We start from the raw sequence: 57,671 nt of genomic DNA, 5'->3' as shown, positions 1-57,671 counted from the left end.
TAACGCTACAGTAACCTATACTGTAAACGGAGGTGCGGACCAGACGATAGTTTTGGATGCTGCAGGGTCTGCAATATTGCCGACAGGAAATTTGACAGCTGATACCGATTATAGTTTGGTAAGCGTCTTGAATTCGGTAACAAGCTGCTCCCAAGTTCAAACTGGAACAGCCACGATAACCATAAATCCATTGCCAACTGTGAGTATTTCAGGGACTACATCTATTTGCTCGGGTACAGGAACGAATATTACTTTTACAGGAACGCCAAATGCTACGGTAACCTATACTGTAAACACTGGAGTAAACCAGACGATAGTTTTGGATGCTGTAGGATCTGCCATATTACCAACAGGAAATTTGACTGCCGATGTCGTTTATAGTTTAGTAAATGCATTGAATTCGTCAACAACTTGTTCACAGGTTCAAACAGGAACTGCTACAGTAACTATAGACCCGTTACCAACTGTAAATATTTCAGGGACTACGTCAATTTGCTTTGGTACAGGAACGAATATTACTTTTTCAGGGACACCAAACGCTACGGTAACCTATACCGTAAACGGAGGTGCAAACCAGACAATAATTTTGGATGTTGCAGGATCTGCTATATTGTCAACAGGAAATTTGACAGTCGATACCGATTATAGTTTAGTAAGCGTATTGAATTCGACAACAAATTGTTCACAGGTTCAAACAGGAACGGCTACCATTACTGTGATTCCTTTACCTACCATTGTTTTGACATCTACAAATGTAACGGCAAGCCAAAATATATGTATAAATACAGTATTGGATACAATAACGTATACAATTGGAGGAAGTGCAACTGGAGCCACGGTAGTAGGATTGCCAGCAGGAGTAACGAGTAGTTTTGCAGCAGGAGTTGTAACTATTAGTGGGACTCCAGCTGTATCAGGTACATTTAATTACATTGTGGATACAACAGGAGGATGTTCTCCTCCAGCTACTTTAGAAGGAACAATTGCTGTAAAACCATTATCTACACTTGTGTTATCAACGCCAGCTGCCACTACTAGTCAGACAATTTGTTTTAATGACGCCATTGCTTCGATTTTATATACAGTAGGGGGAAGTGCAACTAGTGTTGTGGCATCTGGATTGCCTTCCGGAGTGACAGGGAATTTAGTTTCTGATGTTTTTACGATTAGCGGCACACCAATAGCCCCAGGGACTTATAATTATTCCGTAATTACAGTAGGGGGATGTAGCCCAGCTATTACTTTGAATGGAACAATAACCGTAAATCCATTGCCAATTGCAGACTTCACTGGGACAACAGCTATTTGCTCTGGAGATCTTACCGCTATAGCATTGTCTAGTACAATTATAGGAACTACATTTTCTTGGAATTCAGTTCAAAATAATGTAACTGGGGCATCATCCAGTAGTGGAAGTGTAATTAATCAAACACTTACTGCAACAGGAAGTAACATGGGACAAGTTGTATATAATGTAACACCAATAGTGGGAAGTTGTATTGGATTACCAAAAATGATAACAATAAATGTAAGTCCTGTTCCTAATGTCATAGAAAACACAGCAAAGAAAACGCTATGTTCTGGAGAAACAACGAGTATTGATTTATCTAGTGCGATAGTGGGGACAACATTTTCTTGGACTGTTAATGCTACTGGAGTTACAGGAGCTACTTCTGGAAGTGGTAATAAGATAATGCAATTGCTTTCCAATGCAGGTTTTGTGCCAGGAACGGTAGATTATGTTATAACGCCTTCAATAAATGGATGTGTGGGTACTTCTGTTACGGTTACGATTACTGTTAATCCTTTGCCTGAAGTTTTGGGGACACCCCCAGGAGTAATTTGTAGTGGATATAGCACTAATATTACTTTGTCTCCGACTATCGCTGGAACTACTTTTGATTGGACTGTTGTTCAGCTCGGAGTGACTGGTGCAACATCAGGTACAGGTAATACAATAAGTCAAATTTTAGAGACTACAGGAACATCTCAAGGAAATGTGATATATACAATAACGCCGAGTCTTAATGGGTGTATTGGTACTCCTTTAGATATTACTGTAAATGTGAATCCTTCTCCAAGGCCAATAATTGAGGACGGTGTGATTTGCGTTGAACAAGCTACTGGGGTTGCCTTTAAAACGTATACATTGGATTCAGGATTAAGTGCATCTAAGTATAATTTTCAATGGTATTTCAATTCACAACCTATTAGCGGAGCCTCTTCTAGTACTTTTGACGCTGCTCAATCTGGGGATTATAAAGTTCAAGTGATTAATAATCTCACAGGTTGTGATGCAACATCCGAAACAGCAAAAGTGATTGCTTCTTTTCCAGGATTAGCTATTGTAACTAATCAAACATTGGCTTTTTCTGATAATGCAAAAGTTGAGGTTATTGTTACTGGAGGGGATGCTGTTTTCGAATATCAATTAGATGGCGGTTCTTTTCAATCTTCCAATGTATTTGAATATTTGAAACCTGGTCCACATTCAATAACCGTTGGAGATGAAAATGGATGTACTAATTTGACCCAAAACTTTTTTGTAATAGGTTATCCTAAATTTTTCTCGCCAAACGGTGATGGGCATAATGATACTTGGAATGTTGTAGGATTGGATGGACAACCAAAATCCAATATTTTTATTTTTGATCGTTATGGTAAACTTATAAAACAAATTAGTCCGAATGGTGAAGGGTGGGATGGAAATTATACTGGCCAGCCTTTGCCAGCGACAGATTATTGGTTTACAGTTGAGTTCAGCGAACAATCTGAAACCAAATTGTTTAAAGCGCATTTTTCTTTGATACGATAACTAAAAATTAAAGGAATTGTCAAAAATATTTTAGATTAACGATTTTGATTTTAAAGTTTGAAAAAGTGAAACTTAAATTGCTGAAAAGGAAGAGAGATCTAATTTTTTTCATAAAATTTTATTGCTTCCCCAGTTCAATATCGCTCGGATCAAAAATCGTTAATCTTCTATTGAATCAGTTGAAACATTTCTGTTTCAACTGATTTCTATATAATTAAATTACTAGTTTTTTCAGGCTAGTTCAATACTAATTAATCAAATTTAAACCTTCATGAAAAATAGAATTACATTATTTATAGTAATGTTATGTTGTTTCAATTCCTATGTTTTTTCTCAAACAAAAGCAACAGGTAAAGAAGTAATGATACAAGGGTTTCACTGGACGACGGATGTGTCTGCAATTAAATGGTATGAAGTTATAAAAAGTAACTCAGCCACTTTGCAAACTGCTGGTTTTGATGCTATTTGGCTTCCACCACCTAGTAAGTCAACAGGAGGTATGGGATACATCCCTACTGTATGGTATGATTTGAATAATGCACAAGGTACTCAAGCCCAATTGGTGTCTTTGATAACTGATTTGCATTCAAAAAATATCAAAGTGATTGCAGATATTGTAATCAATCACCGAGGAGGAACGCTAGGATGGTATGATTTTTCTACTCCATCTTGGAACACCCCTACTGAAACTTGGTCTATTTGTAATAATTCCAATATTAGTGCTTCTGGACAAAAAGGGACTGGTAATGCGGATTACGATCCGGTAGCTGCCGGTTTGAAATCCGCTGGAGAATCGGGTTCATTTTCAGCTGCAAGAGACTTAGACCATTCCAATGCATTGGTTAGAGATGGAATCAAAACATGGATGAATTGGTTAAAAACTGATATTGGTTTTGATGGATGGAGGTATGATTTTGTGCACGGTTATGATGGTAAATATATTAAAGAGTACAATGATGCTACCGACCCTTATTTTTCGGTAGGTGAATTATTAGAAGGAGATAGAAGCAGAATTGTTAAATGGATTGATTATACAAAAGGAAGTACCGCTACGGCATCATCAACTGCTTTTGATTTCGCGACGAAAAGCGCTTTGCAAAATGCATTCAATGATAATAATCTAAGTTATTTAAAAGATGGTTCAGGTAAAGCTTCAGGTTTAATAGGTGTATGGCCATCCAATGCGGTTACAATGTTGGATAATCATGATACAGGTCCAGCACCTTACGGACAAGATCTTTGGACTTTCCCTGGAGGGCAAGTGTTAAAAGGATATGCTTACTTGCTTACGCATCCTGGTACACCAATGGTTTGGTGGCCTCATTATTTCAATTGGGGTATCAAAAATGAAATTGATGCCATGATTAAAATAAGAAAGGACAATGGATTGAGTAGTACTTCGGCTTTAAACATTGTTGCAGCCACAAATAATTTGTATGCCGCCATTATTGATGATAAAGTAGCTATGAAATTGGGTTCCGATAGTTGGACGCCAACAGGAACAGGATGGATACTTAAATTATCGGGAACAGGTTTTGCTATCTGGGATAAATTAAGTACTGTAGATGTGCCTAGTTTAACCATTGTAAGTGCTGGAGGAACATACAATACGGGTGCTACAGTAAATGCAGTTTTGACAGCCAATATAAACACTTCTACAATTTATTACACAACGGATGGAACGGAGCCAACCACTGCCTCATCTTCCGCAGTTGGTTCAAAGAGTTTGTCTATTACAACGAATACAACTTTGAAAGCTTTTGTTAAAAACACGGCTAATGTTAGTTCAGCTGTAAAAACTGAAACCTATACTTTTAGCACACTACCAACATTTACGGTTTATTTCAAAAAACCAACAACTTGGGCTTCATCTGTAAAAGTGTATTATTGGGGAACAACGGGAACTGCTCCAGTGGTTGCATGGCCAGGAGTTGCCATGACCCAGGATTGTGGTGATTGGTATTCATATACTTTTCCGTCTACAGTTAGCGCATCTAATTTGATTTTTAATGATGGTACTTTAAAAACAGCTGATCTAACTTCAACTGCTGGGATTAAATATTATGATAGCGGATGGTTAACTGGAGAGCCTGTAGGGAGATGTCCTGAGTTAAATATTTCTCCAGTAGGCGGAACGTATACCACAGGAAATACGGTTAATGTTGTGCTTACCGCCAATGTAAATACCTCGACAATTTATTACACGACAGACGGAACGGATCCAACCACTGCCTCATCTTCCGCAGTTGGATCAAAGAGTTTGGCGATTACGGATAACACCACTTTGAAAGCTTTTGTTAAGAATGTGGCTAATGTGAATTCCGCTGTAAAAACGGAGGTCTATAGTTTTAGTTCCGCTCCAGAGATAAGTATTTCTCCGGCGGGCGGAACGTTCACCACAGGGAATACGGTAAATGTTGTGCTTACTGCCAATGTAAATACCTCGACAATTTATTACACCACGGACGGAACGGAACCGACCACTGCCTCGGCTTCTGCAATTGGAACCAAATCACTTGCAATTACAGGCAATACGACTTTGAAAGCTTTTGTTAAGAATTTGGCCAATGTGAGTTCAGCGGTAAAAACGGAGGTTTATAGTTTTAGTTCCGCTCCAGAGATAAGCATTTCTCCGGCGGGTGGATCGTTTACCACAGGGAATACAGTAAATGTTGTGCTTACTGCCAATGTAAATACTTCAACAATTTATTACACGACGGACGGAACGGAACCGACCACTGCCTCGGCTTCCGCAATTGGAACGAAATCACTGGCAATCACAGACAATACGACCTTGAAAGCTTTTGTTAAGAATCTTGCCAATGTGAGTTCAGCGGTAAAAATGGAGATTTATAGTTTTAGTTCCGCTCCAGAGATAAGCATTTCTCCGGCGGGCGGAACGTTCACCACAGGGAATACGGTAAATGTTGTGCTTACTGCCAATGTAAATACTTCGACAATTTATTATACCACGGACGGGACGGAGCCAACCACTGTCTCATCTTCCGCAGTTGGATCAAAGAGTTTATCGATAACGGACAATACCACTTTGAAAGTTTTTGTCAAGAATGTAACCAATGTGAGTTCAGCGGTAAAGACTGAGGTGTATAGTTTTAGTGCTGCTCCCGATCTAAGTATTTCTCCGGCGGGCGGAACGTTCACCACAGGGAATACGGTAAATGTTGTGCTTACCGCCAATGTAAATACCTCGACAATTTATTACACGACAGACGGAACGGAGCCAACCACTGCCTCGGCTTCCGCAATTGAAACCAAATCACTTGCAATTACAGGCAATACGACCTTGAAAGCTTTTGTTAAGAATGTGGCCAATGTGAGTTCAGTTGTAAAAACGGAGGTTTATAGTTTTAGTTCCGCTCCAGAGATAAGCATTTCTCCGGCGGGTGGATCGTTTACCACAGGGAATAAGGTAAATGTTGTGCTTACCGCCAATGTAAATACCTCGACAATTTATTACACCACTGACGGAACGGAGCCAACCACGGCCTCGGCTTCCGCAGTTGGAACCAAATCACTTGCAATTACAGGCAATACGACCTTGAAAGCTTTTGTCAAGAATGTAACCAATGTGAGTTCAGCGGTAAAAACGGAGTTTTATAGTTTTAGTTCTGCTCCAGAGATAAGTATTTCTCCGGGGGGGGGATCGTTTACCACAGGAAATACGGTTAATGTTGTGCTTAGTGCCAATGTAAATACCTCGACAATTTATTACACGACAGACGGAACGGAGCCAACCACTTCCTCGGCTTCGGCAGTTGGAACCAAATCACTTGCAATTACAGGCAATACGACCTTGAAAGCTTTTGTCAAGAATGTAACCAATGTGAGTTCCGCGGTAAAAACGGAGATTTATAGTTTTAGTTCCGCTCCAGAGGTAAGCATTTCTCCGGTGAGTGGAACGTTCACCACAGGGAATACGGTAAATGTTGTGCTTACCGCCAATGTAAATACCTCGACAATTTATTACACGACGGACGGAACGGAGCCAACCATGGCCTCGGCTTCCGCAGTTGGATCAAAGAGCTTGTCGATAACGGACAACACAACTTTGAAAGCTTTTGTCAAGAATGTAACCAATGTGAGTTCCGCGGTAAAAACGGAGGTCTATAGTTTTAGTTCCGCTCCAGAGGTAATCATTTCTCCGGTGGGTGGAACGTTCACCACTGGAAACACGGTAAATGTTGTGCTTACTGCCAATGTAAATACCTCGACAATTTATTACACCACGGACGGGACGGAGCCAACCACTACCTCATCTTCCGCAGTTGGATCAAAGAGCTTGCCGATAACGGACAACACTACTTTGAAAGCTTTTGTCAAGAATTTGGGCAATGTGAGTTCAGCGGTAAAGACGGAGGTGTATAGTTTTAGTGCTGCTCCCAATCTAAGTATTTCTCCGGCGGGTGGATCGTTTGCCACAGGGAATACGGTAAATGTTGTGCTTACCACCAATGTAAATACCTCGACAATTTATTACACCACGGACGGAACTGAGCCAACCACGGCCTCATCTTCCGCAGTTGGATCAAAGAGTTTAGTGATTACGGACAACACAACTTTGAAAGCTTTTGTTAAGAATGTGGCCAATGTGAGTTCAGCGGTAAAGACTGAGGTGTATAGTTTTAGTTCCGCTCCAGATATAAGCATTTCTCTTGCGGGCGGATCTTTTACCACAGGGAATACGGTAAATGTTGTGCTTACTGCCAATGTAAATACCTCGACAATTTATTACACCACGGACGGAACGGAGCCAACCACGTCCTCGGCTTCCGCAGTTGGATCAAAGAGCTTGCCGATAACGGACAACACTACTTTGAAAGCTTTTGTCAAGAATTTGGGCAATGTGAGTTCAGCGGTAAAAACGGAGGTGTATAGTTTTAGTACTGCTCCAGAGATAAGTATTTCTCCTGCGGGCGGATCTTTTACCACAGGGAATACGGTAAATGTTGTGCTTACCACCAATGTAAATACCTCGACAATTTATTACACCACGGACGGAACTGAGCCAACCACGGCCTCATCTTCCGCAGTTGGATCAAAGAGTTTAGTGATTACGGACAACACAACTTTGAAAGCTTTTGTTAAGAATGTGATGAATGTGAGTTCCGCGGTAAAAACGGAGGTCTATAGTTTTATATCATTAAATACTCTTACGGTTTATTTTAAGCCGCCATCTTCTTGGGGAGTAGCGCCAAAAGTTCAGTATTGGAATGCTATTCCTGAGGGTAGTATCGTTAATAGCGTATGGCCTGGGGAAGCAATGGTTGCTGATTTAAATGGTTTTTATAGATATACTATTATTGGGCCAACTAGTGTTAATTTAATTTTTAGCAACGGTTTGACTGGTGTAAACAATCAAACAGTAGAATTACTGAATAAAACAGATGGCTATTCTTTTTCATGGGATGAAACACTTGGAATCGTAGATAATGAATCAGTTGGAAATTTTGTTACGGTTTATCCAAATCCAGTTAGTAACTTTCTTCATATTAGCTCTGACTCCCTTTTGGAATTTTACCAAATTTTAGGGATTCAAGGTAATGTCTTGAATGAAGGTAATCCTAATAATAACACAATTGATGTGTGTAATTTAAGAGAAGGTGTTTATCTAATTAAAATCAAATTTGAAAATGGTAAACAGTATTATAAGAAGTTTATAAAAAAATAGAAATTAGATTTTTTATCCAAAAAGGCTCAAAACTTTCTTCAGTTTTGAGCCTTTTTTTATGTTCGCAAAATTTCGAGCAAATGTGTTTTTAACTAATTGATATACATTCGGTTGTTTTGTGATTTAACTATTTATTAACAAGAACTGTTACTACAACGTTTGATTGTTAATTATTCTGATAATATTGAGAAATTAAAATAAAATGTGTAAAAAATTATGCTTTTTATTATTAATTTCATACAATATTAACCCCAATAAACTAAAATTAACTTTATGAAATTAAAACATTATTTTTCGATGTTGTTGATTCTTCTTTTTCATTATTTTGTTTTTTCTCAAGCAAAAGCAACGGGAAAAGAAGTAATGATCCAGGGTTTTCACTGGACGACGGATGTATCAGCGACTAAATGGTATGAGGTCATCAAAAGTAACTCTGCTACTTTACAGACCGCTGGTTTTGATGCTATTTGGCTTCCGCCACCTAGTAAATCTACAGGAGGTATGGGATACATCCCTACTGTATGGTATGATTTGAATAATGCGCAAGGTACTCAAGCCCAATTGGTGTCTTTGATAGCTGATTTGCATTCAAAAAACATTAAAGTGATTGCAGATATTGTAATCAATCACCGAGGAGGTACACTTGGATGGTATGATTTTTCTACACCATCTTGGAATACACCTACGGAAACTTGGTCTATTTGTAATACGTCCAACATTAGTGCTTCTGGACAAAAAGGGACAGGTGCACCTGATTATGATCCTGTGGCAGCGGGTTTGAAATCTGCTGGTGAATCGGGTTCATTTTCAGCAGCAAGAGATTTAGATCACTCCAATGCATTGGTTAGAGATGGAATCAAAACGTGGATGAATTGGTTGAAAAATGATATTGGTTTTGATGGATGGCGTTATGATTTTGTGCATGGGTACGATGGTAAATACATTAAAGAATACAATGATGCTACGAATCCTTATTTTTCGGTAGGGGAACTATTGGAAGGCAATAGAGACAGAATTGTAAAATGGATGGATTATACTAAAGGAGGTACCACTACGGCATCGTCAACTGCTTTTGATTTTGCTACCAAAAGTGCTTTGCAAAATGCCTTCAACGATAATAATTTAAGTTACCTAAAAGATAGTAATGGGAAAGCATCTGGTTTGATTGGAATTTGGCCGTCAAATGCAGTAACCATGTTGGATAATCATGATACTGGTCCAGCACCTTACGGACAAGATCTTTGGACTTTCCCTGGAGGACAAGTGTTAAAAGGATATGCTTACTTGCTTACGCATCCTGGTACACCAATGGTTTGGTGGCCTCATTATTTTAATTGGGGTATCAAAAATGAAATTGATGCCATGATTAAAATAAGAAAAGATAATGGGTTGAGCAGTACTTCTGCTTTAAACATTGTTGCTGCTACAAATAATTTGTATGCCGCGATTATTGATGATAAAGTGGCTATGAAATTGGGATCCGATAGTTGGTCACCACCAGGAACGGGTTGGGTTCTGAAATTATCAGGAACTGGTTTTGCAATCTGGGATAAAGGAACTGTTGTTGATGTTCCAAGTTTGATAATTTCTCAGGCTGGGGGCACATTTTCAACTGGAACAACCGTAAGTACGGTATTAACGGCTAATAATGCCGCTTCTACAATATATTATACTTTGGATGGTACAACACCTACAACATCTTCGGCATCAGCTATTGGGACAAAGACACTTTCGTTTACTGCCAATACCACTTTGAAAGCATTTGTAAAAAACACTGCCAATGTGAGTTCTACAGTTTATACGGAGACTTATACTTTTGCGACGATTCCAACATTTACGGTTTATTTCAAAAAGCCAACGACATGGGCTTCATCTGTAAAAGTGTATTATTGGGGAACAACGGGAACTGCTCCAGTGGTTGCATGGCCAGGAGTTGCCATGACCCAAGATTGTGGTGATTGGTATTCATATACTTTTCCGTCTACTGTTAGCGCTTCTAACTTAGTTTTTGATGATGGTACTTTAAAAACTGCTGATTTAACAGCAACAGCTGGAATTAAATATTACGATTCAGCTTGGTTGAGTGGAGAGCCAGCAAACAGATGCCCAGTTGTAGCTCCCGATTTGACAATTTTACCTGCAGGAGGGGCATTTACTACAGGCACAACCGTAAGTCCAGTATTGACTGCCAATGTAGCTACATCAAGGATTTATTATACATTGGATGGAACAACTCCTACGACATCTTCGGCATCAGCTGTTGGGACAAAAACATTGTCAATTACTGCCAATACAACAGTAAAAGCATTAGTTGTAAATACTGTAGGTACTTCATCCGCAGTAAAAACAGAAACTTACACTTTTAGTACACCAACAACGTTTACGGTTTATTTTAAAAAGCCAACTACATGGGGTGCTGCAATAAAAGTATATTATTGGGGAACAACAGGAGCAGCGCCAGTGGTTGCATGGCCTGGAGTTGCCATGACACAGGATTGTGGTGACTGGTATACATATACTTTCCCGTCTACAGTTAGCGCTTCTAACTTACTTTTCACTGATGGTACTTTAAAAACAGCAGACTTAACAGCAACAGCTGGAATTAAATATTATGATTCAGCTTGGTTAAGCTCTGAACCTGCAAATAGATGTCCAGTTGTCGCTCCAGATTTGACAATTTTACCTGCAGGAGGGGCATTTACTACAGGAACAACAGTAAGTCCAGTATTGACTGCTAATGTAACTTCATCGACGATCTATTACACTTTGGACGGAACAACTCCTACGACATCTTCAGCATCAGCTGTTGGGACAAAAACATTGTCAATTACTGCGAATACAACAGTAAAAGCATTGGTTGTAAATACTGCAGGTACTTCATCAGCGGTAAAAACAGAAACTTATACTTTTAGTACACCAACAACATTTACGGTTTATTTCAAAAAGCCAACAAGTTGGAATTCTGCCGTTAAAATTTATTATTGGGGAACAACAGGAACAGCGCCGGTGGTTGCTTGGCCTGGAGTTGCCATGACGCAGGATTGCGGTGACTGGTATACATTTACTTTCCCGTCTACAGTTAGTGCTTCTAACTTACTTTTTAATGACGGGACTTTAAAAACTGCAGATTTAACGGCAACAGCTGGAATTAAGTATTATGATTCAGCTTGGTTAGGTGCAGAACCTGCGAACAGATGTCCTGTAATTGCGCCAGATTTGACAATTTTGTCTGCAGGTGGAACTTTTACAACTGGAACTACAGTAAATGTGGTGTTGACTGCCAATGTGAATACATCGACTATTTACTATACATTGAATGGAACAACTCCTACAACATCTTCATCATCAGCTGTTGGGACAAAAACACTTTCGATTACTGCTAATACTACTGTGAAAGCATTGGTTGTAAATACTGCAGGTACTTCATCGGCTGTTAAAACAGAAACTTATACTTTTGTTACGGTTCCTACTTTAACGGTTTATTTTAAACCACCAACTTCATGGACTGGTACACCAAAAGTACATTATTGGAATGCAATTCCAACGGGAAGCATAGCCAATAGTACTTGGCCAGGAGCTACTATGGTTGCGGATGCCAACGGTTTCTATAAATATACCATTACGGGTCCAACATCTATCAATTTGATTTTTAATAATGGTTCAAGTGGAACAGCTAATCAAACTGCTGATTTACTGAATAAAACAGATGGGTATTCATATACTTGGGGAGCTAGTACCGCCAAATTAGGACTTAAAGAGGAGGCTAAAACTGAAATTACAGCTGTTTCTGTATATCCAAATCCAGTGAGTAGTTTATTGCAAATTAGTTCTAATTCAGCTGCTTTGGATTATCAAATTGTAGCCGTAAACGGAAATATTGCTCAAACTGGAAAGGTGATTAATAATTCTATTGATGTAAGCAATTTAAGAGATGGTCTTTACTTTTTAAAGATTCATTTTGAAAATGGACTTGAACACCAACAAAAAATTATTAAAAAATAAACGATATCTTTTTTAATTGAAAAGGCTCAAACCAATATTTGGTTTGAGCCTTTTTTTATGTTTTATAAAGCTCCTTAAAAGGATATTTGTAGAGCAAGGCTTCTGTTTATTGGTTCTTAAAACAAATTCACACAACCGTTGCTTTTTTTATGACTTTTAAAGCAGTAACTTGAATTAGTTATAGATAATGTTTCGATATTATGAGTATTTTGCCATTTGCCCCCAAAACATAAATGTACTTGTCATTGATGTTTGTTGATGTTTCAAGTTCCCCCGCTTTGAAAAAATTTACTTTTTCTATATAGTCAAGCATTATTTCTTGATTTGCTGTACTTGGCTGTTGCGGAATAATGTTTACTTCTTGATAAAATCCAGTCAATTCTTTTCTTGTTCCGTCTGTTGCAAAAAGATAATCATTATCTACACAAAAATCCCCTAATTGAGCACCACCACCTATATATTGAATTTTATAAAATAAACTAAGGTTTTCATCAACAAGCTTTAAAACTTTATCTTGAAATTGAAAATATATGCCTGTACTAGAAGTTCTAAACTTGTTTTTGAAATCATAGATTGACAAATTGCTGTCGTAATAAGCACTTAGATCTTTTGTGATTACCTCTCCATTGGATTTTATTATATAAAGTTTTTTCTCTTGGTAAGAAAGTGCATATAAATTAGTGCTTGATATAGACGTTGAATAAAGTAATTCACCTTCAGCGGTAATGGAACATATTATATTGAATGGAAGTTTTCCATATCTCATTTTTACAACGTGCAAATTGTCATCGCTAACAGTTTCTCCTCTAAAAACTGCCCAATCTTGGCCGAAGTCGTCTTTTATTATATTTCCATAACTTTCATAAGTGCCTCCACCTACATATGAAAAATCGTGTTTTGGAGCGTCTTCCTGACTTACTGTATTACCACTGGCTAAATTCAGCGTTCTGAAAACAGGAGTTTTAAATGCAATGAAATCTGGGGCAATAAAAATTTCATGTTCACTTACTGATTCTGAATTCCAATATAGTGGTGTTATACGGTTAATGAAATCAGTCTCTGTGGTCTGTTCATATTGGACTTTTTGCCAACTGCCATTCAAGATGTTGTTTTGATCTAAATCGTATCTGTAAATCCATTCATCTACATCATTTAAATTTCCAACGGTAATATATAAACCGCGGTCAGTGGCCAACAAATCGGTTGAAATATTATTAGATTCATTAAAATCAGGGATTTTGACAAATTCTCCAAAATGACTGCTAATCGGGTCGTTATCCGTTACTTCGTCTTCATTATTATTTGAAGAGCAGCTTCCAATTATCAATAAACTGCTAAACATTATTGTTTTGAGTACAGTGTTAAAAAAAGTAGTTTTCATCCAAGTTTTTAGTTTTAAGTTAATTTTGCAATATTAACAAAGAATTAAGAAATAGGCAATTTTGAATAAAAAATTGATTTTGATTTTTTTGTATCTATTTTTACGAGTATTGTCAGTTGTCATTATGGGGCTAACTGTGAAAATCTTTTTCTGATTTCAAAAATGAACTTTGCCAGCTCTTTAGCCCTGATGGGAGCGGCATCCCATCTCGTTTTTTCTAGGAGATGGAATATAGCGGACAGCAGGAACGATGTTTCCCGATAATGCCTTTTGTTTCGCTCCTTGTTTTAGGACAAATTGATCTTGAAATCTAGGGGTTAAATCTATTTATAAAACAAAAAAAAACCTCGGAAGTATAATCTTCCGAGGAACTTTAAACCAACAAGTGTCAGTTTATAAACTAGATATCTAACTAAATAACCATTTTTTATATAATAACTAGTATATTTTAAATTACTTAACCGAAAATTTAAAAGTAGTTTTTGTTTTATAGTTTTCTCCAGGACTTAAGACAGTCGTAGGGAAATCTTTTTGATTTGGAGAATCTGGATAATGTTGTGTTTCTAAACAAAAACCAGTTCTGTGTGCGTATGTTCCTCCGTTTCTCATTGGTAAAGTTCCGTCTAGAAAGTTACCAGAGTAGAATTGGATTCCAGGTTGGTCAGTATAAACTTCCAACAATCTTCCGCTTCCTGCGTGGTAAGCTGATGCTACCAAACGATCTCCTTTGCCTTGGTTGTTCAATACCCAGCAGTGGTCGTAACCCAATCCTTTTTTCAATTGGTCGTCGTTGGCTCCAATTTCTTTTCCAACCAATTTTGGTTTTCTGAAATCAAATGGAGTATTGGTCACATCCGTTAATTGACCTGTTGGAATAAGCGTTGCATCCACAGGAACTAATTTGTCTGCATCAATCGTGATTTCGTGATCCAAGATTGGTTTAGAGAAATCAGATGAAAGGTTGAAATAGGAATGTTGAGTTAAGTTCAACACAGTTTTCTTGTCTGTTGTAGCTTCATATAACACATCCAAAGCATTGTCTTTGTTCAACGTGTAAGTTACATACACCGTCAAGTTTCCAGGATAACCTTCTTCCCCGTCTTTGGCCACATACTTCAATTTTAGAGAAGCAGTGTCTCCTCCTTTGGCTTCTTCAGCAGTCCAAACCACTCTGTGGAAACCTTCCGGTCCTCCGTGCAAAGCATTTGGCTCATTGTTGATGGCCAATGAATATTGTTTTCCGTCCAAGGTGAATTTACCTTTGGCAATTCGGTTTCCAAATCTTCCGATAAGGGCTCCAAAATACGGATTGTCTTTTTGGTATTGTTCCAATGAATTAAAACCAATCACGACCTCTTCGGATTTTCCCGCTTTGTTCGGTACTTTAAGTGAAGTGATAATACCGCCGTAAGTGATGATGTTTACTTCCATCCCTTTATGGTTTTTCAAGGTATATTGGTCAATTTGAACTCCCTTGTCTGTTTTGCCATATGCCGATTTTGCTATGGACACTGAGTCTGTGGCGTTAGCTTCCTGAGCAGTCTCTGCTCCATCGGCTTTTTTTTCTCCTTTACACTGTATATTCATACTTGCTAAACTTAAAATGGAAATTCCATAAATACAACGTTTTACTAGGTTCATAAATTATTTGGTTTTTTAGTTAATTAAAAGCAGAAAGGCAAAAGCCCTAAAGTCGAAAGTTAAAAAAATTAACTGAAAGTTTCGACTTTAAGGCTTTATGTTAAATTACAGACGATGCTGAAAAATATGGAAATAAGCTTCATTGGCGTTTATGGTATCCTTGAAATTGCGGATAGTTGTATTTGCATCGATTACCAATAATTCAATACCGGCAATATCAGCAAAATCTTCCATAAATTCAGTAGTCACCGCTTGGCTATAAACCGTATGGTGAGCACCTCCTGCAAGAATCCAAGCAGTTGCAGCAATATCAAGATTTGGTTTACAATCCCATAATACACGAGCTACCGGAAGTTTTGGTAAATCAGCCAAAGGTTTCACTGCAGTCACTTCGTTTACGATTAATCTGAAACGAGTTCCCATATCCACAAGCGATACATTGATGGCATCTCCTGCAGGTGAGTTGAATACCAAACGAGCTGGGTCTTCTTTTCCTCCAATTCCTAATGGGTGAACTTCGCAATTTGGTTTTCCGTCAGCAATGGATGGACAAATTTCCAACATATGCGATCCCAAAACGTATGATTTTTGAGGTGTAAAGTGATAAGTGTAATCTTCCATGAATGAAGTTCCTCCTTCAAGGCCAACATTCATTACTTTCAATGCTCTAACCATGGCAGCAGTTTTCCAGTCACCTTCTCCACCAAAACCGTAACCGTCCGCCATTAAACGTTGGGTTGCAATTCCAGGAAGTTGTTTCCAAGCTCCCAAGTTTTCAAAAGTATCGGTAAATGCTCCAAAACCTCCTTCTTCCAAGAAAGCTCTCAGTCCCAATTCGATTTTTGCAGCATCCGCCAATGATTGTCTTTGCGCTCCACCTTCTAAAAGGGATGGGGTCAAATTATAAGAAGCTTCGTAAACAGCCAATAAATCAGCCAATTGTTTGTCGGTTACTTTCTCGATATGTTTAGTAACATCTGAAGAATCGAATCCATTTACAGAAACACCAAAACGAAGTTGAGCTTCTACTTTATCTCCTTCGGTAACGGCAACTTCACGCATATTGTCACCAATACGAGCTACTTTTAGGTTTTGAAGTTCGTTCCAACCTAGTGCAACTCTTGTCCAGTTTCCTATTTTGGTTTGAACGCGTTCGTCTTCCCAGTGTCCTACAATCACTTTGCGTTTTTTACGCATTCTTGACATAATAAAACCAAATTCTCTGTCTCCGTGAGCCGATTGGTTCAAGTTCATGAAGTCCATATCTATAGATGCCCAAGGAATTTCAGCGTTGAATTGTGTATGTAAGTGACATAATGGTTTATTCAAAATACTTAAACCACCAATCCACATTTTGGCTGGTGAGAAAGTATGCATCCAAGCCACAATACCAATACAGTTTTTGTTGGAATTAGCTTCCAAACATACATTCAAGATTTGTGCAGGTGATTTTACTACATCTTTGTATACCAATTTTACTGGTAATTTTGAGGATGCGTCCAATCCTTTTGCTATAATTTGAGAATGTTCGGCAACTTTTCTAAGTGTTTCTTCACCGTATAATTCTTGGCTTCCTACTACAAACCAAATTTCTTTTTGAGATATATCTATCATTTCTTCTTTGTTATTTTTGTTTCAAGTTTCAGGTTTCAGGTTGTTGGAATCTGAAAATCTTGAATTGTTATTATTATTATTATTATTATTATTATTATTTGTTTCAGGTTTTCTTTGTTTCATATTTCATGCTCCAATAACTTGAAACAAAAAAAACATGAAACATGAAACTTTTTTTACTGTCCGTAATACGAATCTTTTCCGTGTTTGCGCAGGTAATGCTTTTTGATTAAAGAATCCTTCAATCGAGGAGCATTTGGATTTATTTGCAAAGTCAGATATGCCATTTCGGCCACGACTTCCAATACTTTACTGTTGTAAACGGCTTTGGCTGCATTTTTTCCCCAAGCAAAAGGACCATGATTTCCTATCAGAATCATTTCGACTTCTTCGTACGAAAGGTTTTTTTCTTTGAAACAATTCAAGATTTGAATTCCTGTGTTGTGTTCATAGTTTCCTTCGATAAGTGAATCAGCCATTGGCGCTGCACAAGGAATATCAGACGTTAAGTGATCGGCGTGGGTAGTTCCAAAAATTGGAATATCGCGTTGCGATTGTGCCCAAGCTACCGAATAGGTCGCGTGGGTATGAGCAACACCACCAATGTTTGGCCAGTTTTTATATAAATAAGCATGTGTTTTGGTGTCCGAAGAAGGACGCAAACTACCTTCAATGATGTTGTTGTCAAAATCTACAATAACAATGTCCTCTGGTTTTAGGTCTTCATAAGGAACACCACTTGGTTTGATCGCAAAAACACCTTTTTCGCGGTCAACTGCACTTACGTTACCAAAAGTATAAACTACCAAATTCAATGCATTCAACTGCATATTCGCTTCGTAGCATTCTTGTTTTAAATCTTTATACTGTGAACTCATTTTTTCTTTTTTTAATAGATGGATCGGCAAAAGCACTTAATTGGTCGTAAGCCAAAAGCAATTTGTTATAAGCAGCTACTTTGTCGAGTTGCGGAGCATATTCACTTTCAAAAGGGCTTCCCATTTTTTGAGCTGCATCAATTACGTTTGGATAAATTCCGGCAGCAACAGCAGCGTAAATGGCCGCTCCCAATGCAGGTGCTTGATCTGATAAAGCTACTTTGATTGGTTTGTTCAACACATTGGCCAATGTTTGCATAATGAATGGCGATTTGCGAGCCACACCGCCAATACCAATTACGGTGTCAATTCGAACGCCTTCTTCTTCAAAGCGATCCACGATTTTTTTGGAACCAAAACAGATTGCATTTACCAATGATTTGAATACGTGTGGTGCTTTTGTTCCTAAAGACAAGTTCGATATGGCGCTTTTAAGTTCTTGATTCGCATCTGGAGTTCTTCTTCCATTAATCCAGTCCAATGCTACTGGAACACTTTCGGATAATGGTATTTTTTCTGCTTCGGAAGTTAATTGTATGATTAAATTGTCACTGATTTCAGCTTTCAATTGTTCTTTTTGTTCGTTGGTCAAAAGGGTAGAGGAGGTCAATAAATTTTCGGTTGGCCATAGCAATAATTCTTTGTACCAAGCCAATAAATCACCAAAAGCAGATTGTCCCGCTTCAAGACCAATGAAACCAGGAATTACTGATCCATCGACTTGTCCGCAGATTCCACGAACGGTTTTTGTTCCAATAGATTCTTTAGTGTCTACTATAATATCGCAAGTTGAGGTTCCCATTACGCGAACTAAAGTATGTTCGTCTATCTTGGCTCCCACAGCACCTGAATGTGCATCGAAAGTTCCAACTGCAATAACTGTATCTGTTGAAAGTCCTAATTTAGTTGCCCATTCTTGGTTTAAATTACCGGCAACCAAATCTGAAGTATAGGTTTCATCGTATAATCTTCCGCGAAGCGATGCCAAATACGGATCCAATTTTTCTAAAAATTCCCCTGGAGGCAAACCGTTCCAGTCTTCGTGCCACATCGCTTTGTGACCCGCTGCGCAACGGCTTCTTTTGAACGATTTCAAGTCTTTATTGTCAATCAACAAATACGTCATCAAATCGCAATGTTCCATCCAAGTATAGGCTGCTTTTTTTACAGCTTCGTCCTGTCTGGCAACGTGAAGGATTTTGGCCCAAAACCATTCAGATGAATAAATTCCCCCTTCGTATTTAGTGAAATTTTCTCCGCCCCAGTTGGCCGCCAATTCATTGATTTCGTTCGCTTCATTTATAGCTGTGTGGTCTTTCCATAAAACCATCATGGCATTTGGATTATGTTCAAAACCTTTGGTCAGTGCCAATGGAGTTCCATCTTCGGCAACCGGCACTGGTGAAGATCCTGTAGTGTCAATGCAAATGCTTCGTATAAGCGACGGATCCACTTTGCTATTTTCAACTACATATTTTATGGTAGTTTCCAACCCTTCGATATGGTCCAAAGGATGTTGGCGAAACTGATTTATTGAGGCATTACAATATTCTTTATTTTTCCATCGCTTGTAATCACAAACGCTTGACGCCAATTCCTGTCCATTTTCAGTGTCTATCAATACAGCACGAACAGAATCTGAGCCGTAATCTAATCCTATTACATAATTTTTCATCACAAATCTTTTTTAATACGTACAAATATATATATAATTATTTAATAAGTGTATAAAAAACACTTAATTTATTTTGTATTGACATTTTTCTTGAAATGTCAGTATTACTGGTGTTTACGAAGAAAATGAAAAACAAGTGTTTAAAATACATTTGTACTGTTCTGATTATTTCATTTTCAGCTTCAAAACAGTAACGGAATAGGCTGGAACGCTCAATGATGCTTTCTCACTTTTCAAGATATATTCGCTTTCTTTCGGGCTGATTTTTTTAGGCGAAGCAAATGAATTTTCGTCATTAGTATTTGGACTCGTAAGTGTTATAACTGTTCCTTTTGATTGGAATTTACTTCCTTTTAAATCAACTGTAATGTCTTGCGCTTTTGCAGAAGTATTAACCAGTTTCACAATTACTTCTTTGGTAGTAACGTCTTTCACTGCCGATGCAAACAAATCGTTTTGACCAGTAACAGCTTTTCCGTCTTTGGTTATCGATAATAAATCTGTTCCTTTATTGTTGGCGAATAATTTTTGCACATAATAATTTGGTGTACCAAAGGACTCTAAATTATTAAACCAAATCATATCCGGCGTCCATTGCCAACCTTCTTCGTGAGCAAATAAAGGAGCATACGAACTAAGATGAACTACTTCGGCGTTGCGTTCCATTCCAGTCATAAAAGCGGCTTCCGAAAAAGCACATTCCCAGCTGTTTTTGTTGTCAGGACTTGCAATGGCTACTGTTTGTGCTGCATATTCTCCAGCGAAAATTTTTGGCCCTTTACGGTCGTAATTGTCGTAACGAGTTGCATTTTCTCTAAACCATTTTGGATCTTTATAATAATGCTCATCAATGATTTCGGCATTCAATTTTTTAAGTTCCGATTGTGCATACTCAAAATAATCTCCTTCTGGAAATGGCCCGCTTCCTGAAACAATCGTAATTTCTGGATGTTTTGATTTGATTGCTTTTTCAAACACTTTATAACGCTCGATATAATCGGTTCCCCATTGCTCGTTTCCAACTCCAATGAATTTCAAATTAAACGGTTTTGGGTGACCCATATCAGAACGAACTTTCCCCCACGGAGTATCTACGCTTCCATTGGCAAATTCAATTAAGTCAATCGCATCTTGCACATAAGGATCCAATTGATCCATAGGAACCAACTCGCCTGTATTGAACTGACAAGCCATTCCGCAGCTTAAAATTGGTAATGGACTAGCTCCGATATCTTCTGATAATTGAAAATATTCAAAAAATCCTAAACCAAAAGACTGAAAATAATCAGGTGTTGGTTTATGCGCAAACTCCGTATTCCAGCGGTTAACCAAGCTTTCTCTATTATCAACTTCTCCAACGGTTTTTTTCCATTGGTAACGTTGTGCCAAAGTTCTTCCCTCAACAATACATCCGCCAGGAAAACGTAAAAAGCCAGGTTTCATATCATATAGTAATTGTACTAAATCTTTACGAAGACCATTTTTTCTATTGTTCCAAGTATCTTCTGGGAACATTGAAATCATATCCAAATCGATTGTTCCTGTCCCTTCAAAAGTAAAACGCAATTTTGCTTTTGCTTCTGTGGCTGTTGGAGTAAGCTGAGCGGTATATTCATTCCAGCCTGAAGCGGTAGGAGCAATGCTTGTTTCGCCTAAAACTTTATTGTCTTTTCCAATGAATTGAATAATTATCTTCGATATATTTCCAGTTTCTTTAGATGCTTTTAGAGTCAAATTGTATTTTGCTCCACTTTTAATTCCCATTCCTCTGAAACCTTCATTGATGATTTCATAGCCTTTAGCATCTTTTACCGTAATTCGGCAATAATTATGATTGGTTCCTTTTTTTGAAAATTGAACAGGAACAGCAATTCCGGATTCGGTATTAAAATTATGTTTGTCACTTTTTGGTTGATTCCACCCCATTAAAGGATCATCAAATTCGAACGAGCGGTTTTTTACCATTTCGGCATACAAACCTCCATCGGCAGCAAAGTTGATATCTTCAAAAAAGATTCCATACATCGTTGGCTGAATTTTGGTAATGGTTTTGTTGGTGTTTACTTCAAGAGTTGTTTGCTGCGCATTAGCATAGATGCCGTTTAGTAAAAGACCGCAAAGGGTTATTTTGGTGATTAAATTTGGTTTCATCATTTTTTGTTTAAGGTTTAAAGTTTAAATTTTCAAGTTGTTGGATTGAATTTTAAACTTTAAGAATTGTGCTATTTAAGTGTCTATATTCTATTATCTCTTTTACTTTTTCAAATCAATCCAAACTTTCATTTTGCCAACTCCTCTGTTCGACCAGGAATAATATGGAATTGCTTTTAGTTTTCCAGTTTGAATAGTATTTACACCATCCAAAAGATTTGCTTCTTTGGTTACTTTGAAAGTATCATTGGCATCAATAGTGATTTTGTCAAAGTTGGCCGGATTGTCTATTTCTTCGATAGCATATACAATCGGACCATATTCTAAAGCTACTTTCCCAATATTGCCTTCCACTTTGGTATTGGTTACTACTTCTTTTACTTCCATTGGGAAGTCAAGCTTTATGATATCTCCTTTTTTCCATTTTCGCGTAATGCTGATGTATCCTTTATCTTCTTTATATTCTAAAGGTTTTCCGTCCATCGTTAGAGTAACTTTTGCGGAAGCGAGATTTTTGTAACTATACAAATCGCCTGGTAAAACTTGGTTTCTGGCCCAACCCGGAATTCTTAATTTGATAGTGAATTCACTTTCTTTTTTGGGTGAAACCGTTAGCGCAACTTTACCATCCCAAGGATAATTGGTTTGTTGAGAAACTTCCAATTCTGTTTTGTCCAAAGAAATTTTTGCAGTATTCGAAGCATATAAATTCACATAAAGTATGTTTTTGCTTGTTGAATAAATCAATCCCGGAATTGAAGGAATAAAACGAATTAAATTGGTTGGGCAACAAGAGCAGTCAAACCACGATTGACGGGTGCACGAGCCTCTGTTGTTTTTGTGTACTCCATCTGATTCCAATGCATTTGGATAGAAAAATTGTTTTCCGTCCAATGAAATTCCAGAGATTAATCCGTTGTATAAAGAGCGTTCGATTACATCAAAATAATCGGAGTTTCCTGTCAAGTTATGAAGTCTGTGGTTCCAATACACATCACCAATAGCGGCACAAGTTTCATTGTAAGCTGTTAGGTTCGGCAATTCGTAATTTGCTCCAAAGGCTTCCCCATCATGTATAGCGCCAATACCTCCAGTGATATACATTTTTTTGTTGACCATGTTTGTCCACAAATTATTTACCGCATTCAGGTAGTCTTTGTCGTTGTATATTGCGGCAATATCGGTCATTCCAGCATACATATAAACAGCTCTCACTGCATGTCCCACAGCTTCTTTTTGTTGAGTGACAGGAATGTCATCTTGCGCATAAGCACCGTATAGTTTATGGTTTTTTGGATTTCCTCTATTGTCTAGAAAGTATTTGGCCAGATTCAAGTAGGCCTTATTATTGGTGATTTGATATAATTTTACTAAACCAGTTTCTACGATTTGATGACCTGGAACGCCATGGACTTGGTCTTTCCTGTCGCCAAATGTTGTAACCAACAAATTGGCATTTTTGATGGCAATGTCCAAGAAGTTTCTTTTCCCTGTTGCTTCAAAATGCACAACAGCCGCTTCTATCAAATGTCCTGAGTTGTACAATTCGTGACTAATTTGCAAAGATTCCCAACGTTTTCCTTCTATAACTGGTACCCAAGGAGCTGGCGGTTTGGCAGGATTAATGGTTCTCCAAGTGGTCAAATATCCGTCTTTTTCTTGACCCACTTTGATAATGCCAATAAGCGAATCCAATAATCTTTCCAGTTTTGGATTGGGTTCGCTTATCAAGGTATTCGAAGCACCTTCGATAATTTTGTAAACATCGGTATCGTCAAAAGGCATTTGTCCTTTTACTTCACCTTTCATTTTGCCACCTGCAATCAAGAAATTGTCCAAACGTCCTTCTTCCTCACATTTTTGGATGGCATACTCGATAGTTTTTTCCTGAACTCTTTTAATAATTGGTAACCAAAAGCTATCTGTAATCTTTACATTCTGGATATTGACCGGTGTAATGGAATATCCTATGCTTTTGGGAGTATTATTTTGGGCAATCATTTTGCCTGAAAAACAAAATAAAACAGCCCCAAAAAGAATGTATTTTTTTAATTTAAAGGGTTTCATTGTTTGGTTTTTAATGTAATTAGTTTAATGATTTTTTGGCTCATTCAATACTTGCTTTTTTTAGTAAGGTGCAAGATAAATAAAATAAGTGTATAAAATACATTTTTAAAATAAATTAAATTTTTTTATAGCCTTGGCCACAAATCAGAATCCCATTGCAATTGCTTTATTTGCAGAAGTGGTCTTCCATTTTGTTTGGCATCATAGGCATGGTAAATGATGTAATCTTTCCCGTCAAAAGTATAGGTGCTGTTGTGTCCAGCTCCGAACCAATTCTTGTCTCCTTGAATGAGTAAAGTTCCTCCGCCTTCGGTTAATAATTTTCCGTCTTTGTCAACGTATGGACCCGTAATGGTTTTGGATCTTCCCACTACGACTTTGTAGGTACTTTTTTCGCCTCGGCAGCACAAATCCCAAGATAGAAATTCATAATAATAACCATTCTTTTTGAAGATAAAAGGCGCTTCGAGTGCTCCATCACCTGGATCGGAATCAGCAAGTTCGAATGTTCTTTTGCGTTTGGCAATGGTATGCCATTCTTGTGGTTGTGCTATTGACTTCAAATCGGGGTTCAATTTGACCATTTTTAATCCTTCCCAAAAAGAACCGAAAGCCAACCAAGGAGTGTTGTTTTCGTCGAAAGTCAAATTAGGATCGATGGCATTCCAAAGGTCTCGGTTGGGAATGGATTGAATGACAATTCCCTGATCGACCCATTTGTAGGCTGGGTCTTTTGGATCCAAAGTAGTGTTGGTTGTTACCCCAATCGCCGAAGTATTTTTTGCGAAAGCGGAAACTGAATAATATAAATAATAGGTATTGTTGTGAAAGGAAATGTCTGGTGCCCAAATGTGGTTGTCAAAACCAGAAACCACTGTATCCACCCAAAGAGGTTTTTCTGGGAATATTTGAGGTTCTTTATTCCAGTTTTTTAAATCTTTGGAACTGAAAACGCTGATGCCTTTTCCTGTGCAATACAAATAGTAGGTGTCTTTTTGTTTGATCATCACGGGATCATGAACAGTAATGTCCTGTGCCAATGATGAGGTGCCAATTAAAGCAACCAAGAAGATTAGGAATGGTATGTGTTTGTGAAATCTCATATCTTATTTTTTTAAACCAGATAAGTCATTTAAGAAAATAGAAACTCAAAATGGTTTTGTTATTCATTTATGTCTAATGCGACGCTGTAACTGTAATCTGAATACTTCTTACTTAGTTATTCCCTCTGTTGTCATAATCACCCTTTTCATAGTCCCGTCTTTATTGTAAAACAAACGATCAACACAAACGGATCTTCTAAAACTGCCGCCATTGGGTTGAGTTGCTCCGTTGTGGTAAATGAAATATGATTTTCCTTTGAAATCGATTATCGCTTGGTGATTGGTATTTGAATTTCCGGCGATTTCATTCAAAATGCCTTTGTATTCCCAAGGTCCGTTGATGGATTTACTCATGGCGTAGGCAATTTTCTCCGGAAACTGATAGGCATATGATAAATAATACCAATTGTTGTGCTTGTGAATCCAAGGGGCTTCGGTGTAATTAGGCAAAGGAATGGTTTGGATTGGACCATCGAGTTCGGTCATATTGGCTTTTAATTTGGCATAATGACAAACGGTATTTCCCCAAAACAGGTAAGCTTGCCCATCGTCATCTATCATTACCGTTGGGTCGATATCATCCCAGCTAATATTGGTTTGGGTCGTCATATCATTGGTAATAAGTGCTTTTCCAAGTGCATCTTTGAATGGCCCAGTTGGGCTGTCCGAAACGGCAACTCCAATTGCTTTTCCATTAATAGTTCCGTGCTCAACGGTAACATACCAATAAAATTTTCCGTTGCGTTCAATGACTTGAGCTGCCCAAGCATCGGATTTTGCCCAAGTAAAATCAGTTACTTTCAACGGAACTGGATGTTCTTGCCAATGCACCATATCGGAAGAGGAATACACCAGCCATTCGTTCATTTTATAAAAATTAAAATCATTTGGGGCTTCATCATGACCGGCATAGAGATATACTTTGTCTTTGTAAACCAAAGCCGCCGGATCTCCAGTGTATTTGTCTTTTATAATTGGGTTGTTGATGGTAACGTTTCCTCCATTGGCGGAAGCCAAAACATTATCTTGCGCCATTGTTTTCATAGATGAAACAAATGTCAAAAGAGATAGGGTTAAGATTGTGTTTTTCATTTTTGCAGTAAAAAGAATATGTTGGTTAAAACAAATGCCTTTTTTAATAATCTAAAAAAGGCATTTGTTCAGTAATAGATTAATTTATTTTTTTGCCCCAAACAGGTACCCCTGCAGTGGTAAGTCCAGAATAGGTTAGCGTTACTTTGCGAGTGGCGCTTTCCCAATCCCAGGCATCATTTACTTTACATTTTACACCATTTACGGTCAATGTTTTGTTGGTGCTGTCATACGTCCAGGTTCCTGAGACTCCACCGCTAACTTTTTTGTCGGCTGTCAAGTAAATGGTAGCTGATTTTTGAATGGTAGCATATTGATAATTCATAGTGATTTGTTCCCATGTCCCCATTAAAGAAGCTTCAGTAATGGTAGTAGCAGGCACACCAGCATAACGCTCGGGTGCAACTACTGGCCATCCATCCTCGGTCCATTGTATTTCGCGTACATGTCCCATCATTATGGCATTAGAAACAGAAATTCCTGGTACATCTTTTGGTAAACGCGCTTGTGAAGAGTAAAACCACTGTTTTGTTTCCGGATTTTGGAAAATGGCACAATGTGAAATTCCAACCCAACCGGTATGATTATTGAAACCGTAAGGATGTGTCAGCATTGGCCAACAGTCGGCACCGCTTGTTACATTGGCACCATCAATTCCAAGATATGGCCCCATAATGTTTTTGGAACGACAAACTCTGGTGTTGTATGGTACATCCAAACCATCATAGGCTAAAAATAAATAATAATATTGTGTGTCTGGATTGTATATGATTTCCGGCCCTTCGGAGGCTTGCCAACGACTGTTCGCACTGCGTGTGGCGATGCGTGTTCCATAATCGCTCAAGGTTTTCAGCTGATCTGGTTTTCCGGTAGTTGGATTCAGTTTTAAAGCTGCTATGCCAGAATGCCAAGATCCGTAAATTAGATATTGCTCTCCCTCTGGTGTTTCGATAAAACTAGGATCAATTGCATTAAATTTAAAATAGGCATCTTCCCAATTTCTGGTACCAGTAAAGGAATACGGTTTTAGGCCATCGGGTTCTGAACAAACCACCATTCCTTTGTCTGTCCAAACGTTTGAAGCTAAATCAGTGGTTTCGGCCAAACCAATAAAGGCTCTTTCTCCCCAGGAGTTGTCAAAATTAGTTCCAGTTATAGGGTTGTCGACCACAATGCTATAATACATTCTGTAGATATTCCCCACTTTTCGAACACAAGGTGCCCAATAGCCATAATTAGGATTTTCAATGGCTGGCAATGCAGGATTCATTCGGGCTCTTTTATTATTCAAGGAATCTTTTACCCAAGCCGGTGCCGTGGTCATTGAAGAACCCATAAATTCCCATGTAATAAGATCTTTGGAGCGTCTGTAGAAAAAATGCCCGTGTCCATCTGTAGTATTTCCGTAAGAAGCGTCTGTTTGGTACATATAATAATAGTCTCCACATTTGGCTACCGACGGATCATGTACGTTGGCTAAATTCCATTTCGAATTACTGCTCCAAGAGGAAATCGAGGTGTAATTATCGGCATATGTTGGTCCAGGAAAAGTAGGAGTGGGGGTAGGAGTAGGAGTTGGTGTCGGAGTAGGAGTAGGCGTCGATGCAGAATCATCCCCTTTGGAACAACTACCCAATGAGACTGCAACAGTTAGTACAAGTACTAAAAAGGATGCTACTCTTACAATGGAATTTGATTTTTTCATAATGATTTTTTTATTTTCCTTCTAACATTATAACTGAAAAAGGAGGAACATTAACTGTAAGTTTTCCTTTTTTAACTTCAAAACCTTTGAAAGGAACGGGTTGTATTTTTGTTGGATTATCGAATGAGTTGAAATCTTGTAGCTTTTGCGAAGCAATTATCATTCCAGTTAAAGATTTAATTCCAAGTTCATTGATGTCAATCTCTATGGTGTTTTCTTTTTTAGCATCTATATTTACTAATGAGATATGAACCAATCCTTTTTTATCCTTTGAAGCCGAAGCTGATAGGGCAGGGAGTGTTTCGTCTTTGTAAGTGTATAAAGGTGATTTTATTGTAATAGGCAATTGTTGTGCATCTTGATGTACACTGTACAATTGCATTACATAATAAGTAGGCGTCAAAATCATTTTGGCTTTATCGGTAAGGATAACTGCTTGCAAAACATTAACACATTGTGCTAAGTTAGCCATACGAACCCTGTCTGCATGATTATTGAAAATATTAAGGGTAGATCCAGCCAAAACTGCATCTCTCATTGTGTTTTGTTGGTACAGGAATCCAGGATTTGTCCCTTTTTCAACTTCATACCAAGCTCCCCATTCGTCTACAATCATTGCCACTTTTTTTTCTGGATCATACTTGTCCATAATGGCTGAATGTTTGGTAACAAGTTCTTCCATTTTTAAAGCAGATTTCATCGTTTGGAAATATTCAAATTCTGTGTAATCCACACCATCTCCTTTTTTTGTCCAATCGATTACAGCATAATGGTGTACTCCAACTCCTCCTAACATGTTTAGAGGAATGTCTTTCATCAAGGTTTCGGTCCAATTATAATCGGCACTGTTAGATCCTGAAGCAATACGAGTTAAACCGCCAGTGTTTTCCCAGTCAGACATGAAAGTGGCAAACTTTCGGTATTCTCCAACATAATAATCGGCTGTCATATTCCCTCCACAACCCCAAGCTTCATTTCCAACTCCCCAGAATTTAACTTTCCAAGGTTCTTTTCTACCATTTTTTTTACGCAAATCACTCATTGGGCTTTTACCACCAAAGTTGGTGTATTGTACCCAATCTGCCAGTTCTTGTACGGTTCCGCTTCCTACGTTTCCAGAAAGATATGGTTCTGCGCCTAAGACTTCGCATAAATTTAAAAAATCATGGGTCCCAAAACTATTGTCTTCCGTAGTTCCTCCCCACCATTTGTTTACTATTGTAGGTCTATTTTCTTTTGGACCAATACCATCTTTCCAGTGGTATGTATCTGCAAAACAACCACCAGGCCAACGAAGATTAGGAATTTTTAATTTTTTTAAGGCATCAATAATATCGTTACGAACACCGGCTGTATTTGGTATTTTAGAAGTATCACCCACAAAAAATCCACCATAGATACACCTTCCTAAATGCTCAGCAAAATGACCATAGATGTTTTTGTTAATAGTTGGAGCATTTGCAGTATTTTTTATGGTAACTACTGTGGTTTCTTTTTGTGCAAAACTGGTTTGGCTACAAAAAGCAATAATGGATAAGAAGAATAAGACTTTTTTCATGATGTTTTAATTTATAAAGAGGAAGTTGTGGATTCCCTCTAAATATTAATTTTTTTAATATGCAATAGTAGGCCAACCTCCTGACCATGTAAAATTAACTATTTCCAGTTTAGGATTTCCGCTATCGGCACCGTCATAATAGTGAACAGAGCCTTTTTGGGTACCTACAATTCTGGAAATATGTCCTGGACCTATGTAATTTCCAGTTGTTTTTAATACTGTTGTGCCTCCACCGCTTGTCAATGACACTCCGCTTTTATCCACAAATGGGCCAAAAGGACTTGATGAACGTCCCACTACAATATAGTAAGTGCTGTTTACTCCTTGGCAACAAGCGCCGCGGTTGGCAAACATATAATAATAACTACCTTCTTTAATTAAGCAAGGTGCTTCCCAACTTGCGTTACTACCACCGGCAACAATCGTTTTGCTTCCAGTAGTTTTGCCAGTAGTTGGATCAATACTGATAACACCAATTCCAGCATGAAACGAGCCATAAGCCATATAAACATTGCTTCCGTCAACTAAAATGGAAGGATCAATAGCGTTTACGTCTGAAGAGGAAGATGAGGATACAACAACACCTCTATCTGTCCATTTCGTTCCGGCACTTTGAGAAATTGAAGGAGCAGTTACCAAACCTATTGCAGAGGTAGCCGATCCAAAAGTAGAACAGGAATAATACATATTCCAACGGTTATTAAACCATGCAACATCTGGTGCCCAAAATGTTGTAGTAAAACCTGGTACATAACTGGTTATCCAGCTTGGAGTTGAAGTGAATACGGATGTTCCCCAAGTCCAACTTGTCAAATTTGTTGAGTACGTCATAGGAATATTGTCTCCGGTTGTAAATACATAATAATTCACGCCACTTTTTACGATCGTACTTGGATCATGGGAAGGAACATTTCCAGTAACTGTTTTTGCAGTTAAACTGGAAGAACTAGAAACTTGTAATTCAGCATCCGAAAGAGTAGAAATGTCCTCTTTTTGGCAGCTTACTATTATTAAACTTAATAGAACAATGTATGTTTTTATTTTTATCATAATTTAAAATTAAGTGTTGTTTTTTAGATAAACTCATGCCATTCTGCGATTCTATTTTAAGTTATAAAATCACGTGGTATCCTTTTTCTAGGACTACCACATGATTTTAATAACTAAACTAACTCAAAAAATATAATATTAATAACTTGGATTTTGTGTTATTGGAAACTCGTTTGTGTCTATTTCTAATTGAGGAATAGGGAAGTACTCTCTACCAGATGCATAAGAATCAAATTCTGAATCTCTAGATTTCAACCAAGCTAATTTTGCTGGATCTTCTAACCATCCCCAACGGCGTATGTCATCAAAACGATGCCCTTCGAGTGCAAATTCCAAGAATCTTTCATGTCCAATTTGTTCTCTCATTGCAGCTTGGCTAAGACCTGGTTTTGCAGTGCTTAAGTTTGGTAAATTAGCACGGTCTCTAACCATTTGAATGTAAGTATATGCACCTTGAGTATCTCCAGTTTCGTTCAAACATTCTGCATACATCAACAAGATGTCAGCATAACGTAACAAACGCTCATTAATTCCAGAACGCCAGTCTTTTTCATTTGCATAAGCTCCACCGCCATTTTCATATTTTTTGCAATAAATATCATTTAAATCTGCTTGGGAGTCTTTATAAGCTTCTTCAAATGTAGTTTGATAAATAGGTGTGGCGCCTCCAGGTTTTCTATAAAAAATAGTAGCGTCTAAACGTGGATCAATAGCACCAGTTTTGGTTTTTTCCTCTTGGAATTCATTAAATAATGTAAACGTTGGTTGTACATCTTTGAATCCAAAAGCTGCAGCCCCATAAGTAATGGCTCTCGCTGAAGTTTTTCCCCAATCTGAAGCAGGAATACCACCCCAGCTCAATCCAACACCACCTACTTCTCTACTAAATTGCACTTCAAAAAGCGATTCAGAGTTGTTTTCGTTGGTATCAGTAAAGTTATCTGCATAGTTAGCAACCAATGAGTAAACTCCTAAGTCAATGACTTTTTTAAAGGTGGTTTTCGCATTATTGAAATCCTTTGTAAATAAGTAAGCCTTTCCTAGGAAACCTAGTGCCGCACCTTTGGTAGCACGACCTATTCCTTTTCCTGAATCGGCAGTATCTATACCTGAAATACCTTGGTAAGTTGTAGGCAACATTTCGGCTGCTTGCGTAAAATCGGAAATAACCTGTGCCCAACCTTCTTCTTGACTTTTTTGTGGATGATATACTGATAAATCTAAAGGAACTGGCACATTTTTAAACATGTTTACTGCATGAAATAGATACAAACCTCTTAAGAAGTAAGCTTGTCCTAAAATTCTATTTTTGAGTGCTGCATCAGTAAATTGAATACCTTGGACATTAATCAAAACTTGATTAACACGATTAATCCCTTGGTAGTATTCTCTAAAGGCCCATCCGTAAATTGCAGGATCTGAAACGTTTGAATTAAAATATCCTACATTTTTCATAGAACCCCATGGGCTATTACTGCGTGTACCATCGTCCTTAAGGTCTAATAAAAGAGGAGAACTTCTCATATAAGTACCTTCGTTTAATAAGCTGCTATAAGCTGCGTTCAAGCCTTTGAGTGCATCTTCATCTGTTTTCCAAAAGGATTCTGATGAAGCTTCGTTTGGATTAACTTGTATTAAATCGTCATCTGATACACAACTCACAGTTGTAAAGGCGATATAAAGAAATAAAGTTAAATATTTTATATTTTTATTTTTCATAGTACTAGTATGTTAAATTTTATTTTACGTATTAAAAATTAGCCTGAACCCCTAAAGAAATAGTTCTTGGATTAGGAAAAGATCCACCATCGTAACCTCTTGATATTAACCCGTCATTACTGTTAAAGTCTGGGTCATAACCTCTGTAGTTTGTTATTGTCCACAAGTTTTGTCCGTTTGTATATACTCTAACTTTATTTATGAAGCTTTTCTCATTCATTGGTATTTCAAATCCAATTTCTAAATTTTGCAATTTTACATAGTCACCATTTTCGACAAATCGGTTAGAATCTCTTCTATTACCATTAGGGTCACCAATAATTGGTCTTGGAACATCAGTGTTTGTATTGGTTGGTGTCCAGTAATTTAGTTCATCTGTACTATGGTTTCCATAATCTCCAGCCATCAAATTTCGGTACATACCGTCGAATACTTTATTACCCCCAGAACCTTGAAATAAAAATGACATATCCCAGTTTTTGTAATTGCAGCTGAAGTTTAAGCCAAAGTTGTATTTAGGTATAGTTACTCCTTGATATGTCCTGTCTTTATCATTGATAATACCATCTCCTTTATCAAATTTACCGTCACCATCAGTATCTACAGTTAATTGATCCTTGAATTTAATGTCTCCAACTCCTGCATTGGTTTGTGTTGGTGATGCTGCAATTTCTGCTGTATTTTGAAAAATACCGTCAGTTTCATAAGCATAAATTTCACCCACAGAACGTCCTACTTCTGTTTTTGATGCTGCTCCGTAGATAGGTGAGTTTGTTTTGCCTAAACTAAGTACCTCGTTTTTCAATGTGCTGAAATTTGCTGAAATGTCATATTTAAAGGCGTGATCATTGTTTCTGTATGAAGCAGAAAATTCTAAACCTTTATTTTGTATCGAGGCTGCATTTGTTTCTATGTCTGGATTTGCAAATCCGCCATCCGCATATGAAATAGATCCAGTTGAATATGGTATTGGAAAATTAAGAAGTAAATCTGATGATTTTTTAATATAATATTCAGCTGTAAATTGTAATTTATTGTCAAAGAAACCTAAATCTACAGCAACATTTGTAGTAGCTGTCTTTTCCCAATGAATATCTGGGTCAGTTGTTCTTACTGAAGTTGTTCCGTTTGCTATGGCATTATTAAAATTGTAGGCAGCAAAACTATTAAGAGTTGATGCGTAAGCATAAAGACCAATTGTGTTATTCCCTAGTTCTCCATAACCTCCTCTTAGTTTTATTGTGTTAAACCATTCTGGTAAGTGTAGGAATTCTTCATTGCTCAATTTCCATGCTCCTGAAACACCATAAAAGTTTGCGGTATTGTTTTCAGGTGCAAATTTTGATGATTTATCTTGGCGGAAGTTTCCTGTAATAAAATACAAATCATTATAGCTATAGTTTAATCTGCTGATGTATGATTTTGCTGTTTCTGTACTTTTGTATTCTCCTGCTGAAATACCTGACGTCGGAGCATATTGTATTTCTGCGATTGTACCTGTTGGGTATCCAACACCTCTAGACCAATGATTATAGAAATCATTTTGTTGCTGGCTGTATCCTAACAATGCATCTATTTTGTGGTTTCCGAAAGAAATATCATAAGTAAGTATATTGTCTAAAATTGTTTTTGTTAGATTTGAGTTAGATACATCTAAAGCAGCCTCAGCAGCTTCAGTTACGTAATACCATCCTAGATCACTTTGTGGATTGTATTTTCTGTTTTGAGCATCTAGTCTGTCATAACTACCACTAATTTTGTATTTTAAACCTTTTACCAACTCAAGTTGAAGCCAAAGATTTCCAAGAGCACGATTTCTTAAAGTTGTGTTTTCTATTAAATTATTGAAACCAATAACGTTCATGGATATGGCTCTTTGAGTAGTGTAATCTGTTCCGCCGTATCCTCCTAATCTATTACTGTCATAAACTGGCATAGTTGGTATTGCTCCAAGTAAATCACTGATAGGAGACTGTCCTGGATTGTACTCGTTAAAATTTGCTTTGTTCGATTGAGTGTAAGCTATTTTGGCTCCATAACTTAATTTGTCTTTTTTACCAGTTAAATTCAAATCTGTTGAAGTTCGTTTGTAATCTTGAGGAGATTGCATATAACCTTTGTTTTTGAAATAGTCAATATTCATACTGTAGTTCATTGCTTCTGAACCACCGTTAAAATTTAGAGCATGGTTTAGAACAGTACCTGTTTTAAAAGCAGCATCTTGCCAGTCAGTATCAACATTTTTGATGTATGCTGGATTAGTTGGGTCATTTCCAGGAGCGATAGTCAACCCCAAATTTCTCTCAGCTTCGCTGGTAATTTGTTGATATTGCTGTGCATTGGTTAATGACCAATTTTTAGCTACATTTTGCACACCAAATAGTGTTTTATAGCTAATGCCCATTCTATTATTCTTACCTTTTTTAGTGGTAATAATAACAACTCCGTTAGCCCCACGCACTCCATATATGGCAGCTGCAGAAGCATCTTTAAGTATTTGCATAGATTCAATATCTCCAGGAGCAAAATCATAAGGGTCATCGACCATAATTCCATCTATAATAAAAAGTGGATTATTGTTTTTAAATGAAGAGATTCCTCTAATTTTAATATTTACAAATCCTCCAGGTTCTCCCGAAGATTGTACAGTAACTCCAGCAGCTTGACCTTGAAGCATTTTTGCCATATCATAAGATACTGTCTTTTTTGCGCTTTCGACATTTACTACACTAACAGATCCTGTAAGGTTAGATTTCTTTTGCGTCCCATACCCAACAACAACTATTTCGTCAAGTTTATTAATGTCTTCTTTTAAAGCTAAATTAATTTGTGTGCGGTTTGAAATGGTTACGTCTTGATTTTTAAATCCAACAAATGAGAGAATAAGTACATCTGTAGGTTTTGCATTGATTGAATATTGCCCGTCAAATCCAGTAGAAGTAGAAGTTGAAGTTCCTTGTACTAATACATTCACTCCAGATAGAGGCATTCCGTCTTTTTCGGAGGTAATCTTTCCTGAAACGACATTAGCTTGTTGTGCCGATACATTATATGTGGCGAAGAGCATAACTAATAGTGCTAATAGCCATTCTTTTTTAGGCAATAAAAAATTGCAATAAAAAAATAATCTGTGGTTTGTTGTCATATTGATTGCATTTTGGTTAATTATAAGTGTAGTTTTTACATTTGTAAATTTAAATAAAAAAAAAGCATAAAAACAAATTAATCTGATAAAAAAAGTCGCGAAAAAAAATGGATATCCTAAAATATATTGATAAACGTAAGTATTTGTGTATTTTATAATTACGAAAAACGTTTTCGTAAATTACAAATGTCTGATTATTAGATATTTGTATGTTTGTTTTATTTCTAAATCAGTTTTTATTTTTTTTTAATATTTTTTAGGAAGGATCCTTTTTTTKGAATAAAAAGAAAGATTTAGAATACAAAATAAACGAGTTAAAGTCGGCTAATTTTGTTTTTTGGACCTTTTTTTGATTCATTATTGGTTTCTAAAATGCTAAAAAAAGACTTGTAAATGTAATTTTAACACTTAATTATAATGCTTGTATTAAAAATTAAGTCAAAATATGGACTCTTAATCCTTGTTTTTAGATTTTAACAAGGATTAAGGAAAACTGTAGAGATTGTTGAAATAAATGCATGATTTAGTGAATCAGATACTTAAAGGTGTTTTTTGTGTTTTATTTTTATTAGTGTAAAAACCACATTAAATAAATTTGGTAGTTTTAAGGAAGTTCTTATATTTACGACAAAATATATAGAAAATGCTAAATAGTTATAGTACAGCAGACAAAGTTCTTCTAGCGGTAGATTGTATCATTTTCGGCTTTGATGAAGATGGGTTGAAAATTCTTTTGATTAAAAGGGATTTTGAACCAGAAAAAGGAAAATGGTCCTTAATGGGTGGATTTCTTAAAAAAGAGGAAGTATTGGATACGGCAGCCATAAGAGTTTTGAATACTTATACCGGTTTGCAGGATATCTATATGGAGCAACTTTATACCTACAGTGAAATTGATCGTGACCCGGTTGAAAGAACCGTATCGGTGGCTTATTATGCGCTGATTAATATTGAAAATCATAATGCAGAATTGATTCAGAATTACCATGCAAAATGGTTTAGTGTTTCTGAAGTGCCAAAATTGATTTTTGACCACGACAATATGTTGTCACATGCCATAAGAAGATTGCGCTACAGAACCTCCATGAGACCAGTGGGATTTGAGCTTTTGCCCGAAAAATTCAAAATGAGTCAGTTGCTTAAATTGTATGAATCCATTTTGGACAAACAAATCGACAAAAGGAATTTTATCAGCAAAATCAATTCGTTGGATATTTTGATAAAATTAGATGAGAAAGATATGACTTCTTCTAGAAAGGGTTCTTACCTCTATACTTTTGACAAAGAAAAATATGACGCTAAACTCTTGAATCATTTTGCTTTAAATTTTTAAAAGATAAGCAGATTTGATTTTAGTTCAACAAAAAAAGGAAGCTTCTATTGCAGAAGCTTCCTTTTTTTGTTGAACTAAAATGAATTTTGGATGTTTAAGTTTTAGCTATTCCCTTTTTGGTAATCAGCCAAAAATGTTGCCAATCCACTATCGGTAAGTGGGTGTTTTAGCAAACCTTCGATAGCGCTTAATGGACCCGTAATAACATCGGCACCAATTTTTGCACAATTTATAATATGCATGACGTGACGAACAGAAGCTGCCAAGATTTGAGTTTCATAACCGTAATTATCATACACCAATTTGATGTCTTCAATTAAAGATAATCCATCCGTAGAGATGTCGTCCAGTCTTCCGATGAAAGGAGATACGTAAGTCGCACCTGCTTTGGCGGCAAGCAATGCCTGACCTACCGAGAACACTAAGGTACAGTTGGTTCTGATTCCTTTATTCGAAAAATATTTAATAGCTTTAATTCCGTCTTTAATCATCGGGATTTTTACCACGATCTGCGGATGTAATGCTGCCAATTTTTCTCCTTCGGCAATCATTCCTGCAAAATCAGTTGAAATAACTTCGGCACTTACATCGCCATCCACCAATTCACATATTTTAACATAATGCGCAATAATATTATCGGCTCCAGTGATTCCTTCTTTTGCCATTAACGAAGGATTTGTTGTTACTCCGTCCAATATTCCTAAATCATTGGCTTCTTTGATGTCTTTTAAATTTGCAGTATCGATAAAAAATTTCATGTGTATGTTTTTTTTGAGAATCTAAGTTTCTAAGTCGCTAAGATTCTGAGTTTTTTTTAATTTTTTTTTGAGATGCTGTGTTGCTAAGATTCTTAGTTGCTCAGCACCTTCGAGCTTTCCTCAATATATTTTAGTATTTCTGCACAAACGCTGTGACTGGTAAATCCAAATTTTTCGTCCAAAACGCTCGCTGGTGCCGAATAACCAAAATGATCTAATCCCACTATTTTTCCGATATCACCTATCAATCCTTCAAGGTTAACAGGAAGTCCGGCCGTAAGTCCAAAAACGAGTTTCCCTTTTGGAATAATACTTTCTCGATATGATTTGGATTGCGATTTAAACAAGCCTTCGGAAATAATGGAAGCTATGTTTATTTTTAAATTATGTTCTTTTTCTAAAATCACTGCTGCATCAATAAGTGTTGAAACCTCCGATCCATTTGCGATTAAAGTGATGTCTGGGTTTTGTGTTTTTTTTACCAAATATCCACCTTTTTTGGCTTCTGTAGCTTCTTCATATCTTGTAGTATATGCAGCTGGAATATCCTTTATACCTTGTCTTGAAAGAATTAAAGCAGTTGGTGTTTTTGTGTTTTTCAAAGCCATATCCCAAGCCACGGAAGTTTCGATGGCATCGGCGGGGCGCAATGCCAATAAACTTTGGTGTCCTGAATGGTTTTTGACTTTTTCCAACAAACGCATTTGAGCTTCTTGCTCAATAGGTTGGTGGGTTGGGCCGTCTTCTCCAACTCGGAAAGAGTCATGAGTAAGCACATATTTTACCGGAAGTTCTTGGATTGCGGCCAATCGTATGGCAGGTTTCATATAATCCGAGAATACAAAAAACGTTGCCACTACTGGAATTACACCACCATGTAGAGCAATACCGTTGGCGATGGAAGTCATGGTTAATTCAGCAACACCAGCCTGTAAAAAGGCACCTTCAAAATTATTTTTTTGCAATACCGATGATTTTTTCAAGAAGCCATCAGTTTTGTCACTATTGGATAAATCAGCTGAAGAAACGATGATGTTTTCTACGTTTTCGGCCAGATAAGCCAATACTGCTGATGAAGCATCTCTAGTCGCAGCATTTGGTTTTTGAGCCACGCTGCTTAAATCCAATTCCGGTAATTCGCCAGATAAAAACAGTTGCATCTTTTGTGCCAAGGCTGGGTTTTGTTTTTCCCATTGCGCTATTTGCTGTTTTTTTGAAGCCGCCTTTGCCGTTTTTTGATTTAATATTTTGGTATATTGCGTAGCTACTTCTTCAAAAATGGCAAAAGGATCTTCTGGATTTGCTTTGAGGTTTAAAAGCGTTTTGATATAATCTGCTTTAGTGTCTCCAATAGGTTTTCCGTGTAATTCGCATTCACCTTCATACATAGAACCATCGGCAGTAACACAGCCTTTACCCATTATCGTTTTACCGATGATTAAGGTTGGCCTGTCAGTTTCTTTATTGGCAGTGTCCAATGCTTTTCGGATTTCCGAATGGTCATGGCCGTTGATGGTAATTACGTTCCAACCCCAAGCTTTGTATTTCATGGCGGTATCTTCAGAAGTCACTTCATCGGTCATTGAAGAAAGCTGTACATCATTCGAATCATAGAACATAATAAAATTATTCAATCCTAAATGTCCAGCGATTCTTCCTGCTCCCTGCGAAATCTCTTCTTGAACACCTCCATCGGTGATAAAACCATATATTTTGTGGTCAAAAAGTCCCTTAAATCTTGCTCCAAGAAACTTTGCCGCGATGGCTGCTCCAACACCCATTGCGTGACCTTGTCCCAATGGCCCCGAAGTGTTTTCGATTCCTCTCAGAACATCAACTTCTGGATGTCCAGGCGTTACAGAGCCCCATTGTCTAAATTGCTGTACATCTTCTTTTTTATAGTTCCCTAATAAATAGTATTGTGCATACATCAAAGCCGATAAGTGCCCCGCATCCATAAAAAAGCGATCTCTAAAAGACCAATCCATTTGGGTTGGGTCAAAATCTAAATACTCAGTGTATAAAATATGCATAAAGTCCGCACCTCCCATGGCACCTCCCGGGTGTCCTGAATTTGCTTTTTCTACCATAGAAATAGCCAGTGCTCTTATGTTGTCAGCGGCTAGTTGGTCCATTTTGTGGTTCATAATTTTTTAATTTGGTTGTAATAGTATTATTGATGTTTTTACTTTTTTTGATTTTTATAAATCATTTTTAATTGGAGTGTTTTCTTTTTTCTAATTCTAACTTAGAAACGTTTTTTGATTTAAAGTTAGGTAGCTTTTAATCAGTTTGCAATTTTAAATCGAATAATCGAGGTTTACTATTTTGTTCTGATGTCGATTTGTCTCATCAATAACTGACTATTTTTGAGAGGGTAAGAAAGAATAAAATAATAAGTGTAAAAAATACATTTGCAAATATAGCTAAATTTGTTTTATAATAGCAAAAAAGAAAATATCATTTTTTAACCCCTGGCTTTAAATTATTTTTTCAGTGGAAAAATAGTTGCTTTTCTTCACAATTGATGGGATAGATCACTTATTTACCATAAATGAATAATTACATTCAGTTTAAAAAAATATGAAATTACGAGTTTGCCCCCCTTTTTTTTCGAATTTACCCCTTCTGGGACTTTCGAATTAAGCTTTACTTTGCGTGTATAAAATACAATAATACAGTGGTTTGTTGTTATTGATTTTGTAAATGTCTTTGGTTAGTTAGGCAGTTTTAGAATTACATGAATCTGTAAAGTGGCATTTGCAGAGAAATGTAAAAATTTGTTTTTACACATTTATGCCCAAAGTATATCCTTTGGGTATAAATAGAACAAATTTTAAATTGTAGAAAATGTTTTGTGCTACTGTTTTGAGTTTTACATATTCTCAATATTGGCTAGCAAAAATAAAATTGGTTTATGCTTTATGTGTTTTTTTGTTTCGACAAACTGAAAAAACAAAGCGCATTTAAAAAGATTTAATTTAATAATGATTTGAGTTTAAGTTTTGGTTCAAAATAAGAAGGCTATAACTAGCCTTCTTATTTTAAAATTGTAAAAAGTTTTTGGGTAGTTTTTTACAATGAATTTCTAATAATCAAAGCACTTTTGTTTTCGATTTGTTCTTTTTTTCCGGTAAGAACCATTTGGGCCAAGAGTTTCCCCATGGCTGTAAAATCAGTGGAAATAGTTGTAATTCCATTAGAAACCACTTTTTTTAATGGGGTCTCATTATAGGAAATGATTCCAAAATCAGTTCCTAATTTTAAGTTTTGTTGTCGGGCTTTCTCAATTACCCGAACCAAATCTCTGTCATTCGGAATGATGTAAACACCACCAATGGTGATTTCATTGTCCGAGAATTCGTTGATGATTTCATAATCAATTGCGTATTCTGAACAAAAGTTTTCGAACCCAATTTTCATTCCTAGAGGTTCTCTAAAACCTGGGAAAATCATAATGAATTGTTTATACTTGTTTAATCTTGATTTTCCTTTATACAAGCCTTCAAAAATGTCTTTTTTGTGGTTTTGGTAAATGGCAGGAAATGATTTTAGTTCGTCATTGGTTTGATCTAGTATGATTACGTCATTTACTGGTAGGGTTTTTATCGATGCAGCTACATCGATTAAGTTTGTTGGCATAATGATGTATTTAGTATAATTTCCATTACTGTCATTTATCAATTTCTGAAAAACTTGAACATTGAAATGGTGGAAGAAAATATCGACCTGTACATTTTTTCCAATGTGTTTTAGAAATGAATTATAAATGTCTTCTTTAAAAATATTAAGCTCATCAAAGAGCAAAAATATCTTCTGTTTTATTGTGATTTCAACGCTTTTGACATAATATCCTTTGCCAGGGATGGCAAAAATAATTCCTCTTTTTTTGAGATCATCATACCCTAACAAGACTGTGTCGCGTGATAATGAAAAGGCTAAACAGACTTTATTTACTGATGGAAGTCGGTCTCCTTTTGTAAGTTTTTCTTCCTCAATTGCTTTTTCAATCGATTGAATTATCTGTTTGTATTTTGGAATGCCAAGGTTGTTTTGGATAGAAATAATTTTCATAGCTGTGGTTGGTTTTTATGCAAATATATAAAAAACTGGTAGGTACTGGTATTGAAGTGTGAATTTAACACATAATTTTGAATTTCATATTTCATAAAAAAACAATTCAAAAAAAGAATATATCTTATTTTAATTAGGATTATATAATAAAAAAACTGCTTAATAAGTAATAAATTATTTTTTTCATTTTTTATAATTACACTTTGTAAAGTAATTTAAATATAAGAATGTCAAATATTTAATTTAAGAGTTGCCAAAACTGTAATTTTCAAATTGATACATTTTGGGATAGTTTTAATTTATACTCTGTTAAATTGTATATGTTATATTTTAAAGAGTATAATGAAAGTTCTAATTAAAGGTTTTAGCTTCTTAGTATACAATAGTTTCTTTTATAAAATATAGAAAAGTATCATTCAGATTTCAAATAACAGGAACTCAAAATTACCCAAAATTAATATTTAGAATACCCAATGCATGAATCAATAACTAACCCAAAATCAATTTAATTAAACAAAAAGTATGAAAACAATTTACAAAAAGTTGTTATTTTTATTTCTCCTGCTGCCATTTTGCGCTTTTTCGCAGAATGTAGTGAAAGGGACAGTTCTGGACAGTGGTTCTGGACAGCCTATATCTGGAGTAAATGTAAATGTACAAGGCGTCTCAAATGGCGTTTCAACCGATTTTGACGGAAAATTTCAAATCCCAAATGTAAAAGTAGGCGATAAAATCGTTTTCTCATTTGTTGGATACAAAAAGGAAATTGTAACGTTCAATAACCAAAAATCACTTAACGTAAGCCTTATAGGAGAAGCCAATCAACTAGTTGAAGTAAAAATCAATGTAGGTTATGGTTCTGTGAAAAAGAAAGACGCTACAGGTTCTGTTGTAGCTTTAGGAAGTAAGGAATTCAACAAAGGTGCCAATGTCACTACCGAAGATTTGTTCAAGGGTAGAGTTGCTGGTTTAACTGTGAATTCTACTGGTGCTCCAGGTTCTAAATCCGAAATGAGAATTAGAGGTGGAAGTTCCCTTTTTGCGAGTAATGATCCACTTATTGTAATCGACGGGTTGCCATTGGATAACAATACAAACATTGGTTCGTCTTCTTTCCTAGCATCATTGAATCCAAGTACTGTGGAATCGATTGCTGTATTGAAAGACGCTTCTGCAACGGCCATTTATGGTTCGCGCGCATCCAATGGTGTAATCATTATTACAACAAAAAAAGGTAGTAAAACACTAGCGATTGATTATAATGTGCTTTATGGTGCGGGTAAATTGACTAAAACTGTTGACGTTTTTAGCGCCGATGAATTCCGTGCAGTTATTGCAGACAAAAGGCCAGGCGATGTTAGTAAAATGGGTAATGCTAATACAGACTGGCAAAAAGAAATTTATAGAAGCACAGGATATGTAGATCAAAATTTATCGGTTAGAGGTAATCTTTTTGATATTATTCCAACAAGTTTGACTTTGGGAAATACTGATCAGCAAGGATTGAGGCTAACAAATACTTTCAAAAGAAATACTGTTGGATTGGTAATGAATCCTACTTTTTTAGAGAATCATTTGAAATTGAAATTGGCGGCTAATTATGCTAATGAAAAAAACAGGTTCACTGATGGAGTGGAAGGTGCGGCTATAGGTTTTGACCCAACACAACCTGTTCGGGTAGATGGGGCACCTTATGGTGGGTTCTTTGAATACACTACAGGAATCAATAGTGAAGGGAAATACACGTTGGATCCCAATTCGGCTAGAAATCCGGTTTCACAATTGTTGATGACGAATGATAGAGGAACCAGTAATAGAATTTTTGGAAACTTTGAAGCAGATTATAAGTTTCATTTCCTGCCGGAATTAAGAGCGGTAGTCAATGTTGGGTTTGACGAATCGAATGGGGAGAGAAGAAGATTAGTTGGAGCTGATGCAGGTTCTGCGCCTTCAAACAATAATGTTCCTTATGGTACAGATGAGTTTACCAAAGCTACCAAGAGAAATAAATTATTGGATACCTATTTGGCCTACAATAAAATCGTGAGTGATTTTAATTTTGATGTTACTGCTGGGTATTCGTACCAAAAGTTTGAAAGTAACAAATTCGAAACAGGTAATATTTTGAATCCAGATTTGCCTTCTACTTATCCAGAAACTACACTTGATACAGATGTTGTTTTACTAGGTTTTTTTGGTAGAGCAAATATCAATATGAAAGACAAATATTTATTGACTTTGTCTTACAGAAGAGATGGTTCTTCAAGATTTGAAGAAGACAACCGTTGGGGTAATTTTCCTGCTGCGGCTTTTGCCTGGAAAATGAAAGAGGATTTCTTTAAGGATAGTGAAACTGTTTCTGACTTGAAATTAAGAGTAAGTTATGGTATCACAGGACAACAAGACATACCTGAGCCAAATGGTTATTTGGAGAAATATGAGATAGGTGGAGGAAATTCACAATATTATTTTGGACAAACTGCTGTTCCGGTTGCTTTATCGAGTAAAAGAACCAAAAATTTAAAATGGGAAGAAACGGCTATTTTTAATACAGGTCTTGATTTCGGAATTTTAAACAATCGTCTTTCAGCTTCGGTTGATGTATATGCTAAAGAATCAAAAGATTTATTGGTGAATGCAGCTATTTCGGACGGAAGTAACTTCTCAAATCGTGTGTATCAAAACGTAGGTTCTTTTACAACAAAAGGAATAGAGTTGAGTCTTAATGCTATTTTGTTTCAAAAGGAAAATTTCAATTGGAATGTGAATTTTACTGTTTCGAAATTCGAAAGAAGAATTAAGGATTTGGTTAATAATACCGATATTTTATTGGGAGACAACATTGCGGGTACAGGAACTCCTGGTCAAATTTTTAGCGAAGGCTATGCTCCTTACTCATTTTATGTTTACAAACAATTGTACGATACAGCTGGAAAACCAATCGATGGTGCTTTTGCCGATATCAATGGAGACAATATTAAAAATAATTCGGATAAATACATTTACCATAATCCGGATCCAGATGCAACTTTTGGATTTGCTTCAACTATGAATTATAATCACATCGATTTCTCTTTTAATTTGAGAGCTAGTATTGGTAACCGAATTTTCAATGCAGTTGACGCTTCCAGAGCACAGTATGATTCTATGGAAAATGGTGGAGTTTTAAGTAATATTCCATCTTCAATATTAGAAACTGGTTTTCAAACGACTTCAAATGTAGTGTTGTCTGATATCTATATCGAAGATGCTTCTTTCTTAAAAATGGATAACATCACATTGGGCTATACTTTCACCAATTGGTTAAATAATAAAGCTACGTTAAGAATGTCAACAGGAATTCAGAATGCGTTTGTAATTACAAAATACAGCGGATTGGATCCTGAAATTACAAACAACGGTGTGGATAAAACTATTTACCCAAGACAACGCTCTATTTTGTTTGGTCTTAACATCAAATTTTAAAAAGAAAATCATGAAAAAATTTATATTTATTTACATTTTAGTACTCACTACTGTACTTCAATCGTGTACCGATGACTTAAATGTAGTCTCCAAAGACGACGATGTTTTATCTTCGGATGCCTTATATGCTTCACCAGGTGGGTATGAAAAAGCTTTAGCAGGGGTGTATGGCAATCTTACCTTGACTGGGGTTATTGGTCCAAACAATTCTTCACTGGAAGGAGTTGATGCCGGAACAAGCCAATTTACCAGATGTTTATTGTATTTACAGGATTTAACAACAGACGAATTGGTTTGGAGTTATGAAGCGGATGAAGGAACTGCCGAGTTGCAAAGAAATATCTGGACGGCTTCCAATCCTATCATTTTGGGAATGTATAGTAGAACAATGGCTTCAGTGGCTTATTCCAATGAGTTTTTACGTCAAAGTACTCCCGAAAAATTAGCAGAAAGAGGTGTTACAGATGCCACAAGACTAGCAGATATTGCCCTTTACAGAAAAGAAGTTAGAGTATTGCGCGCTTATGCGTATTATAATATGATGGATTTATTTGGTAAAGCAGCAATGTATACTGAAAACGATCCTATCAATTATGCGGGTCCAGAATTCAATAGAAAACAATTGTTTGATTTTGTTGAGACAGAATTGTTAGCTGTTCTTCCAGACTTGAAACCAGCTCGTACCAATCTTTACGGTAGAGTGGATCAAGGGATGGCAAGAATGATATTGGCAAAAATTTATTTGAATGCACAGGTGTACATTCAAGCCAATCGATATAATGATTGTGTGACCCAATGTAAAGAGATTATCGCAAGTGGATATTCTTTGAAACCAAATTATTTGGATAATTTTAAAGCTGATAACAATACTTCTGAAGAGATTATTTTCGGAATCCAATCCGATGGGGTTGTTTCTCAAAACTGGGGTGCGACTACAGTATTGACTAATGGTCAAATTGGAGTTTGGGAAAATAATGGTGCCGACTTTGGTATTGGAGGATGGAGTGGAGCACTTCGAATCAGAAAACAATTTGCTCAAAAATTTGATGGTGCTAAATTCAACCAAGATACTCGTAAGACTATTGGTACTGGTATTCAAGGAGACCCATCAAAACAAAGAACTATTGATATTGCTGATATTGGAGTGAAAACGCAAGGGTATATTTTGTCTAAATATTCGAACAAAACTTCAACAGGAGTAAATGGAAGCAGCTCTACTTATGCCGATACCGATTTTCCTTTATTCAGATTGGCCGATGTATATTTAATGTATGCTGAAGCAACTTTGAGAGGTGGTGACGGAGATGAAGCACAAGCATTGACTTATGTTAATGAATTGAGAGAAAGAGCTAATAACGGTTCAACAGTTGGAAACATTACTGCTTTGGACCTTGATTTCATCATAGACGAAAGAGCCCGTGAGTTACACTGGGAAGCACACCGTAGACAAGACTTAATCCGTTTTGGTAAATATACCGGCGGTTCATACAACTGGGCTTGGAAAGGAAATGCTTCTACAGGAGTTTCAATTCCATCACATATGAGCCTTTTTCCAATTCCTGTCGGATCTCTGGGGGCAAATCATAATTTAACTCAAAATGCAGGTTACTAAACAATCCACTAACATTATAAAACATAAAAACATGAAAAATATATTCAAATATTTTATAGCATTGGCCGTTATTCTAGGTATGTGGTCGTGCGAAAACGAGGAAAATTTCTTGATATTGGAGCCTCAGGCAGCAGATTTCGCAATTATAACACCAGATACAGGTTCATCAGTTGTGCTGAATGAAGATACACCAGATAATACGGCTCTTACATTAACTTGGGAAGCTGTGGATTATGGGACTCCAACAATTGTAAGTTATACAGTTCAATTAGCTGCAAGTAATACTGAATTTGCTGCTCCTGTTGATGTTTCGACTTCAACTACTACACACAGTACAATGAGTGTTTCAGAGTTGAATGCAAAAGCACTAGACCTAGGATTACTTCCTGATGCTGAAGGAACTATCGATATTCGTATTAAGTCAACTGTAGGTACTACAGGTTCTGAGCCAAAATATTCTACTCCAATAACAATTATTGTAACACCTTATGCAGGAGTTTTTCCTTCAAAAGAGTTGTATTTGATTGGTCCTGGAACTTCTGCGTTATGGAATGCAGATAATGCAGTTGTGCCAATTTTTAGAGATCCAGCAGCTCCAGAGAAACAATATTATACAGGTTACTTTACAGCTGGTGGATTTAAATTACTAGAACAAACTGGTTTCTGGGCTCCAATGTATGGTGCAAATGGAGACAAAGTACAATATAGAGCTACAGAAGGTGATGCGGATCCAGGTCTTTTCCCAACTAATGCTGATGGTTATTATACTTTTACAATTGATATTAAAGCATTAACTTATACTATTGCTCCTTATACAGGTGCTAAGACTGACTATTCTGCAATTTCTGTAACAGGTTCTGTATTGACAGGAGATGATAATAACTGGTCTGTAGATGTTCCTATGGTTAGATCAACATTCGATTCTCATATTTGGAAAGTAACACAAACCTTAGTGCAAGGAAAAATGAAATTTAAAGCTAATAATAGCTGGGATGTAAGTTGGGGAGATAGTTCTGGAGCTAATATTTGGGTTGAAACTGGTGGAAAATACGACATCTGGTTTAATGATATTGATGGTAGATATATGCTAATTCCAACACTATAAAAACATATTCGATTATAAGATTTGTTTGAAAAAATAAAGATTTTTAGTTAGTGATTAAGCCTCGAATGGTAAACATTCGAGGCTTTTTTTATGGTAGTAAAATCAGTGGAAATCCCTTTTTTAATAGGGTTCAATCGTAGGAAATGATTCCAAAAGCAAGCCCTATTTTTAAGTTTTGTTGTTGGGATTTCTTAATTACCCGATCCAAATTTCTGTCATTCGGATGATATAAACGCCCTCCAATGGTTAGTTCATTGTCTGAGAATTCGTTGATGATTTCATAGTCTATAAAAATTTTCAAACCCAATCCTATTCCTATTGGTTTCCTAAAACCAAGGAAAATCGTAATAAACTTTTTATACTTGTTTAGTCTTGCTTTTCCTTTTATGCAACTCTTTAAAGATGTTTTTTGTGATTTTGATAAATTTTGGACGAGTGATTTTAGTTTATAATCGGTTTGATTGATGGTGATTGCGTCATTTACTGGTAGGGTTTTTTATAACCGCAACTACATCGTTAGAGTTTGTTAATAAAGTTTTGAGGTTGGTATGATTTTTATTAATGTAATTTACACACTTATAAAAAATGAAATTATTGAAAAGGTAGAAAAAAATATCTGCTTAGACATTTTTTTTAATGGTTTTTAAAAATGAATTATAGATTTCTTCTTTGAGAATTTTAAGCTAGTCAAACAGCAGGAATGTTTTCTATTTTATAATGATTTCAACGTTTTTCAAATAATATTCTTTGCCAAAGATGGCAAAAATAATGTCCTTTTTTTGAAAAGATCGTGCCTTAATGAAGCCCTATCACGGAATACTGAAATAGCCAAAAAGACTTTATTCGTCGATGAAAGTTGGTTTTATTTTGTGGGATTTTATTTCTTAATTTATTTTTAGGTCAATTTGACCATATGTTTATGCTTTGGATTATTAAGGCTCTTTTTGGTAGAAATTATTTTCATAGCAAAAGTTCTTTTTTAGCCAAATTTATAAAAAACTGGTGGGTACTGGTATGTAAAATTGTTTTTGTAACTGTAAGTTTGCGGTAATGTCAATTAATTTAAGATAAAAAAATCAATATCGTAATTTTAATTAATTATTAATGTTAAATACACAGTCTTTATTCTTTATAAATGACTATTTCTATAAATGATTTTATATAACCAAACTCAATTTAATAACCAAACTATTTTTAAAACTATGAATTTATGAAAAAGAAAAAGAATGTTAATCGAATGAAAAATTTAAGATCTTTCATTACATCTAAACTCGCTTTGTCCTTTTTTGTTTTGGCTTCGTGCATTAGTATGCAGGCTCAGAATACTATTACAGGAACACTTCGAGACAGTAAAACGGATCAAAAAATTGTGGGCGCTACTGTTTCTGTCAAAGGAACTACAAATGGAACAATTACAGATTTTGATGGAACTTATAAAATAAATGTAACGAATCCAAAGGATATATTAGTTTTCACATACATTGGATATAGTACCATTGAAGAAACAATAAACGGTAGAGATGTTATTGATGTTTCACTAAAAGAAGAAAGTAATGCTTTAAATGAAGTAGTAGTCATAGGATATGGTAGCGTAAAAAAAACTAGTGCTACTGGTGCTATAGCTAGTTTAAAAGCCAAGCAACTGGATGCTCAAAGTAATACCAACTTAGGTAGTGCAATTCAAGGTAAGGTTGCAGGGGTTTCTGTTGAATCTGCCGGAGGTGGTCCTGGTTCTGGAACTAGAATTCAGATTAGAGGAGCAGGGTCATTAAATAATAACACTCCTTTGATTTTGGTAGATGATATTCAAGTTGCATCTATGAATAGCTTGAGTCCAAATGATATTGAATCAATTGAAGTTTTGAAAGATGCAGCTGCAGCAGCAATTTATGGTTCCAGAGCTGCAAATGGTGTAGTTATTATTACAACTAAGAATGGAAAAAAAGGGGATATAAAAGTTACTTTAGATGTATTTGGTGGTGTTGCTAGTGTGACAAAACAATTGGATTTATTGAATCAGGAACAATGGGCAATGGTAAGTAATGCGGCATATGCAGCAGCTGGGAAAGCACCTTTGGATATCGCTCTTAACCCAGAAGTAGGTGGTGCTGGGGTTGATTATCAGGACGAAATTTTTAGAACTGCACCAACTCAAAACTACTCTTTAGGTTTTTTAGGTGGATCGGATAATTTAAAATACAGTATGTCTTTAAACTATTATAATCAAGAGGGTGTAATTAAAGAAACTAATTACGACCGTTTCAACATGAGAGTGAAATCAGATTATAAAAAAGGGATATTTAAAGTTGGAGAAACAATTTTGTTAACCAAAGAAAAAAGAAAAGAGTTGCCTGGTATTCCTGGACAAGGAAGAAACGTTCTAGGGGCAGCCATTACTATGATTCCAGGTTTCGCTATTTATGATGAAAATGCTATAGGTGGTTACGGTGGAGCCTCTGGTTCTGTAACTGATATTTTTAATCCAGTAGCGGCATTAAATCTTTTTGATGTAACAAGTGATACGTACCAAGCTTTATTAAATACATATGTTGAAGCTACTTTTCTCAAAGATTTTAAATATAAATTAAATGTTGGGGCAACTGTATCAGAATACAAAAGAGATAATTATACTCCACGTTATGAGGTGGGTGGATTCTTTAAAAATTTAGATAACGATTTGTCTCATACAGATGAGTTCAATCTATATACTCAGGTAGAAAACACATTGAATTATACAAAATCTTTTGGTAAGCACTATGTGAATGCTTTGGCTGGATATACAATTTATAATAATGGTTTTAAATCAGTTGTAAGTTCTGTTAGTGGGATCCCAGATAATATTTATGTACTTGCAGGAGCGGTACAACCAGCTGTAACAGGTTATAATTTAGAGAATAATTTGGTCTCTTATCTAGGACGTGCAATATATTCTTATGATAATAAATATACTTTGTCAGCTACTATTAGACGTGATGGTTCATCTCGATTTAGTCCAGACAATAAATGGGGTAATTTTCCTTCTGTTTCTGCTGCATGGGGTATAGGTAAAGAAACATTTTTTACTAATCTAAAGACCCCAATAACAGATTTGAAATTGCGTGCTAGCTATGGTGTATTAGGAAATCAAGAAATTGGAGATTACCAATATTTAGGATTAATTACCTCTGGGATAAGTTATGGAGTAGGAGAGCCAAATACTTTATGGAGTGGAAATATTCAGACAGATTCTCCAGGTGTTGGTTTAAAATGGGAGTCTACAGAAACTGCCGATTTTGGTTTAGATCTTGATTTATGGAATGGAAAACTACAATATACTTTTGACTATTTCAATAAACAAACTTCAGATTTACTTTTAAGAGTGCCAATTCCATTGTCTGTAGGGTCAAATAACAATCCTTATACAAATGCTGGAAATGTAACCAATAAAGGATATGAAATGAGTTTAACTTACAATGAGAAAATTGGAGACTTTAATTTCAATGTAACGGGTAATATTTCAAGTATCAAAAACAATGTTGACGAACTTAGTACAGGAAGTCAAGTATTAGAAGGGCTTGGTGGTTCATTCCACGGTGCTCCAGTAACATACAGTAAAGTGGGTTACCCAATTTATTCATTTTTTCTAGTTGATACAGATGGATTATTTAGATCTCAAGCTGAAATTGATGCGCACAGTAAAAATGGAACATTGATTCAGCCAAATGCGCAGGTAGGAGACATTAGATATATAGATTATAATGGAGATGGAGAAATTAATGGAGAAGACAGACAATATAAAGGAAGTGCTTTCCCTAAGTTTGAATATGGATTGAGATTCCAAGGTGATTGGAAAGGAATTGATTGTACAATAGCTTTGCAAGGAGTAGAAGGAAATAAAATTTACAATGGAAATAATACAGATCTTCAAACGGTAAGATCTAATATTAACTATTCTGCTGCAACATTAGATTCATATACTTTTAATCCAAATTCAAATTTCCCGAGATTGGATATTGATGACAAAAATAATAACGGAGCAGATTATTCTGATCGTTTTCTTGAAGATGGTTCTTATCTTAGAATTAAAACTGTTCAAGTTGGGTACACATTTCCAAACAGTATAACAAAACAAATTTCTATCGATAAATGTAGAATTTATTTTGCAGGAGATAACCTTTATACTTTTACTAATTATTCTGGTTATAATCCAGATGTGTCTGCAGATGCATTGGGAGGAAGAGGTATTGATTATAAATCATATCCATTGAGCAAAACAATACTTTTTGGTTTGCAACTTAACTTTTAAATCGACAAAAATGAAAAAGACATCAATTATATTATATTTAATGACTGGACTTGTGTTTTTAAGTTCATGTGATGATAATCTTGAATTAGAAAATCCAAATCAAAAAACAACATCTTCTTTTTGGCAAACTTCTGATGATCTTGAATCTGGAGTAGCGACTGTTTACAATACTCTTGTGGACAATAACAATGCTGGGTATTGGGAAATACAGGCAATGCAGCTTAAAGAAAATAGAACGGAAAATTTTGTTGCAAGAAATGACGTTCCAGATCGTTACGCTGTTTCTTATTATAAAAATGATGCCGGTACGGGCGTGCCAAGAGACATATTTAAAGCATTGTATATTGGTATTTTTCGTGCCAATCAAGTGATTACTTATGCCCCGAAAATTCAAGGCATAAACGAAATAAAAAGAGAGCAGTTATTAGCTGAAGCTACCTTCTTAAGAGGATTGAATTATTTTAATTTGGTTAACGAGTTTGGTGCTGTGCCTATTACTACAGCATTAGTAGAGTCTCAATCGGATTATTTTAAATCAAAATCTACTGAAGCAGAAGTTTGGGCTCAAGTTATATCTGATTTTCAATTTGCGGCCAATAGTGCTTTGCCTGAAAACTATCCAACTGCTCTTAAAGGAAGAGTGACAAAGAATGCAGCAATTGCATTTTTAGGAAAGACATATTTGTATATGAAAGATTGGGCAAAAGCCGAAGAACAATTTAATAAGTTAGTAAATAACGAAGCTACTAATGGTTACGGTCTTCTTGATAATTATGCTGAATTATTTGATGGTAAACATGAAAATAGTAAGGAATCTGTTTTTGAAATTCAGTTTAGTAAAGTAGGAGGGGCAACTATTTGGGGAGGAAGTCCAGCTGAAAGAACAAGAGCTACAACTATGGCTCAGGAATGTGCACCAGGAGAAGTTGGTGGATGGAACGAGTTATTGCCTACGACAGTATTATTAAATGCGATGACCAATGAGAAAACTGTCGATGGCTCATTTGATCCAAGAGCTTTGGCTACTTTGGCTTGGAATTATCCTGGCTGTATTTACTATAATTCAGATTTTGCAACAAAGTTTGGAGCAAATGCGATATGGATTAGAAAAAATCAAAATTGGTGGAATAATGACGAAGGAGATTGGAAATCTGAATTGAATGAATTCGCAATGCGTTATGCCGATGTCCTTTTAATGCTTGCTGAAGCAAAAACTATGCAAGGAAATGTAGCTGAAGCAGCGCCATTAGTGAAAAGAATTAGAGATAGAGCAAAATTGGCAGATATTTCAATGGTTGGGTGGACTAAAGATCAAATGATGACGGAAATTATGCACCAAAGAAATGTTGAATTTGCTCGTGAAGGACTACACTTCTTCGATTTAAGAAGATGGGGAACTTTGGAGGCAGTAATCAAAGCGAGTCAAGTAGGTGGCTACCAACTTTTCACTACTAAATTCTCTTATTATCCAATTCCACAAAGTGAATTGAATAATAATCCGAATATGACCCAAAACGCACCTTGGTAAGTTGTTTTATTTGTTTAAATAGTTAGTTTTTCATAAGTGTTTGACAAATGATTGATTTAATGAAAATCGGTCATTTGTCATCTCTTATGATTATTTGTTGATAGTTGATTGTTTTCGGACATAAATCAATTGAGAGAAGAAGTAAGTTTTAATCATAAAGCATAATTATTAGCGAAATATTTTTGCAAGAAAATAGAATTACAGTTGTTTTATAATTGATTTGCTAGTAATAAATTTTGTTATACATAATACATTTTACATGAAAAAAAATAAAATTTTAGTCTACATTTTTGCATTCACATCATTGATTGTCAATGCACAAGAAAAGACTGCCAATAATGATTGGGAAAATCCAGCAGTATTTCAAATTAATAGAGAACCTGCAAGAGCAGCTTTTTTACCTTATGCTGATGAGTCATCAGCAATTGCGGATGATTATACACGTTCTCCTTGGTTTCTAACATTAGACGGAAAGTGGAAATTTAATTGGTCACCAACGCCAGCTGAGCGCCCAATGGATTTCTTTAAAACAGATTTTAATACAACCAATTGGAAAGAAATTGCTGTGCCGTCAAACTGGGAATTAGTGGGATATGGAATTCCTATTTATACGAATATTACTTATCCATTTGTCAAAAATCCACCGTTTATTGATCATGCTGATAATCCAGTGGGGTCTTACCGACGTGCTTTCGAGTTACCAGAAAACTGGAACGGACGACGTGTTTACCTTCATTTTGAAGCAGGAACTTCGGCGATGTATATTTGGGTAAATGGAGAAAAAGTAGGGTACAGTGAAAACACTAAAAGTCCAACTGAATTTGATATAACTAAATATGTAAAAGAAGGTAAAAATCAAGTAGCAGTTGAGGTATATCGTTGGAGTGATGGTTCTTATTTAGAAGATCAAGATTTTTGGCGCCTGTCAGGAATTGATCGTGATGTTTACCTTTATAGTACGGCTAATACCCGTATTGCAGATTTTTTTGCACGTCCGGATCTTGACGATTCCTATAAAAATGGGAGTCTGTCTGTTGATGTTAAACTCAAAAACATGAATGCTGTTGCAAAAAACAGCCAAACTGTTGAAGCTAAATTAGTAGATGCGACAGGAAAGGAAGTTTTTAAAAAAGAAATAAAAATAAGTTTAGGAGCTAATTCAACCGAGTCAACAACCTTTACAGAAAATATTTCGGCACCTAAACTATGGAGTAATGAAACACCAAATCTTTATACTTTATTACTTACACTAAAGGATGAGGACGGAAAATTTATTGAAACGGTTTCTACGCAAATCGGTTTCCGAAAAGTAGAATTAAAAAAGGGCCAATTATTGGTTAACGGAGTCAGAATTATAGTTCACGGGGTCAATATTCATGAGCATAATCCTAAAACGGGACATTATCAGGATAAAGAAACCATGATGAAAGACATTAAGTTAATGAAACAACTTAATATTAATTCAGTGCGTTGCAGTCATTATCCAAATAATTTGATGTGGGTTAAACTATGTAATAAATATGGATTATTCTTAGTAGATGAAGCTAATATTGAAAGTCATGGAATGGGGGCTGAATTGCAAGGTTCTTTTGATCAAACTAAACATCCAGCATATCTTCCGGAGTGGAAAGCTGCTCATATGGATCGTATTTATAGTTTAGTGGAACGCGACAAAAATCAACCATCTGTTATATTATGGTCTATGGGGAATGAATGTGGAAATGGTCCTGTTTTTCAAGAGGCTTATAATTGGATAAAAAAAAGAGACAAAACAAGACTGGTTCAATTTGAACAAGCAGGTGAACATGAGGATACTGATATTGTATGTCCAATGTATCCAAGTATCGATTACATGAAAGAGTATGCAAGTCGTAAAGATGTAAAACGCCCGTTTATTATGTGTGAATATGCACATGCTATGGGTAACAGTAGTGGTAATTTTCAGGAATACTGGGACATTATCCATAGTAGTAATAATATGCAAGGAGGGTTTATCTGGGATTGGGTAGATCAAGGGTTTGAAATGACTGATGAAGCAGGACGTAAATATTGGACTTATGGAGGTGATATGGGAAGTCAAAATTATACGAATGACGAAAATTTTTGTCACAATGGATTAGTTTGGCCAGATCGTACGCCACATCCAGGCGCTTTTGAAGTGAAAAAAGTATATCAAGACATTCTCTTCAAAGCTATAGATGCCAATAAAGGAATTATTGAAATTAAAAATGGATTTAGTTATACAAACCTTGATAAGTATCTTTTTAAATACGAAGTTTTAGAAAATGGTTTGGTAGTAAAAACAGGAACGATTGATGTAAATCTAGCTCCACAATCTAAAAAAGAAGTTCAAATAGAATTGCCAAAAATCACTGCAAAAGATGGAGTTGAGTATAATCTTAATATTTATGCATATACAAAAGAAGGAACGGCTGTTCTGCCTCAAAATTTTGAAGTTGCCCGTGAACAGTTTTCAATTAGCGAGAGCAAATACTTTGTTAAAGCAGTAAATAAAGGATCAAAACCTACTGTTAAAGAAACTAAAGATGCTATTACACTTAGTGCATCTGGTGTTGAAGTGATAATAAACAAAAGCACAGGTCTGATTCAAGATTACAAATCAAACGGAGAACGTTTTTTCAATCAGTTACCGGTTCCTAATTTTTGGCGTGCTCCAACGGACAATGATTTTGGAAATTATATGCAAGTAACCAGTAATGTGTGGAGATCAGTAGGACGATTCAGCAGTTTGAATGCTATTGAGGTTAAAGAAGAATCAGGTAAAACAACTGTTGTGGCGACCCTTTTATTAAAAGATGTAGCGTCTACATGTACTATTACATACTCAATGAATTCAGATGGAAGTCTGACCGTGCAAAATTCTTTCAAAGCAGGAAATAATCCATTGGCAGAAATGCCTCGTTTTGGGATGCTATTTTCACTTAAAAATGAGTTTGATAATTTTAATTATTATGGAAGAGGACCTTGGGAAAATTATCAAGATAGAAATACCTCTTCTTTGAAGGGAATTTATCAAAGTAAGGTTGCTGATCAATATGTTCCTTACACACGTCCACAAGAAAATGGGTATAAAACGGATGTTCGTTGGTTAACACTTACGAATAATTCAGGAAATGGAATTGAAATCGAAGGATTGCAACCATTAGGAGTAAGCGCTCTGAATAATTACCCTGAAGACTTTGATCCAGGTTTGACAAAAAAATACCGTCATATTAGTGATATTACACCACGTCATGAAGTTGTTGTTTGTGTTGATTTAGCGCAAAGAGGTGTGGGAGGAGATAATAGTTGGGGAGCTTTACCGCACGAGCAATATCAATTGAAAAATAAAGAATACAGTTATGGGTTTGTTATCAAACCTAAAAAGAAGTAAAAAATAAAATTTCACTCCTATTTTATAATTTCTAAAATAGGAGTGAAATAAATTGGGTTGATGGAAAGGATGACGTTAAAATTAATTATTATGAAAGAAAGACTAGAATTCTGTTTAAATAAAAAACGAGTGTTTACATTGTTTTTTATGTTTGGTGTCATCAGTTTATGGGCGCAAAAAGTTACAATACCTATCGCAACCAATAGCAATTTGATTTTGTTGCAAACAGATAATAATAATCGTTTGATGACTGTCTATTTTGGGAAACCTCTGGCAAATGCTAGTGAATATCTATCAGTTTCTGGAGCTTATAATTTCAAAGATGATAATGCAGGAATTTACAATGGAGCCTATACGCCAGCAGGAACTTGGAATCTTTCGGAGCCAGCTATTCAAGTAAAACATGCAGATGGGAATCCATCTTTGGAACTTAAGTATGTAAGTCATAAAACAGAAAAGGTTGACGCTAATTCATCTATTACAAGTATCGTTTTAAAAGATCCAGTTTATCCATTTGAGGTGACTTTGTTTTATAAAATTTGGGCAAAGGAAAATGTAATAGAACAATGGACGGAAATAAAACATAATGAAAAGAAGGCGGTTCTGTTGCAGAAATTTGCTTCAGCCAATTTATATTTCACCAATAAAGATTTTTATTTGACCAGTTTTCAAGGGCAGTATTTAAAAGAAATGCAGCCTATTGAGACAAAACTTTTACAAGGTATCAGAACGGTTGATTCTAAACTGGGAACAAGAGCTATGCTACTTCAAAATCCTAATTTTATTTTATCTTTTGGAAAACCTGCTTCAGATACTGATGGTACAGTTATGC

29 protein-coding genes (1 of these 29 running past the window's edge) are annotated in these 57,671 nt (G+C 36.1%); 11 read left to right on the top strand and 18 right to left on the bottom strand.

Annotated elements, in window-relative coordinates:
• The 3 genes from AC1DY0_RS09030 to AC1DY0_RS09020 form a co-directional block, all read left to right on the top strand.
• A protein-coding gene (locus AC1DY0_RS09030) for a T9SS type B sorting domain-containing protein (protein WP_477188278.1) crosses the window boundary here: on the top strand, positions 1 to 2,815 show its final stretch. It extends 6,578 nt beyond the left edge of the window; the window shows 2,815 of its 9,393 coding nt (coding positions 6,579-9,393); its start codon lies off the left edge, out of view; the stop codon is at positions 2,813 to 2,815.
• A 271-nt stretch (positions 2,816 to 3,086) separates the two neighbouring features.
• The gene (locus AC1DY0_RS09025) at positions 3,087 to 8,504 is read left to right on the top strand and encodes a chitobiase/beta-hexosaminidase C-terminal domain-containing protein (RefSeq protein ID WP_477188277.1); all 5,418 of its coding nucleotides are present in this window, start codon (positions 3,087 to 3,089) and stop codon (positions 8,502 to 8,504) included.
• A gap of 273 nt (positions 8,505 to 8,777) precedes the next feature.
• Positions 8,778 to 12,506, top strand: coding sequence for a starch-binding protein (locus AC1DY0_RS09020; RefSeq protein WP_477188276.1), 3,729 nt, complete (start codon positions 8,778 to 8,780; stop codon positions 12,504 to 12,506).
• A 178-nt stretch (positions 12,507 to 12,684) separates the two neighbouring features.
• Here the strand turns inward: AC1DY0_RS09020 and AC1DY0_RS09015 are convergent, their stop codons facing one another.
• From AC1DY0_RS09015 to AC1DY0_RS08950, 14 genes are all read right to left on the bottom strand, one after another.
• Positions 12,685 to 13,887, bottom strand: coding sequence for a hypothetical protein (locus tag AC1DY0_RS09015; protein ID WP_477188275.1), 1,203 nt, complete (start codon positions 13,885 to 13,887; stop codon positions 12,685 to 12,687).
• Positions 13,888 to 14,340: 453 nt separating this feature from the next.
• Positions 14,341 to 15,528 carry an aldose epimerase family protein gene (locus AC1DY0_RS09010; protein ID WP_477188274.1) on the bottom strand — a complete coding sequence of 396 codons (1,188 nt, stop codon included), beginning with the start codon at positions 15,526 to 15,528 and terminating at the stop codon, positions 14,341 to 14,343.
• 105 nt (positions 15,529 to 15,633) lie between these two features.
• A complete protein-coding gene (gene araA / locus AC1DY0_RS09005; protein ID WP_477188273.1) occupies positions 15,634 to 17,142 on the bottom strand; it encodes an L-arabinose isomerase in 1,509 nt (502 codons plus the stop codon).
• 176 nt (positions 17,143 to 17,318) lie between these two features.
• Positions 17,319 to 18,020: an L-ribulose-5-phosphate 4-epimerase gene (locus tag AC1DY0_RS09000; protein ID WP_477188272.1), complete on the bottom strand. Its 702-nt coding sequence runs from the start codon at positions 18,018 to 18,020 to the stop codon at positions 17,319 to 17,321.
• Positions 18,004 to 19,695 (bottom strand): ribulokinase, encoded by a 1,692-nt coding sequence (locus AC1DY0_RS08995; RefSeq protein ID WP_477188271.1) that lies wholly within the window; start codon positions 19,693 to 19,695, stop codon positions 18,004 to 18,006. The genes AC1DY0_RS09000 and AC1DY0_RS08995 overlap by 17 nt, the downstream gene beginning before the upstream one ends.
• A 165-nt stretch (positions 19,696 to 19,860) precedes the next feature.
• A complete protein-coding gene (locus AC1DY0_RS08990) occupies positions 19,861 to 21,846 on the bottom strand; it encodes an alpha-L-arabinofuranosidase C-terminal domain-containing protein (protein WP_477188270.1) in 1,986 nt (661 codons plus the stop codon).
• A 102-nt stretch (positions 21,847 to 21,948) separates the two neighbouring features.
• A complete protein-coding gene (locus AC1DY0_RS08985; RefSeq protein ID WP_477188269.1) occupies positions 21,949 to 23,913 on the bottom strand; it encodes a glycoside hydrolase family 127 protein in 1,965 nt (654 codons plus the stop codon).
• 125 nt (positions 23,914 to 24,038) lie between these two features.
• Positions 24,039 to 25,016 carry a family 43 glycosylhydrolase gene (locus AC1DY0_RS08980; protein WP_477188268.1) on the bottom strand — a complete coding sequence of 326 codons (978 nt, stop codon included), beginning with the start codon at positions 25,014 to 25,016 and terminating at the stop codon, positions 24,039 to 24,041.
• Between the two features lie 108 nt (positions 25,017 to 25,124).
• Positions 25,125 to 26,108, bottom strand: a complete 984-nt coding sequence (locus AC1DY0_RS08975; RefSeq protein WP_477188267.1) for a glycoside hydrolase family 43 protein — start codon at positions 26,106 to 26,108, stop codon at positions 25,125 to 25,127.
• 79 nt (positions 26,109 to 26,187) lie between these two features.
• Positions 26,188 to 27,813: an arabinan endo-1,5-alpha-L-arabinosidase gene (locus tag AC1DY0_RS08970; protein ID WP_477188266.1), complete on the bottom strand. Its 1,626-nt coding sequence runs from the start codon at positions 27,811 to 27,813 to the stop codon at positions 26,188 to 26,190.
• Between the two features lie 10 nt (positions 27,814 to 27,823).
• On the bottom strand, positions 27,824 to 29,371 hold the full coding sequence (locus AC1DY0_RS08965) for an alpha-N-arabinofuranosidase (protein WP_477188265.1): 1,548 nt from the start codon (positions 29,369 to 29,371) through the stop codon (positions 27,824 to 27,826).
• Between the two features lie 54 nt (positions 29,372 to 29,425).
• Positions 29,426 to 30,421 (bottom strand): arabinan endo-1,5-alpha-L-arabinosidase, encoded by a 996-nt coding sequence (locus AC1DY0_RS08960; protein WP_477188264.1) that lies wholly within the window; start codon positions 30,419 to 30,421, stop codon positions 29,426 to 29,428.
• 138 nt (positions 30,422 to 30,559) lie between these two features.
• Positions 30,560 to 32,140 (bottom strand): RagB/SusD family nutrient uptake outer membrane protein, encoded by a 1,581-nt coding sequence (locus AC1DY0_RS08955; RefSeq protein ID WP_477188263.1) that lies wholly within the window; start codon positions 32,138 to 32,140, stop codon positions 30,560 to 30,562.
• A 31-nt stretch (positions 32,141 to 32,171) separates the two neighbouring features.
• Complete coding sequence (locus AC1DY0_RS08950; protein ID WP_477188262.1) at positions 32,172 to 35,285, bottom strand: SusC/RagA family TonB-linked outer membrane protein; 3,114 nt, start codon at positions 35,283 to 35,285, stop codon at positions 32,172 to 32,174.
• Positions 35,286 to 35,928: 643 nt separating this feature from the next.
• On the opposite strand from AC1DY0_RS08950, the gene AC1DY0_RS08945 reads away from it, so the two are divergent.
• Positions 35,929 to 36,618: an NUDIX hydrolase gene (locus tag AC1DY0_RS08945; RefSeq protein ID WP_477188261.1), complete on the top strand. Its 690-nt coding sequence runs from the start codon at positions 35,929 to 35,931 to the stop codon at positions 36,616 to 36,618.
• A 101-nt stretch (positions 36,619 to 36,719) separates the two neighbouring features.
• Here AC1DY0_RS08945 and fsa read toward each other — a convergent pair whose 3' ends face one another.
• The 3 genes from fsa to AC1DY0_RS08930 form a co-directional block, all read right to left on the bottom strand.
• Complete coding sequence (gene fsa / locus AC1DY0_RS08940; RefSeq protein ID WP_477188260.1) at positions 36,720 to 37,376, bottom strand: fructose-6-phosphate aldolase; 657 nt, start codon at positions 37,374 to 37,376, stop codon at positions 36,720 to 36,722.
• 92 nt (positions 37,377 to 37,468) lie between these two features.
• Entirely contained in the window at positions 37,469 to 39,523 is a 2,055-nt protein-coding gene (locus tag AC1DY0_RS08935; RefSeq protein ID WP_477188259.1) for a transketolase family protein, read from the bottom strand.
• A 928-nt stretch (positions 39,524 to 40,451) separates the two neighbouring features.
• Positions 40,452 to 41,450 carry a GntR family transcriptional regulator gene (locus AC1DY0_RS08930; protein WP_477188258.1) on the bottom strand — a complete coding sequence of 333 codons (999 nt, stop codon included), beginning with the start codon at positions 41,448 to 41,450 and terminating at the stop codon, positions 40,452 to 40,454.
• Positions 41,451 to 41,972: 522 nt separating this feature from the next.
• On the opposite strand from AC1DY0_RS08930, the gene AC1DY0_RS08925 reads away from it, so the two are divergent.
• Genes AC1DY0_RS08925 through AC1DY0_RS08915 form a run of 3 tightly spaced genes read left to right on the top strand, consistent with a single transcriptional unit; the run spans position 41,973 to position 47,632 of the window.
• Positions 41,973 to 44,915, top strand: a complete 2,943-nt coding sequence (locus tag AC1DY0_RS08925; RefSeq protein ID WP_477188257.1) for a SusC/RagA family TonB-linked outer membrane protein — start codon at positions 41,973 to 41,975, stop codon at positions 44,913 to 44,915.
• A 10-nt stretch (positions 44,916 to 44,925) separates the two neighbouring features.
• A complete protein-coding gene (locus tag AC1DY0_RS08920; RefSeq protein ID WP_477188256.1) occupies positions 44,926 to 46,527 on the top strand; it encodes a RagB/SusD family nutrient uptake outer membrane protein in 1,602 nt (533 codons plus the stop codon).
• Positions 46,528 to 46,558: 31 nt separating this feature from the next.
• Positions 46,559 to 47,632, top strand: coding sequence for a SusE domain-containing protein (locus tag AC1DY0_RS08915; RefSeq protein ID WP_477188255.1), 1,074 nt, complete (start codon positions 46,559 to 46,561; stop codon positions 47,630 to 47,632).
• A 130-nt stretch (positions 47,633 to 47,762) separates the two neighbouring features.
• Here AC1DY0_RS08915 and AC1DY0_RS08910 read toward each other — a convergent pair whose 3' ends face one another.
• Complete coding sequence (locus tag AC1DY0_RS08910) at positions 47,763 to 47,939, bottom strand: hypothetical protein (RefSeq protein WP_477188254.1); 177 nt, start codon at positions 47,937 to 47,939, stop codon at positions 47,763 to 47,765.
• A gap of 903 nt (positions 47,940 to 48,842) precedes the next feature.
• Here AC1DY0_RS08910 and AC1DY0_RS08905 point away from each other — a divergent pair.
• The 4 genes from AC1DY0_RS08905 to AC1DY0_RS08890 all read left to right on the top strand — a co-directional run.
• Positions 48,843 to 51,917 carry a SusC/RagA family TonB-linked outer membrane protein gene (locus AC1DY0_RS08905; protein WP_477188253.1) on the top strand — a complete coding sequence of 1,025 codons (3,075 nt, stop codon included), beginning with the start codon at positions 48,843 to 48,845 and terminating at the stop codon, positions 51,915 to 51,917.
• A gap of 10 nt (positions 51,918 to 51,927) precedes the next feature.
• On the top strand, positions 51,928 to 53,445 hold the full coding sequence (locus AC1DY0_RS08900; protein WP_477188252.1) for a RagB/SusD family nutrient uptake outer membrane protein: 1,518 nt from the start codon (positions 51,928 to 51,930) through the stop codon (positions 53,443 to 53,445).
• 259 nt (positions 53,446 to 53,704) lie between these two features.
• Positions 53,705 to 56,839, top strand: a complete 3,135-nt coding sequence (gene lacZ, locus AC1DY0_RS08895; protein WP_477188251.1) for a beta-galactosidase, LacZ type — start codon at positions 53,705 to 53,707, stop codon at positions 56,837 to 56,839.
• Positions 56,840 to 56,929: 90 nt separating this feature from the next.
• The coding region (locus AC1DY0_RS08890; RefSeq protein WP_477188250.1) for a glycoside hydrolase family 36 N-terminal domain-containing protein at positions 56,930 to 57,671 on the top strand (742 nt) is incomplete at its 3' end.

Source organism: Flavobacterium sp. P1_E4, from assembly GCF_056405915.1.
Note: the sequence above shows the minus strand (reverse complement) of the source record. Positions and strands in the feature narration are given on the sequence as shown.

Excerpts from the sequence above, each read along its gene's own strand:
- AC1DY0_RS08950 (WP_477188262.1), bottom strand. The coding sequence starts at position 35,285 with ATGACAACAAACCACAGATTATTTTTTTATTGCAATTTTTTATTGCCT.
- lacZ (WP_477188251.1), top strand. The coding sequence starts at position 53,705 with ATGAAAAAAAATAAAATTTTAGTCTACATTTTTGCATTCACATCATTG.
- AC1DY0_RS08980 (WP_477188268.1), bottom strand. The coding sequence starts at position 25,016 with ATGAGATTTCACAAACACATACCATTCCTAATCTTCTTGGTTGCTTTA.
- AC1DY0_RS08915 (WP_477188255.1), top strand. The coding sequence starts at position 46,559 with ATGAAAAATATATTCAAATATTTTATAGCATTGGCCGTTATTCTAGGT.
- AC1DY0_RS08990 (WP_477188270.1), bottom strand. The coding sequence starts at position 21,846 with ATGAAACCAAATTTAATCACCAAAATAACCCTTTGCGGTCTTTTACTA.
- AC1DY0_RS08920 (WP_477188256.1), top strand. The coding sequence starts at position 44,926 with ATGAAAAAATTTATATTTATTTACATTTTAGTACTCACTACTGTACTT.
- AC1DY0_RS08925 (WP_477188257.1), top strand. The coding sequence starts at position 41,973 with ATGAAAACAATTTACAAAAAGTTGTTATTTTTATTTCTCCTGCTGCCA.
- AC1DY0_RS08975 (WP_477188267.1), bottom strand. The coding sequence starts at position 26,108 with ATGAAAAACACAATCTTAACCCTATCTCTTTTGACATTTGTTTCATCT.
- AC1DY0_RS08995 (WP_477188271.1), bottom strand. The coding sequence starts at position 19,695 with ATGAAAAATTATGTAATAGGATTAGATTACGGCTCAGATTCTGTTCGT.
- AC1DY0_RS08965 (WP_477188265.1), bottom strand. The coding sequence starts at position 29,371 with ATGAAAAAAGTCTTATTCTTCTTATCCATTATTGCTTTTTGTAGCCAA.
- AC1DY0_RS08930 (WP_477188258.1), bottom strand. The coding sequence starts at position 41,450 with ATGAAAATTATTTCTATCCAAAACAACCTTGGCATTCCAAAATACAAA.
- araA (WP_477188273.1), bottom strand. The coding sequence starts at position 17,142 with ATGATAGATATATCTCAAAAAGAAATTTGGTTTGTAGTAGGAAGCCAA.
- AC1DY0_RS09020 (WP_477188276.1), top strand. The coding sequence starts at position 8,778 with ATGAAATTAAAACATTATTTTTCGATGTTGTTGATTCTTCTTTTTCAT.
- fsa (WP_477188260.1), bottom strand. The coding sequence starts at position 37,376 with ATGAAATTTTTTATCGATACTGCAAATTTAAAAGACATCAAAGAAGCC.
- AC1DY0_RS08935 (WP_477188259.1), bottom strand. The coding sequence starts at position 39,523 with ATGAACCACAAAATGGACCAACTAGCCGCTGACAACATAAGAGCACTG.
- AC1DY0_RS08945 (WP_477188261.1), top strand. The coding sequence starts at position 35,929 with ATGCTAAATAGTTATAGTACAGCAGACAAAGTTCTTCTAGCGGTAGAT.
- AC1DY0_RS08985 (WP_477188269.1), bottom strand. The coding sequence starts at position 23,913 with ATGAAACCCTTTAAATTAAAAAAATACATTCTTTTTGGGGCTGTTTTA.
- AC1DY0_RS08955 (WP_477188263.1), bottom strand. The coding sequence starts at position 32,140 with ATGAAAAATAAAAATATAAAATATTTAACTTTATTTCTTTATATCGCC.
- AC1DY0_RS09000 (WP_477188272.1), bottom strand. The coding sequence starts at position 18,020 with ATGAGTTCACAGTATAAAGATTTAAAACAAGAATGCTACGAAGCGAAT.
- AC1DY0_RS09010 (WP_477188274.1), bottom strand. The coding sequence starts at position 15,528 with ATGAACCTAGTAAAACGTTGTATTTATGGAATTTCCATTTTAAGTTTA.
- AC1DY0_RS08960 (WP_477188264.1), bottom strand. The coding sequence starts at position 30,421 with ATGATAAAAATAAAAACATACATTGTTCTATTAAGTTTAATAATAGTA.
- AC1DY0_RS09025 (WP_477188277.1), top strand. The coding sequence starts at position 3,087 with ATGAAAAATAGAATTACATTATTTATAGTAATGTTATGTTGTTTCAAT.
- AC1DY0_RS09015 (WP_477188275.1), bottom strand. The coding sequence starts at position 13,887 with ATGAAAACTACTTTTTTTAACACTGTACTCAAAACAATAATGTTTAGC.
- AC1DY0_RS08905 (WP_477188253.1), top strand. The coding sequence starts at position 48,843 with ATGAAAAAGAAAAAGAATGTTAATCGAATGAAAAATTTAAGATCTTTC.
- AC1DY0_RS08900 (WP_477188252.1), top strand. The coding sequence starts at position 51,928 with ATGAAAAAGACATCAATTATATTATATTTAATGACTGGACTTGTGTTT.
- AC1DY0_RS08970 (WP_477188266.1), bottom strand. The coding sequence starts at position 27,813 with ATGAAAAAATCAAATTCCATTGTAAGAGTAGCATCCTTTTTAGTACTT.